The sequence below is a fragment of the Anaerococcus sp. NML200574 genome, from assembly GCF_026131665.1.
Classification (GTDB): Bacteria; Bacillota; Clostridia; order Tissierellales; family Peptoniphilaceae; genus Anaerococcus; species Anaerococcus kampingae.
Genome location: NZ_JAMXSM010000014.1, coordinates 1 through 41,824 on the forward strand (window position 1 = coordinate 1; position 41,824 = coordinate 41,824).

The 41,824-nt window shown below is 33.1% G+C and carries 40 protein-coding genes and 4 pseudogenes; 14 read left to right on the forward strand and 30 right to left on the reverse strand.

All coding sequences use genetic code 11. The features are described from left to right. Nucleotides 1–87 precede the first annotated feature (87 nt). The 3 genes and pseudogenes from NH286_RS06790 to mobC (NH286_RS06800) all read right to left on the reverse strand — a co-directional run. Nucleotides 88–216 (reverse strand): LDCC motif putative metal-binding protein, encoded by a 129-nt coding sequence (locus NH286_RS06790; RefSeq protein ID WP_008901864.1) that lies wholly within the window; start codon nucleotides 214–216, stop codon nucleotides 88–90. Between the two features lie 78 nt (nucleotides 217–294). Then, a pseudogene (locus NH286_RS06795) lies at nucleotides 295–408 on the reverse strand (relaxase); the annotation flags it as partial. A 10-nt stretch (nucleotides 409–418) separates the two neighbouring features. Beyond that, nucleotides 419–607: pseudogene (mobC, locus tag NH286_RS06800) on the reverse strand (plasmid mobilization relaxosome protein MobC); the annotation flags it as partial. A 256-nt stretch (nucleotides 608–863) separates the two neighbouring features. Between mobC (NH286_RS06800) and NH286_RS06805 the strand changes: the two are divergent. The 5 genes from NH286_RS06805 to NH286_RS06825 are packed head-to-tail and all read left to right on the forward strand — an operon-like array spanning nucleotide 864 to nucleotide 5,111. Continuing rightward, nucleotides 864–1,565 carry a lantibiotic protection ABC transporter ATP-binding protein gene (locus NH286_RS06805; RefSeq protein WP_106461532.1) on the forward strand — a complete coding sequence of 234 codons (702 nt, stop codon included), beginning with the start codon at nucleotides 864–866 and terminating at the stop codon, nucleotides 1,563–1,565. Between the two features lie 3 nt (nucleotides 1,566–1,568). Continuing rightward, nucleotides 1,569–2,309 (forward strand): lantibiotic immunity ABC transporter MutE/EpiE family permease subunit, encoded by a 741-nt coding sequence (locus NH286_RS06810; protein ID WP_265237781.1) that lies wholly within the window; start codon nucleotides 1,569–1,571, stop codon nucleotides 2,307–2,309. Next, nucleotides 2,309–3,049, forward strand: coding sequence for a lantibiotic immunity ABC transporter MutG family permease subunit (locus NH286_RS06815; RefSeq protein ID WP_265237783.1), 741 nt, complete (start codon nucleotides 2,309–2,311; stop codon nucleotides 3,047–3,049). Before NH286_RS06810 ends, NH286_RS06815 begins: the two co-directional genes overlap by 1 nt. Before the next feature lie 32 nt (nucleotides 3,050–3,081). Further along, on the forward strand, nucleotides 3,082–3,741 hold the full coding sequence (locus tag NH286_RS06820; RefSeq protein WP_265237785.1) for a response regulator transcription factor: 660 nt from the start codon (nucleotides 3,082–3,084) through the stop codon (nucleotides 3,739–3,741). Further along, on the forward strand, nucleotides 3,732–5,111 hold the full coding sequence (locus tag NH286_RS06825) for a sensor histidine kinase (protein WP_265237787.1): 1,380 nt from the start codon (nucleotides 3,732–3,734) through the stop codon (nucleotides 5,109–5,111). Before NH286_RS06820 ends, NH286_RS06825 begins: the two co-directional genes overlap by 10 nt. A 142-nt stretch (nucleotides 5,112–5,253) precedes the next feature. Here NH286_RS06825 and mobC (NH286_RS06830) read toward each other — a convergent pair. The 5 genes and pseudogenes from mobC (NH286_RS06830) to NH286_RS06850 all read right to left on the reverse strand — a co-directional run. Then, nucleotides 5,254–5,421: pseudogene (gene mobC / locus NH286_RS06830) on the reverse strand (plasmid mobilization relaxosome protein MobC); the annotation flags it as partial. Nucleotides 5,422–5,823: 402 nt separating this feature from the next. Continuing rightward, nucleotides 5,824–8,373, reverse strand: a complete 2,550-nt coding sequence (locus NH286_RS06835) for a S8 family peptidase (RefSeq protein ID WP_106461523.1) — start codon at nucleotides 8,371–8,373, stop codon at nucleotides 5,824–5,826. Next, the gene (locus tag NH286_RS06840; protein ID WP_106461522.1) at nucleotides 8,370–9,335 is read right to left on the reverse strand and encodes an AAA family ATPase; all 966 of its coding nucleotides are present in this window, start codon (nucleotides 9,333–9,335) and stop codon (nucleotides 8,370–8,372) included. Before NH286_RS06840 ends, NH286_RS06835 begins: the two co-directional genes overlap by 4 nt. Before the next feature lie 124 nt (nucleotides 9,336–9,459). Beyond that, nucleotides 9,460–9,633 (reverse strand): annotated as a pseudogene (gene mobC, locus NH286_RS06845) (plasmid mobilization relaxosome protein MobC); the annotation flags it as partial. 1,157 nt (nucleotides 9,634–10,790) lie between these two features. Further along, the gene (locus NH286_RS06850) at nucleotides 10,791–11,783 is read right to left on the reverse strand and encodes a helix-turn-helix domain-containing protein (RefSeq protein ID WP_265237789.1); all 993 of its coding nucleotides are present in this window, start codon (nucleotides 11,781–11,783) and stop codon (nucleotides 10,791–10,793) included. 153 nt (nucleotides 11,784–11,936) lie between these two features. Here NH286_RS06850 and NH286_RS06855 point away from each other — a divergent pair, with 153 nt between their 5' ends. From NH286_RS06855 to NH286_RS06875, 5 genes are read left to right on the forward strand one after another with little or no spacing between them, the layout of a single operon-like run. Next, the gene (locus tag NH286_RS06855) at nucleotides 11,937–13,691 is read left to right on the forward strand and encodes an ABC transporter ATP-binding protein (protein ID WP_010815635.1); all 1,755 of its coding nucleotides are present in this window, start codon (nucleotides 11,937–11,939) and stop codon (nucleotides 13,689–13,691) included. Beyond that, a complete protein-coding gene (locus tag NH286_RS06860; protein ID WP_010815636.1) occupies nucleotides 13,675–15,393 on the forward strand; it encodes an ABC transporter ATP-binding protein in 1,719 nt (572 codons plus the stop codon). The genes NH286_RS06855 and NH286_RS06860 overlap by 17 nt, the downstream gene beginning before the upstream one ends. A gap of 10 nt (nucleotides 15,394–15,403) precedes the next feature. Further along, on the forward strand, nucleotides 15,404–15,991 hold the full coding sequence (locus tag NH286_RS06865) for an MptD family putative ECF transporter S component (protein ID WP_010815637.1): 588 nt from the start codon (nucleotides 15,404–15,406) through the stop codon (nucleotides 15,989–15,991). 1 nt (nucleotide 15,992) lies between these two features. After that, complete coding sequence (locus NH286_RS06870; RefSeq protein WP_010815638.1) at nucleotides 15,993–16,649, forward strand: energy-coupling factor transporter transmembrane component T; 657 nt, start codon at nucleotides 15,993–15,995, stop codon at nucleotides 16,647–16,649. 10 nt (nucleotides 16,650–16,659) lie between these two features. Then, nucleotides 16,660–18,048 (forward strand): ABC transporter ATP-binding protein, encoded by a 1,389-nt coding sequence (locus NH286_RS06875; RefSeq protein WP_265237795.1) that lies wholly within the window; start codon nucleotides 16,660–16,662, stop codon nucleotides 18,046–18,048. A 216-nt stretch (nucleotides 18,049–18,264) separates the two neighbouring features. Here the strand turns inward: NH286_RS06875 and NH286_RS06880 are convergent, their stop codons facing one another. The 5 genes from NH286_RS06880 to NH286_RS06900 all read right to left on the reverse strand — a co-directional run bounded on the left by NH286_RS06880 (nucleotide 18,265) and on the right by NH286_RS06900 (nucleotide 22,232). Next, nucleotides 18,265–18,621, reverse strand: coding sequence for a MobC family plasmid mobilization relaxosome protein (locus NH286_RS06880; protein WP_265237797.1), 357 nt, complete (start codon nucleotides 18,619–18,621; stop codon nucleotides 18,265–18,267). Nucleotides 18,622–18,957: 336 nt separating this feature from the next. Then, entirely contained in the window at nucleotides 18,958–20,439 is a 1,482-nt protein-coding gene (locus tag NH286_RS06885; protein WP_321160851.1) for a VapE domain-containing protein, read from the reverse strand. Nucleotides 20,440–20,556: 117 nt separating this feature from the next. Further along, nucleotides 20,557–20,919 carry a plasmid mobilization protein gene (locus NH286_RS06890; RefSeq protein WP_265237802.1) on the reverse strand — a complete coding sequence of 121 codons (363 nt, stop codon included), beginning with the start codon at nucleotides 20,917–20,919 and terminating at the stop codon, nucleotides 20,557–20,559. After that, a complete protein-coding gene (locus NH286_RS06895) occupies nucleotides 20,912–22,036 on the reverse strand; it encodes a site-specific integrase (protein ID WP_265237804.1) in 1,125 nt (374 codons plus the stop codon). The genes NH286_RS06890 and NH286_RS06895 overlap by 8 nt, the downstream gene beginning before the upstream one ends. Before the next feature lies 1 nt (nucleotide 22,037). Continuing rightward, a complete protein-coding gene (locus tag NH286_RS06900) occupies nucleotides 22,038–22,232 on the reverse strand; it encodes a hypothetical protein (protein ID WP_004835545.1) in 195 nt (64 codons plus the stop codon). A 261-nt stretch (nucleotides 22,233–22,493) separates the two neighbouring features. Here NH286_RS06900 and NH286_RS06905 point away from each other — a divergent pair, with 261 nt between their 5' ends. Both NH286_RS06905 and NH286_RS06910 read left to right on the forward strand, forming a co-directional pair. Beyond that, complete coding sequence (locus NH286_RS06905; RefSeq protein ID WP_265237805.1) at nucleotides 22,494–22,925, forward strand: helix-turn-helix domain-containing protein; 432 nt, start codon at nucleotides 22,494–22,496, stop codon at nucleotides 22,923–22,925. A gap of 12 nt (nucleotides 22,926–22,937) precedes the next feature. Then, nucleotides 22,938–24,122 carry a HEPN/Toprim-associated domain-containing protein gene (locus NH286_RS06910; RefSeq protein ID WP_265237808.1) on the forward strand — a complete coding sequence of 395 codons (1,185 nt, stop codon included), beginning with the start codon at nucleotides 22,938–22,940 and terminating at the stop codon, nucleotides 24,120–24,122. Between the two features lie 190 nt (nucleotides 24,123–24,312). Here NH286_RS06910 and guaA read toward each other — a convergent pair whose 3' ends face one another. From guaA to NH286_RS06995, 17 genes are all read right to left on the reverse strand, one after another. Continuing rightward, nucleotides 24,313–25,845 carry a glutamine-hydrolyzing GMP synthase gene (gene guaA / locus NH286_RS06915; RefSeq protein ID WP_265237810.1) on the reverse strand — a complete coding sequence of 511 codons (1,533 nt, stop codon included), beginning with the start codon at nucleotides 25,843–25,845 and terminating at the stop codon, nucleotides 24,313–24,315. A gap of 10 nt (nucleotides 25,846–25,855) precedes the next feature. Beyond that, nucleotides 25,856–26,692 (reverse strand): pyruvate, water dikinase regulatory protein, encoded by an 837-nt coding sequence (locus tag NH286_RS06920; protein ID WP_265215024.1) that lies wholly within the window; start codon nucleotides 26,690–26,692, stop codon nucleotides 25,856–25,858. 9 nt (nucleotides 26,693–26,701) lie between these two features. After that, nucleotides 26,702–28,765 (reverse strand): glycine--tRNA ligase subunit beta, encoded by a 2,064-nt coding sequence (gene glyS, locus NH286_RS06925; RefSeq protein ID WP_265237812.1) that lies wholly within the window; start codon nucleotides 28,763–28,765, stop codon nucleotides 26,702–26,704. Further along, entirely contained in the window at nucleotides 28,758–29,639 is an 882-nt protein-coding gene (gene glyQ, locus NH286_RS06930; RefSeq protein WP_265237814.1) for a glycine--tRNA ligase subunit alpha, read from the reverse strand. The genes glyS and glyQ overlap by 8 nt, the downstream gene beginning before the upstream one ends. Next, the gene (recO, locus tag NH286_RS06935; protein ID WP_265237816.1) at nucleotides 29,629–30,405 is read right to left on the reverse strand and encodes a DNA repair protein RecO; all 777 of its coding nucleotides are present in this window, start codon (nucleotides 30,403–30,405) and stop codon (nucleotides 29,629–29,631) included. The genes glyQ and recO overlap by 11 nt, the downstream gene beginning before the upstream one ends. After that, nucleotides 30,392–31,273 (reverse strand): GTPase Era, encoded by an 882-nt coding sequence (gene era / locus NH286_RS06940; RefSeq protein WP_265237817.1) that lies wholly within the window; start codon nucleotides 31,271–31,273, stop codon nucleotides 30,392–30,394. The genes recO and era overlap by 14 nt, the downstream gene beginning before the upstream one ends. Then, complete coding sequence (gene cdd / locus NH286_RS06945) at nucleotides 31,270–31,665, reverse strand: cytidine deaminase (RefSeq protein ID WP_265237818.1); 396 nt, start codon at nucleotides 31,663–31,665, stop codon at nucleotides 31,270–31,272. Before cdd ends, era begins: the two co-directional genes overlap by 4 nt. Next, entirely contained in the window at nucleotides 31,662–32,480 is an 819-nt protein-coding gene (locus NH286_RS06950) for a diacylglycerol kinase (protein WP_265237820.1), read from the reverse strand. The genes cdd and NH286_RS06950 overlap by 4 nt, the downstream gene beginning before the upstream one ends. Nucleotides 32,481–32,485: 5 nt before the next feature. Further along, complete coding sequence (gene ybeY, locus NH286_RS06955; RefSeq protein ID WP_265237822.1) at nucleotides 32,486–32,944, reverse strand: rRNA maturation RNase YbeY; 459 nt, start codon at nucleotides 32,942–32,944, stop codon at nucleotides 32,486–32,488. Beyond that, complete coding sequence (locus NH286_RS06960; protein WP_265215011.1) at nucleotides 32,919–33,878, reverse strand: PhoH family protein; 960 nt, start codon at nucleotides 33,876–33,878, stop codon at nucleotides 32,919–32,921. Before NH286_RS06960 ends, ybeY begins: the two co-directional genes overlap by 26 nt. Before the next feature lie 51 nt (nucleotides 33,879–33,929). Further along, the gene (locus NH286_RS06965) at nucleotides 33,930–34,343 is read right to left on the reverse strand and encodes a hypothetical protein (protein WP_265215009.1); all 414 of its coding nucleotides are present in this window, start codon (nucleotides 34,341–34,343) and stop codon (nucleotides 33,930–33,932) included. Beyond that, entirely contained in the window at nucleotides 34,336–35,277 is a 942-nt protein-coding gene (floA, locus tag NH286_RS06970; RefSeq protein WP_106461503.1) for a flotillin-like protein FloA, read from the reverse strand. Before floA ends, NH286_RS06965 begins: the two co-directional genes overlap by 8 nt. Continuing rightward, on the reverse strand, nucleotides 35,277–35,897 hold the full coding sequence (locus NH286_RS06975) for an NfeD family protein (protein WP_106461502.1): 621 nt from the start codon (nucleotides 35,895–35,897) through the stop codon (nucleotides 35,277–35,279). Before NH286_RS06975 ends, floA begins: the two co-directional genes overlap by 1 nt. Nucleotides 35,898–36,102: 205 nt before the next feature. Then, nucleotides 36,103–37,293, reverse strand: a complete 1,191-nt coding sequence (locus NH286_RS06980) for an ABC transporter permease (RefSeq protein ID WP_265237824.1) — start codon at nucleotides 37,291–37,293, stop codon at nucleotides 36,103–36,105. Beyond that, complete coding sequence (locus NH286_RS06985; protein WP_106461500.1) at nucleotides 37,286–38,170, reverse strand: ABC transporter ATP-binding protein; 885 nt, start codon at nucleotides 38,168–38,170, stop codon at nucleotides 37,286–37,288. The genes NH286_RS06980 and NH286_RS06985 overlap by 8 nt, the downstream gene beginning before the upstream one ends. Continuing rightward, nucleotides 38,163–38,888 carry a DUF3169 family protein gene (locus NH286_RS06990; RefSeq protein ID WP_265237827.1) on the reverse strand — a complete coding sequence of 242 codons (726 nt, stop codon included), beginning with the start codon at nucleotides 38,886–38,888 and terminating at the stop codon, nucleotides 38,163–38,165. The genes NH286_RS06985 and NH286_RS06990 overlap by 8 nt, the downstream gene beginning before the upstream one ends. Continuing rightward, nucleotides 38,875–39,090, reverse strand: a complete 216-nt coding sequence (locus NH286_RS06995) for a helix-turn-helix transcriptional regulator (protein WP_265237829.1) — start codon at nucleotides 39,088–39,090, stop codon at nucleotides 38,875–38,877. Before NH286_RS06995 ends, NH286_RS06990 begins: the two co-directional genes overlap by 14 nt. A 153-nt stretch (nucleotides 39,091–39,243) precedes the next feature. Between NH286_RS06995 and NH286_RS07000 the strand changes: the two genes are divergently transcribed. Together NH286_RS07000 and NH286_RS07005 are read left to right on the forward strand one after the other, a co-directional pair. Continuing rightward, a complete protein-coding gene (locus NH286_RS07000) occupies nucleotides 39,244–40,782 on the forward strand; it encodes a helix-turn-helix domain-containing protein (RefSeq protein WP_265237831.1) in 1,539 nt (512 codons plus the stop codon). A gap of 106 nt (nucleotides 40,783–40,888) precedes the next feature. Further along, complete coding sequence (locus tag NH286_RS07005) at nucleotides 40,889–41,572, forward strand: DUF554 domain-containing protein (RefSeq protein ID WP_265214674.1); 684 nt, start codon at nucleotides 40,889–40,891, stop codon at nucleotides 41,570–41,572. Nucleotides 41,573–41,824 lie beyond the last annotated feature (252 nt).

Here is a 41,824-nt window from a genome sequence, read left to right on the forward strand (position 1 = left end):
ATTCCTCCTGATTAGTTTTTACTTACCCTAATCAGGAGGTTTCTATACACAAAATTTTACACAGTCTCCGCCATGGTCATTTTTTCTTTATTTATATTCTCTTTTGTTCATTGAACAACAATCTAATCTTTCATTTCCAAAAGATTTTTTATTTTCTTCTGCTAGATTTTTCAAGAATTTTTTCCATCTATTTTTTATTGATTCAAAGATTTTCATATTTTACCTCCTCGGGTAATTATTTGTAAATATTCTACAATAATATTTATACCAGAAAAAAACTATTTTTTCAATTTTTTATCTATCCACTTCCTTCCCATAATAATTTTCATAGTTTTTTCTATATTGAACAAGGTCGTAAAATTGTTCTTTATTTAAAGAATACTCTTGCATAAGTGTGTTCTTTTTTGTAATTACCATACTAATCACCAGAACTTTCTTTTGATTTATTAAGAAGTAGGGAATGAATCTGCCATATTTCTTTTGCCAATTTTTCTATTTTTTCTTTCATATAATCTATATCTTTCTTGTAAATGACACCAGTTGTATTAGTAGCTTTTGCAATCTGGTTTATGTTATTTGTTGCATTTGAAAGTAGCCATTGGAGATGTCAAAATAAATTAATACTCATAATATGTAGGCAAAAAGACCGCAGCTTGAAACTACGGTCTAATTTTTTGTCCAAATTTAAACCACTTGGAACTATTATTTTAAATATTCTTTTTTACTTCCAGTACCATTTGAGTACCAGTACCGGACAATAAAGGTAAAAGTAATCTATTAACTTTAAAGAAACTTATCTTCCTTATGGAATCCTTAAATTTGTATTTTATACTAAGTTTATAAAATGAAGAGGAGGTTCATTTATGGACAAATTGATATTAGAAACAAAAAATCTTACTAAAACCTTTGGTAATCAAAAAGCTGTAGATAATATTTCTTTAAAAATAAAAGAAAATTCTATATATGGGTTGCTAGGACCTAATGGGGCTGGTAAATCGACTACATTGAAGATGATTACTGGAATGATTCATAAAACATCTGGTCAAATCTTTTTTGAAGGTCATGGGTGGAGTCGTGATGATTTGTCGGATATTGGTGCCTTAATAGAAATGCCTGCCTTGTATGAGAACTTATCGGCTAGGGAAAATTTAAAAGTAAGGACACTCCTACTAGGGTTACCAGATTCTAGGATTGATGAAGTTTTGGAAATAGTTAGTTTAAAAGATACTGGAAAAAAGAAAAGTGGTCAGTTTTCTTTAGGAATGAAACAAAGGTTAGGTATCGCCATTGCCTTGTTAAATAATCCTAAGCTTTTGATTTTAGATGAACCAACAAACGGACTTGATCCTCTTGGAATTCAAGAATTACGTGATTTAATAAGATCTTTCCCAGAAAAAGGAATAACCGTTATTTTGTCTAGTCATATTTTAGCAGAAGTTGAACAAACTGCTGATCATATTGGGATTATTAATAATGGAAAATTGCAATATCAAAACATTATTAATCATGATGACAATTTAGAAGAACTTTTTATGAATGTTATAAAAAGTGGAATGGGAGTGTAAAAAATGATATCTTATATTCTTGCAGAAAATTTAAAACATAAGGGCACTTTCTTGAAGAAGTTATTAGTTATTATGCCAATAACTTTAATCTTATTGTCATTCTTTCTTATGCCAAGTTATTTCACTACTAATTCCTATAACTGGTGGTACGTCATAATAATGCCTGCAACTTTTGCCTTAATCCCAGCAACGATGGATAGAAAAGAAAGTAGAAAATTAAACTACAGAGCAGTTTTCCCTCTAAATATTAATCTCAAAAAGTTATGGGTTTCAAAAATAATCACAGCATTAATTTACATGAGTATTGCTGCTATAATTCATATGCTAAGTGTATATATTTTTCAATTTTTAATCGGTGGGCAATTAAGTCCAAACTATACATTTACAACCTTGCTATTTGCTAGTGCCTTGCTAATAATAACTAATATTTGGCAAATCCCATTATGCTTTTTCTTGGCAAAAAAATTTGGCTTTATAGCAAGCATTACAATAAATGCTGTATTAGGTTTAGCTTTAGGAATCTTGATATCTGATAGTTCTTTTTGGATTTATTGTCCATATTCTTGGGGAATTAGATTAATGATTCCTGTTATGCATATTCTACCAAGTGGTATTTTAATAGAAGCATCAAATCCAATGGTATCAAACACATCGTTACTTATTCCTTGTATTTTATCTATATGTCTATTTACCTTACTAACAATAATAAGTGCAAAATGGTTTTCAAAACAAGAGGTAAAGTAATGATAAATATAATTAAATCAGAAATATACAAAATTAAAGGCACCTGGCTTCCTTGGATTCACATAGTCTTACCTATAGCCTATTCTTTACTATTTTATGTGGCATTAAAAACCACAGGATTAAAAAATTTTGAAGAAAGAGATATAATACAAACTTATTTTGTACTTTTAGGAGCGGTAATGCCAATAATATTAAGTTTGATAAGTTCAAAAGTAGTTGATATGGAAATGAGTGCTGGGAAATTTCAAGTGCTTTTATCTACTACAAAATCTAGAAGCAAAGCCTATATAGGAAAACTCCTTGTATTAGAATTGGGATTTGTTATTTCTCTTGCTTTAGCTATTATAATTTTTGCAATATTAACACGATATCAAAATATCTCAGATTGGCTTATTGAATTTTCCCTAATTGTTATTAGCAGCCTTTCTCTATACATGATTCATCTTTGGGTATCAATCGTATTAAGTAGTGGTGCATCTATTGGATTAGGTTTTCTAGAAACAATGTTTGCTTTACTTTCAATGACTGTCATCGGTGATAATATTTGGTATTTTATACCTTGTACTTGGGGCTCCAGGCTTCCTGCATTGTATATAATTATAGGAAAAGCTTTAGATCCTTCATATTTTTATAAAGAGTTAAGGCTGTGGGGTTTAATAGCATCCTTTATTATCTTAATCCTATTTATTTCCTCAATTATTTGGTTTAATAAGTGGGATGGGAAATCTGTTAGTGAATAAAAGTTTTTAATTTAAAATTAGGAGGTGATAAAATGTCTTTAATTCTTGCAGTTGATGACGAACTAGATATGCTTGATCTAATAAAAAACATTTTGAAAAAGAACAACCATCAAGTCGATATATATCAAAATCCTTTAGACGTTGATAATAGTAAACTTAGCAAATATGATTTGATTCTACTTGATATTATGATGCCAGGTATTGACGGAATTAGTTTCTGTAAGGATATTCGAGGAAAAGTAGACTGCCCTATTCTTTTTTTAACAGCAAAAACTATGGAAGAAGATATAGTTGAAAGCTTATTAATTGGAGGAGATGATTACATCACAAAACCATTCGGTGCAGCAGAACTCCTAGCTCGTATTGAAGCCCATTTAAGACGAGAAAAAAGAGAACGACACACTAGTTTAAATCTTGGTGAAATTCGATTTGATTTATCTTCAAATGAGGTTTTTGTAGGAGATGAAAAAGTTCATTTAACAAAATCTGAGTATCAGATTTCAGAATTACTAGCAAAAAGAAAAGGACAAGTATTTTCAAGAGAGCAAATATATGAGCTTATCTTTGGATTTGATGGTATAGGAGATGCATCTGCAATATCAGAACATATAAAAAATATTAGGGCAAAGTTTCAAAAATATGGAAAAAATCCAATTGAAACAGTATGGGGAATCGGATATAAATGGAATTAAAATCAAAAGATCAATCTCTTAAAAATATACTTTTTAAATATTTGTTAAGTATTACACTAGGACTAGTAATCTCCGTTGGATTAATAATAGCTTTTATATCTGCTTCTTACCAATTTAAATGGATATTTCCTGCGAACTATACTGAGAATTTAATTCTTGAAAAAAGGACAGATATTGCCACTTCAAAAAATTTCGAAAAATCATTACTTCCAGATAATACATCTTATCTATTTCTATCAAAAGACGAAAAAGTTATAGAAACAAATATGAATAAGAATATCCAAGATATAGCCTTTAACTATCATAAGGGCTCTGGTAATTCTAATTCCAACTTATCCTTTATGGAAATACAAAGATTAGATGGATATGTCCTTGTAGCTTATGACTTAAAGCCTTTTTATAAAAGTCCTTGGATGCAAAAAAATCTACCACAAATAAATACTTTATTACTAATCTTACTGATAATATTTTGTTTTATTAGTATTATTACTATCACATTAATTTGGGCAAAGAAAATATCGAGAGAATTAAATCCTTTGATAGAAGCTTCGGAAGAAATTGGAAAACAAAACTTAGACTTCAAAGTTAAAAGGTCAAATATTCAAGAATTTAATGCCATATTAGAAAGTTTAGAAAAAATGAAAGTAGGATTAAGTGAATCTTTAAGAACAAATTGGAGAGAGGAAGAGAAAAAAAGAAATCAGATTTCAGCATTAAGCCATGATATAAAGACTCCTCTTTCAATTATTAAGGGAAATTCAGAGTTATTGGGAGAAACAAACCTAACAGAAGATCAGGAAAGCTATCTCAATTATATTAAAAAAAACACAAACCGTATTGGTAAATATATAGAAACCTTAATGCTTGTTAATAAATCTAACCAAGTAAATGAATTAAACTTTACTCAAATTAGAGCAAAAGAATTTGTAGAAAACATTGAAAAACTAGCTAAAGAATTCACATCAACTTATAAGTTAAATCTTTTAGAAGATATTAACTATGAGAATGGTATTTTAATAGTAGATTTAAAAAATTTTGAACGAGCCTTTCTTAATATTCTTAGTAATGCCGAGGAACACAGTCCCAAAAGCTCAACTATTGAGTTACTTATATGTTCAAAAGCTGATAAGCTTCAAATATCAATATTAGATCAAGGGTATGGATTTACAGGTGAAGACCTATTATATGCTACAGATCAATTCTATCAAGGAGACAAAAGTAGGCATTCAAAAGAAAACTACGGTATCGGATTATTTGTTGCCGAACAAATTATTAAGATGCATGGAGGAAGTCTTGTTTTAGAAAATAGGACTGATACAATAGGCGCAAAAGTCACCATATTATTACCTGTCTTGAATACTCTTATATAGGGTATTCTTTTTTGTATTCATAAATTATATATGATAATACTATGTTTTTGTATCAGTTTTTTTACTCTTAATAATGTAATCTATTGCTAAATTTAGAGTTGATTTTATAGGATATATTTTTATAATTGCCATACTAATTACTTTAACTTTCTTTTGATTTATTAAGCAGTAAAGAATGAATCTGCCATATTTCTTTTGATAATTTTTCTATTTTTTCTCTCGTATAATCAATATCTTTCTTGTAAATAAGGCCAGTTATATTAGTTGCCTTTGCGATCTGGTTTATGTTATTTGTTACATTTGAAAGTACGGTCTAATTTTTTATCCTCATGTAAAGTACTTGGAACTATTATTCAATTTATTCTTTTTCGCTTCCAGTACCATTTGAGTATCAATAGCCATTTTTTTACAACTTTCCTCTCGAAAACTCTCCTGAGTTTTCTCGCTTAGTTTTTCGGACTCAGCTTTGCTTCGTCTTAGTTGGACTTTAGATTACTTGAAAATCACTTCGTGATTTTCAAGACCATTCAGCGACAAAATAAAAAAGATGCTCCCTATGTCCTGGTACTATAACTATTTATTTTTTTAATGAGAGTCTCGTTCATGATATGTTTTCGTACAACTCTACTTGTTAAGGCAAAAAATACACCTAAAGTTTTTATTTTCTTTAGGTGTGCATGTTATTTGTTTAATCAATTCAAAGGTATATTATTTAAAAATTAATAGGTGTTTCTACTTTAAGTTTATTGGCTATATTTATTTTATTTTCTATTGATGAATATAGGTCTATAGTTTCTTCAGGTGTAGAAATACTTACAATTAGCGAATATTTAATTTTTGAATCGTATTTTTTTAGATAGCCTCTTTCTTTCCACCAACCTCCCCCTGGATATACAGCTATATATCTGTTTTCAGCAAGATTTGCTGCAGTATCTTCCCAAATATCTGAATGTATTGAGCCTACATTCCTATTATTCGTGCCTAATAACCATCTATTACTATCGTTTTTATTGTCGTATGATATACCCTTACTTTTTTCTTCATCTTTAATTATATTATTTATTCTATATAAAAAATGTTCTTTATCTTCATTTGTATTATTAACATCAAAAAATAATCTACATCCTGGATACCTATATTTATCCTCCCATCCAATCTCTCCAGGAGATGGATCTATAAAATATGATAATGTAACCCTCATCTTAACAGGGGTTTCTCCTAGACCAATTAAAACTTCACTAGGCCATGGAATTTCATGTAAACTCATTTCATTTATTGTTACCACACTTTTACTTTTTTTAAAAGGCTGAAGTTCATCTTCAATAATTAAATTAACTGAGTTATTTAAGCTGTATAAAGCTTGATTTAAATTAGGCCTACCATATCCTACAATTCGAAGCAATTCTCTTAACTCTGTCTTTGTAAGCTTATTAATTTCCTTATCTCCGAAAGCTTGTCTTATCATTGAATCGGTCCATCTAGCAGAATGTACCATAATAGCTTTTACAGTTTGAGGCCATATATTAGGATATTCATTCATAATTCTTATTGCCAAGTTAGCTGCTTGAGCTGTGGCTGAGCTTGTTCCATTCATCGTTGTAAATAACTTTCCAAGATGATAGCTTTTATTAGTTGTAAGAAGTTCTAAATCTTCAAAATTATCATATTTGAAGTCTTCAGAGTCTTTGTTATAACCTACGTTTCCACCTTCTAATACAATCTCAGGCTTAATCGGCCATTTGTGTTCCCACATCAATGAAGAAGAGGTAACTGGAGAATAGCTTCCCTTTTCAACTAAAGGTATAAAAGATTTATATGAAGGATCCTCAATCATTCCAAATTTGTTTGTAAAAGCACCTACAGTTAAAGCGTTCCATGACTGGGCAGGATCTTCTACAGAGTGTGTTGCTACAGCTACTTTATAATCATCAACTTCTTCAATTTCAGAACATTCTGTATTTCCGGCTGAGATAATAATTAATCTTGAATCAGTATTTTCAGCGCCATAATTTCCTAATGCTAAATTATCTATTCCTGCTGACCAAGAAGTGGGTTTGCCATCCCCTCTAAAATATTTTTTGTCTTTTTTGTCAGCATTAGGATCAAAACCCGCAGTAACTGGCATAGCAATTACTCTTTTATTATTAGGCTTACTTATTTCAACTAGAGAAATAGCTCTAGATGTTACATCTGCATATAAATCAACATCATTTTTTATATTTTCATCTACAAACCTAACTGATTCTAATTTATGATTTATTTCTATATTATTATTACTTTCTAAAGCTTCTTCTAAATTAAAATATGTTGATATACCAGCCATTCCTGTCCCGTGACCATTCGAGCTATTATCTTGTAAAATACGATCGTCAAAAGTTGTGTGCATATCTCCATCATCTAAAACTGGACTTATTAAAGGATGCCCATTATTAACACCATTATCTAATATACAAATAGACAAATCCGAATCCTTAAAATATGCTCTTTTTAAAAGCTCATCCACCCATTCTTTTTGTTCCTGTCTAGTATTTTCTTTTATAAAAAAACTCGCAGGAGTAGTTTTTTTCCTAAATTCCGCAATATGATCGCTATGCATTAAGATAGTTTTTAGAATTCCAATATCTGCCATTATAGATACTACAACACGTTCAGGAAATTCCACAAATTTTTTGTAATATTTAACTTCAAGTTGATTGCATAAGTTAAAAAATTCTTCAACTACTTTTTCTGTTGTATTATTACTATAAACAGAAAGCCAAACTTCGCAAGCTTCTTTATCTTTAATTGGAATCTCTTTAGTATCTGTCCATAATTCATTTACCATAGCTTCATTAATCGACTCAATAGATGCGACAACATCTGTTCCTTTATCATTGTCTTTAAATTTATTTATTTTCTTTAAGAAAAAGTCTTTCTTTTTAAATGGAACAAAAACGGTAGCATATTGTATCCCGTCTTCCTCTTTCACGCTACATAACCTGACTTTTTGACGAGTATCTTCTAAACTTTTAAAAATCAATTTATAGTTTTCTTTACCTCTAAATTGCAAATAAACTCCATCTCTTTTTGAAATGGAGCTGACTTTTTGACTATCTGATACTTCTTTATCCCATATGTTTTTAAACTGACTTTCAAGTAAGTCCGCATGACTTTTCCTGTCTCTTTTTGGAATATTTATCTTTCCTCGACGATTGATTGGTGAAAATGGAATTGACTCTTTGTTCTTTTTTATTCTAAAATGCTTTTTTAATTCTTTAGTCATTGACTAACCTCTTTATATTGCAAAAACTGTTTTCTTTCTTTTATAAAATCCAATAAAATGGTTTCATATATCTTTTTATCGTTTAATAAAACATATTTTTTAGCCTCTTTGCACGCCGTAACTATATCCGCATGACTAAGTCCGAGTGAGTTTTTAATTACATTTTCTGTAATAATGTTTTTTAAATCAAGACCATACAGATTAATTTCTATTAATCTTATTATTTGTTCTTTATCTGGAAGTTTATATTCAAAAACATCATCAAATCTTCTGAATAATGCCTTGTCTAACATATTTGGGTTATTAGTAGCACAAATTATTATACTGGCTGAATCATCTTCTTCTATATATTGCAGAAATGAGTTTAGTATTCTTCTCATTTCTCCAACGTCATTATCAAAGCTTCTATCCGAACCAATAGCGTCGAATTCATCAAATAAATATACCCCTCTATATTCTCTTATCTGATCAAAAATTTTTTTTAGCTTCACACTTGTTTCTCCCATATACTTAGAAATCAGATGGTGGATTTGTATGGAATATAAAGGTAATCCTAATTCATATGCAATTACTGATGCTGTCATTGTCTTTCCTGTCCCAGGATCTCCTTCTAACAATAATTTAGATCTGTTTTTTAAACCGTTTTTTAACAAAACATCTCTTTTCTTATATTCTGAAATTATTCTATCAATCTTGTTTTTTAATGAATTCCTAACTACAAGCTCTTCAATTCCTATATCGGAATATTTTAGTCCTAAAGATTTGTTGTTATTATTAAATTTAACTACATTATTTTTAGCTGATGGAGAGTTTTCCACTAATGCCTTTATCTCTCTAGCACTATTTGTATGGCCTACTTTGGCTTCATGAGCTGCTATTTGTAAAGCTATTACTTTAAATTTATCGCCATCATCACTAAAATGAGCTTTGAGTAGCTCTTTTACTTGATTTATTGTTGCCATTTTCTCCCTCCATTCTTAACGGTATAACTATTATACCAAATAAGTCTAATATTTTCGATATATCAGTTTTAATTTATGAGTCTTATAACTACTAAAGTTATTTAATATGAAAATAAAGCTTTAATTATTTGATGTTATTCAATAATAACGAATGTATATCCCATATTTCTTTTGATAATTTTTCTATTTTTTCTCTCATATAATCAATATCTTTCTTGTAAATGACACCAGTTGTATTAGTGGTTTTTGCAATCTGGTTTATATTATTTGTTGCATTTGAAAGTATCCATTGGAGATGTCAAAATAAATTAATCCTCGTAATATGTAGGCAAAAATACCGCAGCTTGAAACTACGGTCTTATTTTTTGTCCTCATGTAAAGTACTTGGAAGAATTATTTAGTTTATTCTTTTTTACTTCCAGTACCATTTGAGTACCAGTAGCTATTTTTTATTCTATGCATTTGAGTCGGTCGCTATCATACTTGAAAATTACTGCATAATTGGGGGTACCATTCAGCGACTTCACAAAAAAATGCTCCAGCCACAAACCTAAAAAATCTTCCTTTTCGTCAGGTTTTTTTAGGATTTGTGACATAAGCTTAATCATCTATTTATACTGCGCAAAGTTCTTTGCTTGATAAATAGTGATTATCGCAAAAATATCGCCTACGATATTTTTGCTAGCATTATACTCGGTCGAATCTTTTTTGTTACGCTGCAGAAGGGCAGCCATCCATCTATCTTCGCACTTCGTGCTCGATATATGGGGCTGACGTAAAAACATCGCTTGCGATGTCCTAGCTTTATTTTTATTATAATGTCTCTTCGTTTGAGTGGGTCGATATCAAACTTGAAAATCAATTCGTGATTTTCAATCCCATTCAGCGACTTCACAAAAAAAATGCTCTCTACTCGGTCGCATCTTTTTCGTTACGCTGCAGAAGGGCAGCCATCCATCTATCTTCGCACTTCGTGCTCGATATATGGGGCTGACGTAAAAACATCGCTTGCGATGTTTTTACTCCCATTCTTCTTTTCCAAACGTACGATATATCCCAAACCATTCAAAATACTAGATTCTATTTTTTCTAGTATCACTAAATCCATCTAATTATAGGACGTTTTCAGATTTTTAGTCCCGTCCCAGTCCCAGTACCGGATAAATATTGTTTTAATATAATATCTATTTTTGTCTTCTAAGCTCTTAAAAGTAAAAAATAAGTAAAAAGTCAAGATAAAGATAAAAGTCTACATTAGGGCAAATAAAAAACTTTAAAACAGACGACAAAGCTAAGTCAAATAAGAAAGAACATAGCAAAGGTGCAGAGAGATAAATATCGGCAGTCTTTGGGCTGCCTTTATTTTTTTTGCTCATTTTTTTAATCTTATATATTTAGGTCAGATATGCATATCCACTTAAACTCATACAAAAATATTGCTTGTAAAAAAAATACTTAATCACAATAATCGCATTTTAACTTGTGATCCTTGCAAGCTAAATGACGAACTTCACTAGGAAGTTTTCCCTTGTATCTTTTGTAATAAATGGAAAATTTGCTATGGGATGTATATCCAACAGATTCTGCTACTTCCTTTATAGGAAGTTTAGTATTTAACAGAAGAGTTTCAGCTACATTCATTCTTTTTCTTTGGGTGTATTCTGTAATACTTTGACCATATTTTTCTTTAAACAAATTCTTTAATTTTGTTCCGCTCATTTTAGATATTTTTTCAAGGGTTTCCTGATTTACAGTCATGGCAAAATGATCATCTAAAAACCTGGATACATCTTCAAGTGCTTTATTATCGTCAGACTCAATTTTATATTTTTTTCTATTTAAGTAGGTATCGATTACTATACTTATCCACTCATTTGCCTTGGCTTTAAAGAAAAAATCAGCGGCAGGAGCGTCCATCTTACAATTTAATATTTCCATTGCTACTTTTTCTAATGACTTTGTAAGTATTATTTGATTTGTTTGAAGTAAAGCCCTATAAAAGGATTCAAGATCGATATTAATGGATGACAGGTGCTTTTCTAAAAGTTCTCTTTTAAATCCAACAGAAACAGTGAGATAGTAACTATTCTCGTGTAATAAAAATAGAAAGTCATCTTCTATATTGTCAAAATCAAGAGTATATAAGGAGTTTGGCGTCAAAGTTTGATAAGGGTTAAATTTTTCGCCGTTTGCACTTACAATATAGCTAGAGCATATCGAAACATAGTTTTCCATACTATAAGTACTATTTTGAATAACTTCTTCTTTGATATAAAAATCGTGGATATCAATAATAAATCCATTTCCTTCATAAAACCAATATAGGCCTTCTGCATTAATTGAATCATCTTTACTCCAACAAAATGTATGCCCTGCACTTGAATATTTCTTATTATTTTTACATTCATCTACGTTCATATATTCTTTTACAAAATCATAATATGTCATAATACACTATCCCTTTTAGACAATATTCCAATTAGCCTTATTAATTCAAAACTATTGTATTAGTAATTATAACTGATGTATAATAAAAATGCAATGATAATTATTATCGTTCAGGCGAATTTGAATCTAATAGGAATATTAAAGGAGGAAAATATGAAAATTTATAAAAGGCTTTTTTCCTATGTGCCTGAAGAAAAACATAATGGATATATAGCAGTTTTTTTATCAGCACTATCTGCATTTCTAATGGTGTACGGATATTCGTTACTGTATAAACTTTTAAGAAGTTCAATTGTTGAAGGAGATTTATTAGTAGCTAGGACTTTGTCCATTCAAGCTGTCTTATATTTGACGATAGGGGCACTAGTTTACTTTTTGTCAAACTTTTTTTCTCATAAACTTGGATTTCGCTTAGAAACTAATTTAAGAAAAAAAGGTATAGATGGACTTACAGGAGCAAGTTTTCGCTTTTATGATTTAAACCCATCTGGAATTATAAGAAAAACTATTGATGATAATGCAGCTAAAACTCATACGGCAGTAGCACATATGATACCAGATAACTCTCAAGCTTTTTTAATTCCAGTATTATCTTTAATACTTGCCTTTTCTATTAGTAGCAGAGTGGGATTAGTTATTCTTATACTAACAATAGTAGGGGCTCTTATTTTAAAGAACATGATGGGTGGAGGAGAGTTCATGGAATACTACCAAAAATCCTTAGAAATTTTAAGTGGTGAAACAGTTGAATATGTCAGAGGCATGCAAGTTGTTAAAATATTCGGAGCTACTGTAGAGTCTTTTAAAACTCTTTATAAGGCGATTAAGGATTATTCTAAGTATGCTCTTGATTACTCAATTAGTTCTAAAAAACCTTATGTTCTATATCAATGGATATTTTTTGGAATTATTGCAATTTTGTCTATCCCTTTAGTTTTTACCATAAATAAAGTTAATAATGCTAATTTGCTTATTGTTGAACTATTCATGATTTTGTTTTTAAGTGGAGTAATGATGGTTTCATTTATGAAAATTATGTGGGCTAGTATGAACATCTTTAACGCTAGGTATGCTGTAGATACTTTAGAAGACTTATATAAAAAAATGAATGAAGATAAATTAAATTATGGAGAGATTGGTGATTTCAAAAACTATAATATAGAGTTTGAAAAAGTGAATTTTTCTTATAATGAAAACAAAGTACTAGAAAATTTATCTTTTAAATTAGAAGAAGGAAAAAAATATGCTTTGGTGGGTCATTCAGGATCAGGTAAATCGACTATTGTAAAGCTATTATCTGGTTTTTACAAAGTAGATAGTGGCAGTATAAAGATTGGAGAGAGACCCTTAGAATCTTATAGTAAGGATGCTCTAATAAACACAATTTCTTTTGTTTTTCAGGATAGCAAACTTTTTAAGACATCTATTTACGAAAATGTTGCTCTTGCTAATAGAAAGGCAAGTAGAGAAGAAGTTATGAAGGCTATGGAACTTGCCGGTTGTAATGTTATTTTAAATAAGTTTCCTGAAAGGGAGAATACCATGATTGGCTCAAAAGGAGTCTATTTATCAGGAGGAGAAAAACAGAGAATTGCTATTGCGAGAGCCATGCTCAAGAAATCTAAAATTGTAATTATGGATGAAGCTAGTGCTTCTATTGATCCAGACAATGAGTATGAGCTTCAAAAGGCCTTTAAAAACCTTATGAAAGATAAAACAGTTATTATGATTGCCCATAGGATGAGTAGTATTCGTTCTGTTGATGAAATTTTAGTTTTAGAGAATGGAGAAATAATTGAAAGAGGCAGTGATCAAGAACTTATTTCAAAAGGTGGAAAATATAAGGAATTATTAGAGCTTTATGACAGTGCAAATCAATGGAGGGTTAAAGATGAGGAAATTTTATAAAAATCGCTTTTGTCTGACTGATAAAGGGGCTAAAGATCTCACTAAATCTACTATATCAAGTTTCTTGGTCTACTGTATTAATATGGTTCCTGCCTTTATTTTAATGATGTTAACAGATGAGCTTATTTTGAAAAATGTTAAAAGCCCTTATTTATATTTTGGTGTTTCTGTTGTTACATTAGTATTAATGTATGTTTTGTTAGCCAAAGAATATGATGATCTTTATACTACAACTTATGAAGAGAGTGCTAATTTAAGAATAGATATTGCAGAAACTCTATCAAAACTTCCCCTATCCTACTTTTCAAAACATAATTTATCAGATATATCTCAAACGATTATGGCAGATGTGGAAAAAGTAGAACACGCTATGAGTCATTCAATTCCTAAAGTAGGAGGAATGGTTTTATTTTTCCCACTAATTGGAATTATGTTAATGATAGGTAATTTTAAGATGGGGCTTGCAGTAATGATCCCAACTATTTTAAGTTTTATACTAATACCTATTGCTAAAAAGTCGCAGGTAAAAGGAAACAAGAAATATCACAAGGTACTTAGAGAAAACTCAGAAAAATTCCAAGAAACCATTGAACTTCAACAAGAAATAAATAGTTTTAACTTATCCGATGAAGTGAGGTCTTCGTTATATATGCAGATGGATGAAAGTGAAAAAATACATCTTAAAGTTGAACAAGGCTCTCTTTTTGTAATGGGTTTATCCTCTGCTCTTGGCTTTGTAAGTATTGCAGTAGTTAGTTTTGTTGGGATTAGCCTTATTCTATCTGGGGAGATTGACATTTTATATCTCTTAGGTTATTTAATGGCTGCCATAAAGATAAAAGATATTTTCGATTTATCAAAAGAAGGATTATTAGAAGTGTTCTATATAGATCCAAGTGTTGAAAGGATTAGGGAGATTAAGGAAACAAAAATTCAAGAGGGTAAAGATGTAGAACTGAATATGTTTGATATAGTCTTCAAAAATGTAGCTTTTTCTTATGATGATAATCAGGTTTTAAAGGACATTAGCTTTACTGCGAAACAGGGAGAGGTAACGGCTTTAGTTGGAGCTTCCGGCTCTGGAAAGACAAGTATATTAAGATTAATATCAAGATTATATGATTATGATAAAGGTCAAATCTTAATAGATGGAAAGGATATAAAAAACATTTCCACAGATTCTTTATTTAAGAAAATATCTATTGTTTTTCAAGATGTTACTTTATTTAACTCATCTATATTAGAAAATATTCGTATAGGTAAAAAAGATGCCAGCGATGAAGAAGTTGTAAAGGCAGCTACCCTTGCAAATTGTATGGATTTTATTAATAAACTTCCTAATGGGTTAGATACAGTTATAGGAGAAAATGGGTCAGAGCTTTCTGGTGGTGAAAGACAAAGACTTTCTATAGCTAGAGCCTTTCTGAAGGACGCACCAATACTTATATTAGATGAAATATCAGCAAGTTTAGATGTGGACAATGAAAAGAAAATCCAAGAGTCTTTAAATAATTTAATTAAAGATAAAACTGTTGTAATCATTTCACACAGAATGAAATCCATAGAAAATGCTGACAAGATAGTAGTTCTTGAAAACGGAAGAGTAGAAAGCGAAGGTAAGCATGAAGAGCTTTTACAAAAATCAAAAGTTTACAAGAATTTAATAGAAAAAACAAAAATGGCAGAAGAATTTATTTATTAGGAGGATTAGAATGAATAATAAAAAGTTAAAAGGAAAAGATGTTATTACGATAGGTATATTTACTGCAATATATTTTGCAATCAATTTTGGGTTTATGCTTTTAGGCGGTCTTCATCCATTAATGTGGATACTTATGCCTGGCTTTATAGCCTTAGTTGGTTCTATACCATATATGATTATGGTTCAAAAAGTAAAAAAAACAGGAGCAGTCATAATAATGGGAGCTATTGTTGCTATAATATACTACTTAACTGGTCAATTTAGTTTAATAATAATTGCATCATTAGCAATTGCCAGTATTTTGGCAGAAGTGATAAGATACCTATCAAAGTATGACAGTTATAAATGGAATTCACTTTCATATGCTTTCTTTTCATTAGGTATGGTAGGGTCTCCAGCACAAATATGGATTCTAAAAGATGAATTCATATCAAAAATTCTTAAAATGGGGATGCCAGTAGATTATGTTAATATATTAAAAACTTTTATTAACACACCGATGTTAATTGTATTAATTGTAACACCATTTGTTTTTGGATTATTATCTTGTGGGATTTTAAAATCATTTCTATATAAAAATTTTGAGGCGAGAAATTAAAATGTTCAAGCGATTAAAATTAGATCCTAGAACCTCAATAATATTGCTTTTATTAGTAAATATATTTTTCTTTAAAAGTAGATCGTTGGCAAGTGAATTAATTTTAATGAGCTATTTGTTGATTATTTTGACAGTTTGCGGAAATTTTAAACCGGGATTAAAAGTATATTTAACTTTTATTACTTTTTTAATAATAAATTATTTAGTTTTTCCCTATTCACCTAAGTGGATTGTAACGACATTTATTGTACCTGTTTCTTATGCAAGGAAGATTTTTCCTTGCATAATGGCAGGAACATTGTTATACAAAACGGTGACCGTAAGAGGAATTGCAGGAGTTTTTAGAAAATTTAAATTCTCAGAAAATTTTATTTTAGCATTTATGATAACTTATAGATATTTTCCCACATTAAGACAAGATATACATTGTGTTAGAGAATCAATGAAGATTAGGGGGATTAGTATGATTAAAAACATGGATATATTTGTTGTACCTATAATAAATTCTGCAATTGATATGTCTGAAGAGTTATCTAAGGCAGCTGTAACACGAGGAGTCGAGAATCCAGGTAGAAAAACAACTATAATTGATTTTAAATTCACTGTTTATGATGTATTAGTTATTTTATTTGTTGTTTTAATTATGGTTATATTTTAGGTGAGTTAGAATGGGTTATGTAAATATAAATGATGTATCTTGTACCTCTAAAACGGGATATAAAATATTAAAAGATATCAACTTAAATGTTGAAAAAGGCGAATGTATACTACTTATGGGGCTAAGTGGTTCAGGCAAAACGTCATTGACTAAATTAATAAATGGAATTATACCACATTTTGAAGAAGAAACTGACTTTGTTGGAGAAGTTTTAATAGAGGGAGAATCTACTAGAAATATATCGCAATATAAAATTTCAGAAAAAGTTGGTTCAATATTTCAAAATCCAAAATCTCAATTTTTTAATTCTGATGTTGAGGGAGAAATTGTATTCGGTCTTGAAAATATGGGAATTGATCCAGAGTTAATAAAAAAAAGCTTTAAAAAAACTATCAATAATTTAAATATAGATAGATTATTAGGTAAAAATGTCATCTCATTGTCGAGTGGGGAAAAACAAATTTTAGCTTTTGCATCTATTTTTGCATTAAACACAGATATTGTCGTATTGGACGAACCATCTTCAAATCTTGATATGGATACAATTGAAACGATAAAAAATAATATTGAAATATTTAAAAAAGAAGGGAAGACAATTATAGTTGCAGAACATCGACTATATTATTTAAAAGACATAATTGATAAAGCATATTATATAGATAAAGGCATAATTAAGGATTGTTTCACACAAGAAGAGATAAAATCATTTAACTCGAAAAAAGAAAATAATCTCAAAATCAGAACTTTATCTACTCCGAAGTTGGAAGTTCTTGAAAAAGAATTTAATAAAAATAATGAGTATTTATGTGAAGATTTATCGTATACAATAAATGGAAATCTCATATTTAAAGATATTAATATTTCTTTGAATAGAGGAGAAGTTTTAGGAATAATAGGAAAAAATGGTATAGGAAAAACTAGTCTGTTAAAGTGCATTTCAGGACTTATGAAGAAAAATACAGGAAGTGTTTTTTTTAACAATAAACTTTTAAATAATAAAGATAGGTTAAAAAATACATACCTTGTAACACAGGACATTAATTCACAATTATTCACTCGAAGCGTAAAAGAAGAATGTGAATTAAATTTACATGAGGATAGATTAAATCAGGTAGATGTAGTTCTAAATAGGCTTGGATTAGATAAATATAAAGATAAGCACCCAATGTCGCTATCAGGAGGACAAAAACAAAGGTTAACAATTGCCTTAGCTCTACTTTCAAATAAAGAAATCATAATCTTTGATGAGCCTACAAGTGGTTTAGATTTCAAAAATATGATAATTGTATCAGAAGCTATAAAAGATTTGGCGAAAAAATCCAATAAAGTTGTAATTGTTGTTTCGCATGATTATGAGTTTTTAAATAATGTAGCAGATGGAATATATAAAATGGCATAAAATCAATAATTAAAATCTTAAGGGTCTGTAAATAATTTTGTGTATCAACCTAAATCCTGGTAAAAAGGTAAGGGTTGATACATTTTTTATTTATCAATGTTTATCCATTCCTCTAGAATTGGAGTTTTACTTAATTTTACACAACTTTGATAAACTATCAATTTTTCATGAAAATTTAGAGTTGATTTTATTGGATGTATTTTTGTAATTGCCATACTAATCACCAGAACTTTCTTTTGATTTATTTAGAAGTAGAGAATGGATCTGCCATATTTCTCTTGATAATTTTTCTATTTTTTCTCTCATATAGTCAATATCTTTTTTGTAAATAACACCAGTTGTATTAGCGGCTTTTGCAATCTGGTTTATGTTATTTGTTGCATTTGAAAGTAGCAATTGGAGATCTCTGAATGGTTCTAGGTCTACAATATAAATTTCTTTTTCTAATACACATTTTCTAAGAAAGTGGGACATGGTTTTGCAATTTGCAAGTTTCATTTTCTTTTCAAAAATTTCTTTTTCTTCGTCTGTTAAATATATTTTAAGTTGATTTTTTCTTGTTCTATTATCCATAATTTTCTCCTTTGCTTATATCTTTTGGGGTCTTAGGGTTCTCCCTAACAAGGTAAAAATCATAAAATTAGATAGCCTTATAAGCTATTGATTTTTCGATTTTTTCGTAAGTGGGTACTCACTTACTGTGCTTGCTATTACTAACAAGTCTTTAATTTGATTTTCCATAATTTTACAAATAGGAATTAATAAGTGTAACTGTAACTTATAAAATAAAAACTTCCAAAATTAGGCGAGCTTGTTTTAAGAGTCTTTGACAACCCCTTATTATCAAGCCATTAATTTATGTAATCCTAATTTAAGAAGATTTATAACGATGGGTTACAGGTTACAAAGTTACATTTGTATCTTTACTTGATTTGCAGTATCTATTTCTAATTGATTTTCTTTTTTCCATTCTTCAGGCAACAAATTCTTATCAACTTCTATAAAGTCATTTTTGTTTTCTATTTTCTTTTCATAATATAGTTTTACAGGAATTGAGACTCCACTTGGTGATATTCTCTTAGTCTTTGATGACCTAACTAGAATCCATTCTTGGAAATAATTATCCATAATCTCTGAAAAAGATTTTGATTTTATTTGGTAACCTTGCATGGTTAGTTCTTTGAAACAAGTTATATTTGGATCTGCACTTTTCGGCTTATATTCTTCTAAGAAATACCTAATGTCTTCCACATCTGGGTTTAGATATTTAAACTTTTCTTGTTCCTTATACAAGTCTTTTAAAAGATTTTTTGGTATAGTCCATGCGTGAGTCTTGTTTTTAAAGATTTCATATCCCAAGGCTAAAGCTTGATTAAAATCTTCTCTTATACGAACTATATACTCTTTGTCTGAGAGTTTTTCTTTATTATTTTTATCTGGATATATAGTCCTTATTCTTTGATTCGGGTTACATTCAACAGGCAAATATCTTCTTTCTCCAGTATGATCATTAAGAAAAGTTCTTTCGTTTAATGTCCCTATAAAGATGCAAGTTCTTGGCACGTCTGTTGCATATTTTTCGTAGGGTATCCTTATCCTATCACTTAATTTTGATAAAAAAGATTTAGCTTCATTAGCCGATTTTGCATTTCTTAAAGCAACAAATTCTTCGATTTCAACGACAGTTTTACCCATAAGGTTCATGACGGCATCCTTGCCTTGAATGTTTTCAATTGTGCAAAACCAATCATCTGTTATGGACAAGTATCTTGCAAAAGTCGATTTGCCTATACCTTGTCCACCAACTAAAACAATCATCTCATCAAACTTAGCTCCTGGATTGAAAATTCTTTTTATCATGCCCAATATCATATGTTCCATTATCCAATTGTTAAGCTCTGTATCATCCGCTCCTAAATACCTTGGTAAAAGTTTTCTAATGGCATTTTTATCTCCATTCCATTTTAGATTTTGAAGATATTGCTTTGGCGGACTCACTTCATATTGGTGAGCTACAAAACGAATAGCTTCCCACATTTTGTTTGAGTTATAATTAATTCCAAAATGTTTTTCTATCTCTAACCCTAGTCTATTGTTTAAAGAATCCTCCCAAAGTCGTATTTGATTTTCCTTTATATTTCTTTCTCCAATAATTTTCCCCTGGAATTTTATTTCATTGGTAAATTTATCAAAGAATATTTGTCCTTCAATTATTTTTTGATTTTGACAATATTTGGGATTTAAAATAGCGGTTACAATATTACCAGTAATTTGTCTAACCGTCCCCTTATCCGTAGTTTGTAAGTCTAATAAGGCGTAAGTCTGATCTATTTCTGGGAATTTTAATTTAATATCTGTCATAAAACTCACTCCTTTTCTTTTTACAATCATCTAATCTCTTTATTGTTTTATATTTGTTTTTCATTTTATCCTCCTGTCTGGTATAAATAAGACTCCTGTGGTAAAATGAACTTGTCCAGAGAACACTTCTCACAGAAGTGTATGCCTTTACTCTTTGTAGTAGGGGCTTTTTTCTTTTTTGATTTCATCATATATTTCTAAAATATAGATTAAAATATCAGCTTCATCGTCATTTAGTTTGCCGAACTTTTTAATAACTTTTGCTAGTTGAAATATTTCCTTGGCTATATTATCAGAAAGTCTGTAATCACTTACTAAATTAACTTCGTGATTTAATAACATTTGTAGAAAATAATCTTGCTTTTTAAGTCCGCTTATTGCAATCTTTTTGTTTATTAGGTCATATTCTTCCTCAGAGACTCTGAAATTTAAAATGCGATTTCTTTTTCTATTTTTGTCTTTATTTCTCGTTTTTTTTGAAATTTCATCTAATGAATGTCTTCTAAACATCTTTATCATCCTCTTCTAATAAATCTTTCCAGTCATTTGCCTTATTATTTCTTACTTGTGTTAAAGACAAAGCCATTTCTTTTTGCTTACTAGGGAAGAGATGAGCGTATCTATAGGTTATATCAATCGATTCATGTCCAACCCTATCAGCTATTGCAGTTGCAGAAAATCCAAGTTCAATTAAGAGAGAAACGTGAGAATGCCTTAAATCATGTATTCTAATTCTTTTTACTTGAGATTTCTTAGATCCCCTATCCATTTCATGGTGTAGGTAACTCTTGGAGAAATTAAATATTAAGTCTTTTGGTTTTAACTTATAAAAACTATCTATATACTCTTTAATCTCTTCAGTTAGAAATTCAGGCATAACTATTTTCCTTATACTTTTTTTAGTCTTAGGAGCAGTTATTACATTTTTCCCATCAATCCTTTGTAAAGATTCATCAATTTTTAATGTATGTCTTTCAAAATCAAATTTTTCTTTTGTTAAGGCTAATAATTCTCCCATTCTAAGACCACACCAATACAAAAGTTCAAAAGCATAGAATGATTCAGGTTTATCTTTTATAGCTTCTATAAAACTTTCATATTCATCTTGAGTCCAAAATAGCATTTCATCAGCTTCTTTTTCTCCCATAGAGCCAACATCACGAGCAACATTAGTTTTTAAATTATAATATCTACAAGCATGATTTAAGATACTAGATAACTGGGCATGAATAGTTCTCAAATAAGTAGGAGAGTAGTTCTTACCATTCTTATCCTTAATCTTCATAAGCTCATTTTGCCATTGAATAATGGTTACATTATTAATCTCATTAAGCATTAAATCACCAATATAGGGAAGTATTTTTTGATTTACAATTGCTTCTTTTGTCCTCCAAGTATTTTCTCTTATTCTTGGTTTTCTATCCCTCTTGTAAAGTTCAAAAAACTCCCTAAAGCTCATCTCAATTGATTCAGAATGTTGATTTAAGAATTCTTGTTCCCATTTTAAAGCTTCTTTTTTCGTTGAAAATCCACGTTTTTTCTTAGTTAATTTTTCTCCTTTCCAGTTTGTATAATTAAATTTACAAAACCAAGTCTTGTTCCCGCTTTCATCTCTAAATGCTGGCACTCTAAACCTCCTTTGTATTTGTTGGTTTATAGCAATACTTTTCCATAAAGTATTCTCTATTTACCTTTCCTCTTTGCACACGATAGCCTAATTTAAGTAGATCTTGATTCATATCGTTTATTATCTGATATGCCGTTGTCCTACTTACATCAAGAAATTCTTGTACATCTTTTGCATTCATAAAAATACCTTTCATAATGTCCTCCTTTTATAGTTTGTAAGGTTCTACATCCTCAAAAGGGCGAGCATTAATTTATATGTCTTACAATTTCCGTTCAATATCGAACGGTATGTATATATAATAACAGTTCATATTTGTTCTGTCAAGTTTTTTCTATTTATTTTTTCCTAAAATATTCAGATACTTACAAATATTTACAACAGAACAGTTTTGTTGAGCTTTTGTTCATTTTGTGATAAAATATTTATAGTTATTGTGAAATAAGGAGGAGTTAGTTTGATTTCTGGAGAAAAATTAAAAAAGTTAAGACTTATGCGAAACTTAACTCAAAAAGAACTTGCCATTAAGTCTGGTTTGACAGATGCTGCTATAAGAAATTACGAGCTTGGAAATAGATCTCCAAGTAAAGAACAATTACAAAAAATATCTGAAGCACTTGATTGTGATATATCAGCATTAATTAATCATGAACCTAATTCTATTTTTGAAATAATGCATATAATCTTTGATTATGAAAAAGACATGAAGTTTAGACCGTTGACAGATGATGGAGAAATTACTGGACTTTTATCAAATGATGTAGACTTCAATAATTTTCTTATAGAATGGAATGAGATGAGAAAAAAGCATTACAACGATGAGATAACAGACGAAGAATTTGAAGATTGGAAGCTATCTTACCCTAAAAAATCAAGATTTTTAAAATAAGAGGTACTTTTTATGGGTTCTATGATTACATTAAGAATAGGAAAAATGGAGCTTGATTGGGGTAAAAATAATATGTTTAATAACCACTCTTGCTTGTTCCAAAAAAAAGATATAAAAATGGTGCCTTATTTCTATTCTGATGACGATATCGAATATAGAAAAGGATTATCTAAAAATATCAAATCTGTGAAAAGAAGACTGGATTTATTAGGATATAGTTTACATGATATTGAAGAAATATTTAACGAAGATTTAAAAAGTATTAATGAATTAGATAATATTTCTATACCAATTTCTTTTAATGACTATTACAATACCGTAAAAAATATTGATATAAATAGCATAAATATGACATCTGAAGAATATGATTATAAATATGATTTAGGTGAATATGTACGAAAATGCGTTATAAGTGAAATTAATAAACTTTCTACTTTTTCAGAATATGAATATTACGACATTAGAGAATTCCTTCAAAATTTACATCCATATATTACATTAAGAATTCTAAGTGAAAATAAAAAAAATCATAACCTAGATATAATTTGGGAATATGCAGATGTTGTTGAAAACGGATGGATTTTAGAAGAAGATATTATTCCAAAACTAACTACACAAGAAAAAATACTTATTGTAACAGAGGGTAGTTCTGACACAGATATTATTAAAAAATCTATTAATCGACTTTATAGTGATATTGCAGATTTCTTTGATTTTATAGATATGGAGAAAAATTATCCTTTTACCGGAACAGGTAATTTAAAGAATTTTGTTAAAGGATTATCCAAAATAAATATTTTAAATAACATTTTAGTTATTTTAGATAATGATACAGCTGGTAAATCTGTTTATAATGATATTAAAGGAATTGATTTGCCAAATAACCTAAAGGTTATAACTCTGCCTAATTATAAAGATTTTGATAATTTTAAATGCAAGGGCCCCCAGGGAGATTCTATAGAAAATATAAATGGAAAAGCAGTTTCTATAGAATGTTTTTTAGATCATAGTTCAATAGACGATGAAATTTATGTTAGATGGACTGGATTTAATGACAAGTTAATGCAATATCAAGGAAATATTGAGCCAAAAAATTTACTTATCAAATCATTTCATCAATTCTATAAAAAAGAATATGATTTTACTAAATTAAAATATCTTGTTGATTATATATTAGAAAGTTGGATTTCTATATAAATTAATTTTCGTAATATGTACTCAAAAAGACCGCAGCCTAAAGACTACGGTCTAATTTTTTGTCCAAATGTAAACCACTTGGAACTATTATTCAATTTATTCTTTTTAACAAATGTTCCCATTTTGATCCCAGTTACAGTTTTCGATCTTCTGTAACCATTGATTTTACAGTTTTTTTGTTTTTTTGCTACTACTCCCATTCGATTGTTCCTGGTGGTTTGCTGGTTATGTCGTAGACTATTCTGCCTACTCCTTCTACTTCGTTTATCATTCTATTTGATAATTTTTGCATTAGTTCGTATGGGAGGTTTGCTGCTTCTACTGTCATTGCGTCTGTACTTGTGACTGCTCTTACTGCTATGACGTTGTCGTAGCTTCTGGCATCTCCTTTTACTCCTACTGTTTTGATTGGGGTCCATACGGTGAAGTATTGCCAGATTTTTTCGTTTAGGCCGAAGTTTTTGACTTCTTCTCTTAGGATGGCGTCGGTTTCTCTTACTATTCTTAGTTTGTCTTCTGTGATGTCTCCTATTACTCTTATGGCAAGGCCTGGTCCTGGGAATGGTTGTCTCCAGACCATGTCGTGTGGGACGCCTATTTCTTCGCCTAGGGCTCTTACTTCGTCTTTGAAGAGGAGTCTTAGAGGTTCTACTAGGCCTTTGAAGTCCATGTCTTCTGGTAGGCCGCCTACGTTGTGGTGGCTTTTTATGACACTTGCTTTGTCTTTGCCGGATTCTATTACGTCTGGGTAGATTGTACCTTGGACTAGGTAGTTAGCTCCGCCGATTTTTTTGGCTTCTTCTTCGAATACTTCTACGAAGTGGTTGCCTATAATTTTTCTTTTTGTTTCTGGGTCAGATTCGCCTTTTAATAGGTCTAGGAATTCTTTGGATTTGTCTACCATTTTTACATTTAAGCCTAGGCCTTTGTAGGTTTCCATGACTGATTTTGCTTCGTCTTTTCTTAGTAGACCGTGGTCTACGAAGATACATTGGAGATTATCTCCTATGGCTTTTGAGACTATGGTTGCTGCTACTGAGCTGTCTACTCCGCCTGATAGACCGCAGATCATTTTCTCGCCTTGGTATTTTTCTTTGATTTCTGCTATGATTTCTTTGGCGAAGTCTTTCATTTTCCAGGTTTTTTCGGCCTTACATATTCCTAGGACGAAGTTTTCTAGGATTTTTTGGCCGTATTCTGAGTGGACTACTTCTGGGTGGAATTGGACTGAGTAAAGGCTTCTGTCTGTGTTTTCCATGGCTGCCACGTCTGTGTTGGCTGTGGATGCGATTGATTTAAAGCCTTCTGCTAGGTCTTTTACCCTATCTTTGTGGTTCATCCAGATTATGGATTCTTCTGGAATATCTTTGAATAGGCAGCTTTCCTTATCTACTTTTAGGTCGGTTTTTCCATATTCGGCTAAGTTTGGTGTTTCAATTGTGCCGCCGTTTACATAATTTATGTATTGGTGGCCGTAGCAGATGCCTAATACTGGCACGCCTAGGTCAAAGATTTTGCTGTCGGCTTTTGGGCTTTCGCTATCGTTTACTGATTGTGGGCCGCCTGTTAGGATGATACCAGCTAGGTTGTCTAAGTTGATTTCGCTGAGATTGGTATCGCACTCATGAAGTTCTGCATAGACTCCCATTTCTCTTACTCTTCTTACTATGAGCTGGTCGTATTGGCCGCCGAAGTTTAAGACTAGGATTTTTTCTTTCTTCATTATTTCCCCTTTAATTTAAGTTTCGTACTTCCTTTTCTTCTGGGAAGTTCTCGTAGTAATATTGGACAATTTCTGTGGCTGTTTGTTCGACTGTGTTTTCTGTTACATCTATGACTTTGCAGTCTAGGTCAGAAAATATTTCTTTGGCGTATTCTAGCTCTCTTTCGATTCTTCCCTTGTCAAAGTATTTGCTTTCACCAACTATGCCTAGGGACTTGCTCCTTGTTTCTCTGATGTCTGAGAGCTTGTCTGGATTTATGATTAGGCCTATTATCCTTCTTGGGTCGACTTCAAAGAGCTCTTGTGGAAGTTTGGCCTCTGGCACTAGTGGTAGGTTTGAGACTTTGAAATTTTTTGTGGCTAGGATCATGGTTGTAGGTGTCTTAGATGTGCGTGATACTCCTACTAGGACTATGTCTGATTTTAGAAAGCCTCTGAAGTCTTTGCCATCGTCGTATTGGATGGCAAATTCTATGGCTTCTATCATTTCGAAGTAGTTTCTTGATAGGGTCCTGGTGAGGCCTCTTTGTCTAATTGCCTTATGGCCGGTAAATTGTTCAAACTTATCGATTCCATATGATAGGATGTCTAAGACTGTTATGTCTAGGTCTTTGGCCCTTGCTCTAAGATACTGGGTTAATTCTTTGTTGGCTAGGGTTTGGACTATGATGGAATAGGATGGAAGGTCGGCTAGAATCTCGTCTATTTCATCTGTATCTACTATGTCTGAGAATCTTCTCATGCTTGTTTTTAGGTCTGGGAATTGACTTGTTACTGATTTCATGTAGTTTATTGCTGTTTCTCCGGTGGAGTCACTTATTATCACAATCGTTAAAACATCGTCCATCAAATCCTCCTATCTTACTATTTGTGATATATCAAATATCCTAGCTATCCTCTTTTGTACTTGATTTAGCATAGCTAATCTGTTGTTTTTGATTTCTTCGTTTTCATCATTTATCATGGTCTTGTCTAGGTATTCATTGCCTACTAGGGCTGTGGCTTGAATATTTTCTAGCTCTTTTTTGTAGTCAGCAGCATTTACTAGGGCTATCTCATCGATATTTGATATAGTTTCATAGAAACTTCTTTCTAGGTCTGTTTGTAGTAAGTCTGCCTTTACTAGGTCAGCTCCTGTGTCTTTGGCTAGGTTATTTATCCTGATTAGGTAGGATAGGCCGTCTTCATTTTCATCTATGAAGGCTGTAACTGCCTTTACCTTTTCACTCATTCTTAGGATGTTGGTATTATTTGTATCTACTACAGCATTTACTATATCATACCTATAACCATCATCTAAAAGTTTGTTTTTTAACCTGTCTTTGATGAAGGCGAGGGTTTTATCTAGAGTTGTGTCATAGTCAAAGGCTAGGGCATTTACCTCTGTGTAGACAAGGAGGGCTTCTGAGATTAGCTTTCTTAGGTCTACGTCTATACCATTTTCTAGGATTATATTTATGATTCCAAGGGCTGCCCTTCTTAGGCCGAATGGATCTTTTGATCCTGTGACATATTTTTCTATGGCGTAAAGGCCTACAATAGAATCCATCTTATCTGCTATTGATAGGAGGATACCTATTACTGATTTTGGTAGGTCTGAGCTTGCTCCCTTTGGCAGATATTGCTCTTTGATTGCTTCTGCTACCCTTTGGTTTTCGCCAGAGTTTTGGGCATAGATTGCGCCCATGGTTCCTTGAAGCTCGGTAAATTCTACTACCATTTTTGTGACTAGGTCTGCCTTTGAAAGCTTGGCTGCTCTTTTGGCATCTTCTATGATGTCATTGCCTAGGCCTAGTTCTTTTTGGTATCTTTCTGCTAAATCTACTAGTCTTTGAGTTTTTTGGGCCATGGTGCCAAGACCTTCGAAAAATACTAACTTATCTAGCTCTGGCAAATAAGATTCTAGTGGCTTTGATGCGTCTATATCGTAAAAGAATTTTGCATCTTCTAGCCTTGCTACTAGGACCTTTTTATTTCCTTCTATTACATTTTCACTCTTGTAGTCATCACCATTTCTTACTAGGAGAAAGTATGGAAGGAGCTTGTTTTTGTCATCTAAGATTGGGAAATATCTTTGGTGATCCTTCATTGGTGTAGTAATTACTTCTTTTGGTAGGCTTAGGTAGGTTTGGTCTATATCACCTACAAGGACTGTTGGATATTCGACAATATTTACCACCTCATCTAGGAGGTCTTCATCTTTCATGTAGGTGCCGCCTACTTGGCCCGCTAGGGAATTAAGGCCTCTTTGGATAATGTCTTGTCTGTCCTTACCCCTTAGAATTACGAAATTATCCTTTAGTTGTTTTTCGTAAGTATCGATTGATTCTATTTCTATGTGGTCAGATCCTAGGGACCTGTGACCTTTGGTGATGTTTCCTACTTCTATGCCATCTGCATCGAAAGATAAAACTTTATCATCTAATAGAGAAACAAACCATCTGATTGGTCTTGCCCATCTGATGGACTTGCCGCCCCATCTCATTGATCTAGGGAAGGATATGGATTTGACTAGTTCAAATACTTCTTCTTTTAGAACTTCTTCTAGGCTTTTGCCTTCTTCTTTCTTTTCTACAAAGATATAGTCTTCGCCCTTTACTTCTCTTATAATCACATCATCAAGGCTTGCCCCTTGTCCTCTTAAGAATCCTTCTAGAGCCTTGCTTGCAACGCCATTTTCATCATAGGCTATCTTTACACTTGGTCCTCTTACAGATTTAATTTCTTCTTTTTGGCTTTCTTCTACATTTACGAGTTTGATCATAAATCTTCTTGGTGTGGATTCTATTTCAATGGCCTCGTAGGAGAATTTATTTTCTTCTAAAAGCCTTGTAAATTTATCCCTTAGCTGGGTCTTGGTGTTTTTGACGTAAGCTGAAGGTATTTCTTCTACACCAATTTCTAATAGGTAATTATGCATCTTTTTCCTTTCTTAAGAGTGGGAAGCCTTGTTCTTCTCTTTTTTCTATATATTTTTCTGCTACTAGGCTTGAAATATCCCTTACTCTTTTGATATAGTGATTTCTTTCTGAAACAGATAGAGCACCCTTGGCATCAAGTGTGTTGAAGGTGTGACTTGATTTTAATACATTGTCATAGGCTGGATATACAAGGCCTGCTTCTATGAGTCTTCCTGCTTCTTTTTCGTAGATATTAAATAAAGTCTCTAGGGTTTCGTTATCTGCATCTTCGAATGAATATTTGGAGTTTTCATATTCTGGTGTCTTGAAGATGTCTCCATAGGTCAAGTTTTCTGACCATTTGATGTCATAGACATTGTCCACATCTTGAAGGTACATGCAGATTCTTTCAAGTCCTATAGTGATCTCCCCACTTTCTAGGGTGCAGTTGATTCCGCCTACTTGTTGGAAATAGGTAAATTGGGTGATTTCCATCCCATCTAGCCACACTTCCCAACCTAGGCCCCAAGCACCGAGGGTTGGAGATTCCCAGTTATCTTCTACAAATCTTATGTCGTGGGCCTTTGGATCTATTCCAATTGCTTCTAGGCAATTTAGGTATAAATCTTGAATATTGGCTGGGGTTGGTTTAAGTAATATTTGCATTTGGTGGTGTTGGTAAAGTCTGTTTGGGTTTTGGCCATACCTACCATCTGCAGGTCTTCTAGAAGGCTCTACATAGCATACCTTCCATGGTTCTGGTCCTAGAGCTCTAAGAAAGGTGTGAGGGTTCATGGTACCTGCACCCTTTTCTATATCGTATGGAATCATTACTGAGCAGCCTTGCTCTTTCCAATACTCCTCTAGTTTTAAAATTAAATCTTCAAAGTACATTTATATTCCTTTCGAGTGTCTTAAGGACCCATTTGACGGATGGAAAATATCCTAAATCTAGGTTCTTAAGAGTGTAGTCTATTATTATTTTGCCGATTTTTTCGTAATTTTCCACTAATTTTATATTTTTTAATTCTTTTGACTCTGTGTAAAGGAGTTTATTAAAGTATTTGTATTCTTCAAGAGTCAAATATACGCTGTCTTTTGCCTTGTTTTTGCAAGTCTCACATATAAGCGAGGACTCTCTCGGTGAAAAATAAAGGCCGTGGCCTCTTATATCTTTACCGCAAATCCCGCAAGTTTTAAAGTTGGGCTTAAAACCTGAAAAGGATGTGTATTTGAGGTAAAAGGCCAAGAATATATTTATAAAATTAGTATCAGCCTCTTCAAAGGCCATAAAGCTATTTAATAGAAGTTTGTAAACTGTTTCTATCTGGATAGCGTCGATTGTCCTTAAAAGCAGGTCGGCTATGGCTGATTTGTATAAGATTATGTCAAAATTTTTGCTTGACTTGGGGAAGGCTTCTACAATTACGCCCTCCCTTAGGCCGTAAAAATCTTTTTTGCTCTTGTAAAGGTCGTAGTGGGCTAGGATGAAGCGATTGGTAAGACCTAGGTTTTTGGAGTTTTTCTTAAGGACTGATTGGCAATTGATTGAAATCCTGCCCAAGTCCTTGGTGAAGAGTTCGATAATTTTAGAGGCCTCCTTGTATTTAAACTCCCTTAGGACGATGCCTTCTATATCCTTTAAATCACTTGTAGCCAAAGCGGTCTACCAACTTTTCTTTCTTTCTCCAGTCCTTTTCAACCTTGACCCAAAGCTGGAGATTGACCTTGCTTGCCAAAAAGCTTTCGATTTCTTTTCTTGCATCCATGCCGATTTGTTTAATCATTTGGCCATTTTTGCCAATTACTATCTGCTTGTGGGAATTTTTCTCAATTATGATTGAAGCCCTGATGTCAATTAGATCCTTATCTTCTCTTTCTTTGAAATCATCAATCCTTACAGCTACCCCGTGTGGGACTTCTTCTGATAGAAGCCTTAGGGCCTTTTCCCTGATTATCTCGCCTACTACAAATCTTTCGGTCTTGTCCGTAATCATTTCCCTGTCGTAGTAGGCTGGGCCTTCCCTTAGGTAGCTTTTGACTAGAGAGATATACTTGTCGATATTTTTATCATCAAGGGCTGAGATCCCTAATATTGCATCGAAAATCTCTTCCTCATCGTAGAGGTCTTCTAGGTCAAAAAGCTCATCTTCTGTAAGTAAGTCAGTCTTATTTATAAGTAAAATTATTGGAACTCTCACATTTTTAAGCTCATCAATTATCATCCTATCAAGACTGCCAATTTCTTTTGAATCATCTACGACAAAGGTCACCAGGTCTGACTCGTTTAGACTTTCCTTAGAAAAGCTAAGTAGCCTTTCCTGGAGGATATTTCTTGGCTTTTGGATGCCTGGAGTGTCTATAAAAATTATCTGAGACTCATCGTCGTTGTATATTATATTTATCTTATCTCTGGTGGTTTGGGGCTTGTTGGAAATGATTGAGATTTTCTCCCTCAAAATCTTTTCCATGAGGGTAGACTTGCCCACATTGGCCCTGCCTACCACCGATACAAAGCCTGATTTCATTCTAAATCCTCCTTGCTGAAGCTATATGGCAAGAGCTCATCTATGGTGTAGGTCTTGTATGAGTTCTCATCCTTTGCAATTATTATCTTTGTGTCCTTATCAGCAAATTCTCTTATAAATTGCCTGCATACCCCGCAAGGATATGTATATTCGCTATCGCCATTTATAATTATAGTATCAATTTCCCTCTCGCCAGCACTGATGGCCCCTGCTAGGGCTGACCTTTCTGCACAAAGGGTTGGCGAATAAGCTGCATTTTCTATATTTATGCCCTCATAGATCTTGCCAGATTTCATCTTGACTGTCGCTGCCACCCTAAAGTGTGAATAGGGGGTGTAGGCCTTTTCTTTGAGAGCTATGGTTCTTTTTATTAAATCTTTTATATCTGTCATGAAAATATCCCAAATATAGCCATGGCCATGGATATACCAAGGATGGCTCCTCTTATTATCTCTTTTGTAGAATGGATGTCTGCCTCATAGCGGCTTTCTGCAACTATTAGGGCCATGCCGCCCAGGATCAACCTTACAAGGGGCTCATCGATTAGAAAAACTCCCATGGTTGCAAGGGCAAAGGCTACTGATGTGTGGCCTGAAACAAAACCGCCCTTCATGGCTGTTCCGTGGCCTTCATAGAAGACTCCCTTCAAAAATACCGTCAAAATAATTACTAATGAAATGGTAATTAGGGCAAGGTGGGAAGGACGTCTAGCAATCCTTAGGATTACTGAATCGTAGAAAGTTAAAAACTTATCAAAAAATATCAGATAGGCAACAAAAATTGCATTGATTGCTGCAACAAAGGTAGCCGCAGCAGATACATCCTTGGCCGCCTTGGCAAGCTTAGAATACTTGCCCCCACTTGCTAGGTCTACTGCATTTTCAAGAGCTGTATTCATTAGCTCTAGGGCAATTACAAATACTACAGCAAAAACTAAAAACATCATCTCAATCCTTGATAGACTGAAAAATAAGGATGCCACCAAGACCAGGATGCTGGCTAGGAAGTGAAATTTCATGTTCTTTTCGTGGTTAATAGCATAGACTAGGCCCTCGTAGGCATAGTCAAAGCCCTTTAAAAACTTTTGCCCGTGGCTTAGTTTTAAAGGCTCATAATCCTCGCCTGCTACTTCTGGCTCATCTTCCCTTAGCTCTTCTAAGATTTCCTTTTTTAAATTTTCTTTGAGTTTGTCGTAATTATTATCCATTATATCTATTTAAAGACTCCTAGATTTTTCATAATCTCTTTTTCCTTGCCACGCATGATGGCCTTTTCATCATCTTCCATATGGTCATAGCCTAGAAGATGGAGGGTCGAATGGCAGATGAGATAAGAAAGCTCACGGTCTAGGCTGTGGCCATATTCTTCTGCCTGGGCCTTTGCTATATCAAGGCAAATTACTATATCTCCAAGGATAAGATCTACATCCTCTTCTCCAGGGAAAATTTCATCATCCATGGGAAAGGATAGGACATCTGTAGGCCTATCAACTCCCCTATAGTCCCTATTTAGGGTATGGATCTCATCCTTATCTACAAGGGTAAGTGAGACTTCAACATCACTTGTAAAATCTTCCACCCTTAGGACTTCTTCAATGGTTTTATAGGCCATAGCCTCGATTTGGTCAAGGTCTAGGTCCTCTTTGCTATTGTTGCTTATTAGAAGATTCATCGTTTTGCCTTCTTTTTTCTTCCCTACGCTCATCTTCCTTTTCGTAGGCATCAATTATCCTTTGTACAAGAGGATGACGGACCACGTCAATTGAAGTGAAGTTCATAAATTCAATGCCTTTAACATCTCTTAAGATGTGGCTTGCTGAAATTAGGCCTGACTTTCTACCCTTGCCCAGGTCTATCTGGGTCCTATCACCAGTGATTATGGCCTTTGACCCATAACCAAGACGGGTTAGAAACATCTTCATCTGCTCGTAGGTTGTATTTTGGGCCTCATCTAGGATAACAAAGGAATTATCAAGGGTCCTACCCCTCATGTAGGCAAGGGGAGCTATCTCTATAATTCCCTTTTCGACAAGGGTTTGGTAGGAATCAAAACCTAGGATTTCAAAAAGAGCATCGTAAAGAGGCCTTAGATAAGGGTCTACCTTATCTTGGAGGTCACCTGGCAAGAAGCCTAGGCTTTCTCCTGCTTCTACTGCCGGACGGGTGAGGATTATCCTATTTATCTCGTTGTTTTTAAAGGCTCTCACAGCCATGGCCACTGCTAGGTAGGTCTTACCTGTACCGGCCGGTCCAATACCAAAGACTATGTCATTTTCTAAAATTTTTGCCACATAGGCCTTTTGGCCCAGAGTCTTTGGCTTGATAGGCTTGCCGGCTGATGTTGTGACTATGACTTCATTTAGAAGGCCCTTTACCACATCCTTATTTTCCCTTTCCAGCATATCTGCATCATATTTTAGCTTTTGAAAATCAAGGTCCCCGCTTCTTTTAATCTCTTCTAAAAGCTGGACAATTAACTTTGAAGCAAGGCTCACATTGGCCTCATCTCCTGAAATTTCTAGATCATTATCCCTAAGCTTTAACTTCACAGAGAACCTGTCTTCTATATATTTTCTGTTACTATCAAAATTACCAAAGAGACTCATCAGTCTCTCTGGTACTTCAATTCCTATATATTCTTTTATATTAACACATCCTTATCTTCTTTTGGAAACTGGCTTTGCTAGGATTTCTGCCATGATGACAGCATCCCTAAGCCTTTTTCTCTTTTTAGATCTTTTTATATCGTCTATTTTTTTGTCAGTCACTTCTTTTCTTTCAGCTTCTTTTAACCTTGCACGAGCCTTAGAATCTCCTTCTTCTTTTGGGGCAGATTTTTTCTTAAGCTCTGCCGCATGTTTGGTGGCAAGATTTGCCTTAAGCTTTCTTTGGGCTTCGATATTTGGTTTTTGGCTAGTTAGATCTGCCGGATTTCCCAAATCATTTAGGAAGTCTACGAAGGAATCCAGTCCCTTTTCTGCAAGAGTCTTATTTTTAGTCTTTTGGCTTTCGGCCTCGATTTCTGCTGCCAATTGGTCAAGAAAATTCAAAAATGAATTTCGCTTAGACATCTAAATCCTCGCTGGAATCTGAAATTGACTGACGCATTTTTGTATCTGCTTTAACATTTTGGAGGTTGTAATAATCCATCACTCCGAGATTACCTTCTTTGAAGGCTTGGGCTATAGCAAGTGGAATTTCACTTTCAGCCTCTACTACCTTGGCCCTATTTTCTTGCTCTAGGGCAATAGCTTGAGCACGACGCTCTTCAGCCTTGGCTTGGGCAATGTTTTTATCAGCCTCTGCCTGGTCTCTTTGTAGCTCTGCACCAACATTTCGTCCTACATCCACATCTGCTATATCAATTGATAGGATTTCAAAGGCTGTACCTGAGTCAAGGCCCTTGTTTAGAACGGTTTGAGAAATATTGTCCGGATTTTCTAGAACAGCTGCGTGGGAATCTGATGAACCTACTGTTGTTACAATACCTTCACCAACTCTGGCAATGATTGTCTCTTCACCAGCACCACCGACAAGCCTTTCGATATTAGCTCTTACAGTAACCTTGGCAATTACCTTTACCTCTATACCATTTTTAGCAACTGCTGCTATAACTGGTGTATTGATAACCTTAGGTGTAACTGACACTTGGACTGCCTCAAAAACATTACGACCTGCTAGGTCAATTGCTGCTGCTTGCTCAAAAGAAAGATCTATATTGGCTCTTTCTGCTGCAATTAGGGCATCAACTACTTGGTTGATATTACCACCAGCTAGGTAGTGGCTTTCTAGGTCATTTGTTGAAATTGGAATACCTGCCTGGTAAGATTTGATCATCGCAGCTACAATCTTTGATGGAGAAAGTCTCCTAAATCTCATAGCCACAAGGCTTGCCATAGATATCTTAAGGCCTGAAAACCTTGCAGTTATCCAAAGTCCAACTGGTACCATAGTAAAAAATACTATAACTAATACAAATATTAGTCCTAAAATTAAATATTCCATTATATCTCCTTTACTCTTATGTGGCCATCTTTGATATCAACAACTGACACCATTTTTCCCTTTTCGATAAATTCTGCCCTGGCCATGGCATCATAAAGTTCTCCATCTATCTCAATCCTGCCTGCTGGCCTAAGGATTGTCTTAGTTATACCCACACTTCCAACAAGATGTGAAAGTTCAACCTTCTTGCCAGTGTATATAGATTTGGGTTTTGTTTCTAGGATTGACTTTTCAAAAAGTTCTGCCTTAAAACCAAGTTTTACAAAGATAGCGACAGTAGCAAGGATTGCAAGGCCTGTAGTAAGGACTACAAATAGGCCCATCCTAGGATCTATAAAAGAATCCATCACCGAATAAATAGTAAGGGCAAGGCCTGCCACTCCAATGAGGCCAAAGCTTGGAATAAAAAGCTCCAAGCTTAAAAGGCTTATTCCAGCTATAAAGGTTATTAAAGTCACATTGTCAGCTATATTGTAAAAGGATGCTGCTATATAAAAATAGGCAAATAAACCTAAAGCAATACCAGCAAAGAGCAATTTCTTTTGGGTAAAAAGCACACAAATCATAGAAATAACTGCCAATATAAAGGCAAAAGCTATGACTAGGTCGTTTCCAAGCATAAATACCTCCTTGTACAAAATTTAAAATGAGAAAGAGCATCTAAAAATCAATCCCAAACCCACTTTAAAATATTATCTTCCTTATAATTATTATCTAGTAAATGGGGCAAAAAATCAACATAAGGACAAGCTAACTAAAGAGAAAAGCACTTTTCAAAATCCTTTTCAAAATCCCCAAGAAAAAAGGAGCCTGCGGCCCCCTTTATTATCTGTGTTTTCTTTTCCTAGTAAAAATCGAATCATTGGAATAATTTAGTATATGTTTCTTATAGACTTTTGAAGCTTGGATATAAGTAATATATAGGCTTAGGGCCAAAATTATTAGAGAAAGACCGCCTTCAATTATTCCAGCACTTCCCTTAATCAACCTTAAAGGCATGAAAAATACGGAAATATACGGGATAAATGATGCGATTTTTACAAATAAATTTACAGGTCTATTCATAAAAATCATGGCCACCATAAAGGTCCCTACAATTGTAATCATAAGCGGACTTGCAACCTTTGAAGCATCTTCTTGCTTGCTGGCAAGAGAGCCCAGCATGGCAGCTATTATCATGTAGGCCAAGAGCGAGAGGATAATAAAGATGAAAATCTCCCCTATTATCATAAGGCTTGTCTTATCCAGGCTAATATCAATTTTTATAAAGTCTAAAAGGCCCTTGGATTTGATTATAAAATAGGAAATTGCTCCAAAAATTATATATAAAATTGAATGGACGATTATGGCTAGGAAGTTACCCAATATTTTGCCAGCAAAATAGTCCTTGGCAGATACTGATGAGAAGATAAACTCAATCATCTTTGATCCTTTTTCTGTAGCTATATCAACGACTAGGACATTTGAATACATGATTAGCATAAAATACATGAACATCAAAAGGATGAAGTAGGAGGCATAGATCATAAGGCTCTTGCCCTTATCAATTTGATTGATTTTTATATCTGCCTTGGTCGAAAAAATCCCGATTTGCTCTTCATTTAAACCAGCATTTTTGATATTAATGGCATTTTGAAGCTCATTTGCAAGAAGAGGCAATTTTGAAAGTGCCTTGCTATCCATGGTTTTAGTCTCAATAATAAGTTTTATCTGGCCATTTTCTTCAGAAATCTCCCCGTAAGACTCAATTTTTTCTGCCTTTAAAGTCTTTTCTGCTTCATCTTTTGAAACTAATTTATATTCATTTTCCATAGACTTTAGGTAAGGCTTTATAGTTTCATCTGCTACTAGGTAATACTTAGTAGTTGAATCTGCCTTGTCTGATTTTGTAAGGAAATAATTAAGACCCATAGGCACTAGCATTACAAGGATTGGTATAAAAACCATGGCCCAAAAGGCAGGCGATTTGATTTGTTTTTTGAAGGAATCAAGGGCAACTATTAACTTTCTATTCATTTTCTTCCACCTTTCTGGCAAAAATTTCATTTAGGCTTGGTGGCTCTTGGCTAAACATCTCAAGGTAGCCGAGTTTTCCTACAAGTTTCTCAAAAATTTCCCTGCCGTTTTCTTCATTTTCTAATCTGATAATCCAGAAATTTCCTTCTCTTTTTAAGTCATAAGCTGGGAAAAGCTCTGATAAATCTGCATCAGCCCTTACTTTCACCAGGTCTTTTTCATAGGAATTTCTAATCTCATCTGGTGATCCATTTAGGACAATTTTTCCATTTTTTAGCATGATTAGCCTATCGCAAAGGTGTTCGACATTTTCCATGTTGTGGGATGAAAAAATTATGGTTGTACCTTCTTCGTTGATTTCCTTGATTATCTCCATCAAAAGATTGGCATTGTAAGGGTCAAGGCCTGAGAATGGTTCGTCTAAGATTAAAAATTCTGGCTTATAGATTAGGCTTGCAAGAAGCTGAACCTTTTGCTGGTTGCCCTTTGAGAGGGACTTTATTTTATCATCCAGACTTCCCTTGATTTCAAAACGATCAAAGTAGCTTTTTAAGGTCTTTTCATCAAGATTTCTCATTTGGTTAAGCCTAGCAAAAAACTTCACCTCTTCCCTGATGGTTTTCTTTGGTGAGAGCGAACGCTCTTCTGGAAGAAAGCCAATTTTTTCTAGGGGCACGTCTGCCATTGGCTCACCTTCATAAAGAATTTCTCCAGCAAAGTGGTCATAGAAATTCATCATGGAACGAAAAAGTGTAGATTTTCCCGCCCCATTTTGGCCGATGACTCCGAAAAGTTCGCCTCTTTTGACTTCAAAGGACACGTCATCAAGAGCCTTAAGGTCCCCAAAATTTTTAGTTAAGTTTTTTATTTCAATCATTTTTCTCTCCTGCAAAACCATTAGTTAATACACCAATCAAGCTTGGTATTAGGACAATTAGGGCTATTATTGGGCTTATATTTTCATAGAGGGCTGAGGAAAATAGGATTATTATTATCACAAATTGACTCATAAGCATCCTCTTATAGGCTAGGTAGCCCTTTTTGTAGTATTTGACCTTATCTCTCTCGTCAGATTCAGCCATGAACTTGCTTTCAAAAAAGAAATCAAAGACCTCAGTCTTTCTTTCTGGCTCAATTTTTTTGACAAGTTTATAATTAAGGAAAGACAAGATGGAATTTATAGCTGTAAAAACTAGCAAAATCCCTAATACAAGCAAGGTATTTTTTACAAAGTCTGGGCTTGTTTTCATCTTGTTATAGATAATTATAACAAGGGATATGAGGGTAAATAAGCCTGCATCTCTCATTGCATTGGCATAGTCTATATACTTTGTTTCAATAAAATCATCTTGCCTTAAGCCCTTTTCAACTTCTTTTTTCCCTTTCAAGTAGAAATAAAAACCAAAGCCCGCAAATATACTACAAAGTCCAATAATCAAAGCTAAGATATGGTCGCTTAGAAAGCTATTAAGACCATTTACAAGACCACCTACATTTAATTTTCTAAAAATAAAACCTGCTCCAAAACCTACAATCAATCCAAATCCAGCCATAGCAAATATGCTAGCTAAGAAGCTTTTTTTATTCTTTTTCATCACTTTCCTCCAGTCTAAAAATCTCATTGATATCCACACCTAGGACCTGGGCAATTGTTAGAGCCACGGTCACTGATGGGTTATAATCTCCTCTTTCTATTAGGCTTATGGTCTGGCGGCTGACTCCGACAAGCCCTCCAAGCTCTGCTTGGTTATAGCCTGCTTTTTTTCTAAAATCCGCCAAATTATTTACTAGGTCCATCGCCCCTCCTTTCCAAATAATTGACAACTATTCTTGTCATTATTATATATCTGACAACTTTACTTGTCAAATTTATTTTTATTTACCTCTCCTCTAAATATATTATTGAAATACGGGTATAATGTTAGATATACCTAAAAAGAGGTGATTACTTTGATCTTTTTAAAGCAAGATGAAAACATGTACAAGCTCCTTGAGGCCTTATTTTATAAGGATGGAACCTGGGTTAGGATTGATGAGCTTGTAGATGATTTAGACCTTAGCAAAAAAACTATTCACAATTATATATGTTCTCTTGAGAAATTATTTAAAAATTATGCCAAATTTGAAATGACTTCAAACCTTGTCAAGGCTGATTTTATCCTTGATATAGGCTTAAAAACTATCAAGAAAATTTTTATCAAAAACTCTCTGATAAGCCAAATTTTGACCATTACTTTTTTGGATGAGATAAAAAATAAAAAGGACTTAGCCACTAGGCTTAATACCAGCGATTCTTCTATTTTTAGAAATATTGGCTACCTTAACGAGGCTATCAAGGAGATTTATAATATAGAGTTTTCCTATGCAGACCTCGATTTTGTGGGCGATGAGTATGATATAGAGAAGTTTTATCTAAATCTTTTCATAAGCACTCAAATAAGTCCACTTGACTGGCCTTTTGAAGGCCTTGTCGATGAGAAAGATGTCACAACTATTGCCGAAAGCATCGGTAAGTCCATATACATGGAGATTATTTTCGGCCAATATTCTTATATCAAGACAGCCCTTGCCATCTCTCTTATCAGATATAGGCGAGGCTTTAAATTCAAGCTTGGCGAGATTGACCAAGATATGCTTAGCTTTGTCAAAAAATGTCTGTCAAATATCGAAGTTGCCAGGGCTACTAGAAGGCTTTTACCTGATGAAAATGGCGATTTGACCATGGTTTTATATCAAATTTTGGCATTTTTTATAAACCATGAATACACCCCATATTTTAAGAGCCTTGATGAGGTTTTTGAACTTGTTCCAATCTATAAGGATTATTATGACTATCTTTATGATAAATCTATAAAGCTCTGTGATAAGTACGGGATTGATAAGAAAAATCTTGAAAATGCCTACAAGGAAATTTTCTCTTACTTTTATGTAAGGCTATTTAACGTAGAGCAGGCGGATTTTTTTGTAGTAAAAAGCCAGCACTTGCTTGATTATATCAGGTTTATTAACATAGATTTCTACAAGGATATCTACGCCATGATGGATGGGCTTTTGAATAAGTATCCTAAGCTTAGGGAAAGATATTCGACAGAAGCAATGGTGTATGCGATTTATTCAACCTGGCCAGGACTTTTGGGTCATATGATTGATAGCATCAAACAAATTAAGGCTATTATTATATCAAATTACGATAGGTATCATTCAAGACTTATACAGGATTTTATAAATTCTACAGCATCTACTATCTTAAGCGTAGATATTTATACCAAGCCAAGACTTGATATAAATTGGCTTAGACAGTCAGAGTATGATGTTATCATAACTGACTTCTTGCTTGAGGCAGACCTAGCTGATAAACTCTTGCTAAACCTTGAAAACTTGCCAAGAGTCCACAGGTCCTTTAAGATTTTAGACCAAATCCTAGGCAAGAAATTTATGGAAATCAAGGCAGAAAACCCAGAATTTTTTGATAATTCAAAGCCACTTTGAAATAACTTTAAGCTATAAAAGCCCCCAACTATTTTTGTCTGGGGCTTTTCTTTTATGAATTTTTTGTGTATAATAGTGGAAATATTGTATAAAAGGAGATGATTAGATGTTCGCTGTAATAGTAAATACCCTGGCAGTTTTTACCTGTGGAATGCTTGGGACCAGTCTTTCAAATAGACTTGCCCACAAGTACCAAGAAGCCATTATGAAATTTTTACCGATTGCCATTCTTGTATTAGGTATCGATTCTGCCCTTAAGGGTGATATTATGATTATGATCATCTCTATAGTGGGCGGTGTCCTTGTAGGTGAATACCTAGATCTTGAGGGAGGCCTTGATAAGTTTGCGGACTTTCTTAAAAATAAGTTTATAAAAAATTCTGAAAGCGACTTTTCCACTGGCTTTATTTCAGGAATTTTGCTTTTTTGTGTTGGCTCTATGGGAATTCTTGGGGCAATTGATGCAGGAGTTAAGGGTGATTATTCAATTCTTCTAACAAAGGCTGTCCTTGACGGGCTATCAGCACTTTTTCTTGCGGCAAGCCTTGGCAGTGGCATAGCTTTTGCAAGCCTTGCAGTCTTTATCTATGAAGGAGCTATTTGTCTTCTTGCTAGCCTTCTTTCACCACTTTTTACAGAATTTGTCCTTGCAAATATTTCAGGTGTTGGCGGCCTTACAATCATTGCCATAGGCCTATCCATGCTTGATATTGTCGACTTTAGGATAGCTAATGCCCTACCAGCTATAGCCATGCCTGTCCTTATTGGGCTTATAATGTCTTTATTTTAAAGGTGATGTTGCAGAATAGTTAAATCTATTCTGCTCATCACTTTTTTTCTCGGATATTTGTATTAAGTAATTTAATTATATAGAGATTTTTAAGGTGGGAATAAATTTTTCCACATTTTCCTTAGAAATAGGCTCACTTAATAAAGCTTATGAAATTAATATTTTTTTCTTAAGCAGCTTTGTATTTTATGATTTCTAAGTTCTTATTTTCTATTTTGGTTGCCAGTTTATTTAAGTTTAGTGCTATTGATA

Excerpts from the sequence above, each read along its gene's own strand:
- NH286_RS06790 (WP_008901864.1), bottom strand. The coding sequence starts at position 216 with ATGAAAATCTTTGAATCAATAAAAAATAGATGGAAAAAATTCTTGAAA.
- NH286_RS06805 (WP_106461532.1), top strand. The coding sequence starts at position 864 with ATGGACAAATTGATATTAGAAACAAAAAATCTTACTAAAACCTTTGGT.
- NH286_RS06810 (WP_265237781.1), top strand. The coding sequence starts at position 1,569 with ATGATATCTTATATTCTTGCAGAAAATTTAAAACATAAGGGCACTTTC.
- NH286_RS06815 (WP_265237783.1), top strand. The coding sequence starts at position 2,309 with ATGATAAATATAATTAAATCAGAAATATACAAAATTAAAGGCACCTGG.
- NH286_RS06820 (WP_265237785.1), top strand. The coding sequence starts at position 3,082 with ATGTCTTTAATTCTTGCAGTTGATGACGAACTAGATATGCTTGATCTA.
- NH286_RS06825 (WP_265237787.1), top strand. The coding sequence starts at position 3,732 with ATGGAATTAAAATCAAAAGATCAATCTCTTAAAAATATACTTTTTAAA.
- NH286_RS06835 (WP_106461523.1), bottom strand. The coding sequence starts at position 8,373 with ATGACTAAAGAATTAAAAAAGCATTTTAGAATAAAAAAGAACAAAGAG.
- NH286_RS06840 (WP_106461522.1), bottom strand. The coding sequence starts at position 9,335 with ATGGCAACAATAAATCAAGTAAAAGAGCTACTCAAAGCTCATTTTAGT.
- NH286_RS06850 (WP_265237789.1), bottom strand. The coding sequence starts at position 11,783 with ATGACATATTATGATTTTGTAAAAGAATATATGAACGTAGATGAATGT.
- NH286_RS06855 (WP_010815635.1), top strand. The coding sequence starts at position 11,937 with ATGAAAATTTATAAAAGGCTTTTTTCCTATGTGCCTGAAGAAAAACAT.
- NH286_RS06860 (WP_010815636.1), top strand. The coding sequence starts at position 13,675 with ATGAGGAAATTTTATAAAAATCGCTTTTGTCTGACTGATAAAGGGGCT.
- NH286_RS06865 (WP_010815637.1), top strand. The coding sequence starts at position 15,404 with ATGAATAATAAAAAGTTAAAAGGAAAAGATGTTATTACGATAGGTATA.
- NH286_RS06870 (WP_010815638.1), top strand. The coding sequence starts at position 15,993 with ATGTTCAAGCGATTAAAATTAGATCCTAGAACCTCAATAATATTGCTT.
- NH286_RS06875 (WP_265237795.1), top strand. The coding sequence starts at position 16,660 with ATGGGTTATGTAAATATAAATGATGTATCTTGTACCTCTAAAACGGGA.
- NH286_RS06880 (WP_265237797.1), bottom strand. The coding sequence starts at position 18,621 with ATGGATAATAGAACAAGAAAAAATCAACTTAAAATATATTTAACAGAC.
- NH286_RS06885 (WP_321160851.1), bottom strand. The coding sequence starts at position 20,439 with ATGATTGTAAAAAGAAAAGGAGTGAGTTTTATGACAGATATTAAATTA.
- NH286_RS06890 (WP_265237802.1), bottom strand. The coding sequence starts at position 20,919 with ATGTTTAGAAGACATTCATTAGATGAAATTTCAAAAAAAACGAGAAAT.
- NH286_RS06900 (WP_004835545.1), bottom strand. The coding sequence starts at position 22,232 with ATGAAAGGTATTTTTATGAATGCAAAAGATGTACAAGAATTTCTTGAT.
- NH286_RS06910 (WP_265237808.1), top strand. The coding sequence starts at position 22,938 with ATGGGTTCTATGATTACATTAAGAATAGGAAAAATGGAGCTTGATTGG.
- guaA (WP_265237810.1), bottom strand. The coding sequence starts at position 25,845 with ATGAAGAAAGAAAAAATCCTAGTCTTAAACTTCGGCGGCCAATACGAC.
- NH286_RS06920 (WP_265215024.1), bottom strand. The coding sequence starts at position 26,692 with ATGGACGATGTTTTAACGATTGTGATAATAAGTGACTCCACCGGAGAA.
- glyS (WP_265237812.1), bottom strand. The coding sequence starts at position 28,765 with ATGCATAATTACCTATTAGAAATTGGTGTAGAAGAAATACCTTCAGCT.
- glyQ (WP_265237814.1), bottom strand. The coding sequence starts at position 29,639 with ATGTACTTTGAAGATTTAATTTTAAAACTAGAGGAGTATTGGAAAGAG.
- era (WP_265237817.1), bottom strand. The coding sequence starts at position 31,273 with ATGAAATCAGGCTTTGTATCGGTGGTAGGCAGGGCCAATGTGGGCAAG.
- cdd (WP_265237818.1), bottom strand. The coding sequence starts at position 31,665 with ATGACAGATATAAAAGATTTAATAAAAAGAACCATAGCTCTCAAAGAA.
- NH286_RS06950 (WP_265237820.1), bottom strand. The coding sequence starts at position 32,480 with ATGGATAATAATTACGACAAACTCAAAGAAAATTTAAAAAAGGAAATC.
- ybeY (WP_265237822.1), bottom strand. The coding sequence starts at position 32,944 with ATGAATCTTCTAATAAGCAACAATAGCAAAGAGGACCTAGACCTTGAC.
- NH286_RS06960 (WP_265215011.1), bottom strand. The coding sequence starts at position 33,878 with ATGAGTCTCTTTGGTAATTTTGATAGTAACAGAAAATATATAGAAGAC.
- NH286_RS06965 (WP_265215009.1), bottom strand. The coding sequence starts at position 34,343 with ATGTCTAAGCGAAATTCATTTTTGAATTTTCTTGACCAATTGGCAGCA.
- floA (WP_106461503.1), bottom strand. The coding sequence starts at position 35,277 with ATGGAATATTTAATTTTAGGACTAATATTTGTATTAGTTATAGTATTT.
- NH286_RS06975 (WP_106461502.1), bottom strand. The coding sequence starts at position 35,897 with ATGCTTGGAAACGACCTAGTCATAGCTTTTGCCTTTATATTGGCAGTT.
- NH286_RS06980 (WP_265237824.1), bottom strand. The coding sequence starts at position 37,293 with ATGAATAGAAAGTTAATAGTTGCCCTTGATTCCTTCAAAAAACAAATC.
- NH286_RS06985 (WP_106461500.1), bottom strand. The coding sequence starts at position 38,170 with ATGATTGAAATAAAAAACTTAACTAAAAATTTTGGGGACCTTAAGGCT.
- NH286_RS06990 (WP_265237827.1), bottom strand. The coding sequence starts at position 38,888 with ATGAAAAAGAATAAAAAAAGCTTCTTAGCTAGCATATTTGCTATGGCT.
- NH286_RS06995 (WP_265237829.1), bottom strand. The coding sequence starts at position 39,090 with ATGGACCTAGTAAATAATTTGGCGGATTTTAGAAAAAAAGCAGGCTAT.
- NH286_RS07005 (WP_265214674.1), top strand. The coding sequence starts at position 40,889 with ATGTTCGCTGTAATAGTAAATACCCTGGCAGTTTTTACCTGTGGAATG.